Source organism: Brevundimonas sp. TWP3-1-2b1, from assembly GCF_049896165.1.
In the GTDB taxonomy this organism is placed as follows: Bacteria; Pseudomonadota; Alphaproteobacteria; order Caulobacterales; family Caulobacteraceae; genus Brevundimonas; species Brevundimonas subvibrioides_B.
In genome coordinates this window covers 1-55,270 of record NZ_JAFCTT010000007.1, presented here as the reverse complement: position 1 = coordinate 55,270, position 55,270 = coordinate 1, and the positions used below count along the sequence as shown (strand labels likewise).

Genomic DNA, 55,270 nt, shown 5'->3' with positions numbered 1-55,270 from the left:
CGTCCTGACGCGAACGTCCGGGAGCGGTCAGGGGTTCAACCCCTTCGATGGAGACCTCGACCGTGAAGGTCGGGGCGTGGTCGGAGCCGGTCTGGCCCACGACGCGATAGGTCGGCAGGGGGCGACCCTGGCCTTGCGACCATTCCTGCAGGGCGGACTTGGGATTGTTCAGGGCGCGCGGCGCCGGCGTGGCCAGTTCCTCGGCCCAGACGCGGTCGAACATGGCGCGGGCGGCGTCCAGACCTCCGTCGAGGAAGACGGCAGCCAGCAGGGCCTCGACGGCGTCGGCGACGACCCCCTCCTTGCGACGACCGCCGGATTTGGTCTCGCCAGGCGAGAGACGCAGGGCCTCGCCGATGCCGAGACGATCGCCCACGCGGCCGCAGGCGTGCTTGTCGACCAGGGCGTGCAGACGCGAGGACAGTTCACCCTCGTCGGCGGCGGGATAATCGTTGTGCAGCCGCTGGGCGACCAGCAGGCCGAGGACGCGGTCGCCGAGGAACTCGAGCCGTTCGTTGTGGCGCGCGGGCTTTCCGGCGGCCTTGTCGGCCCCCTCCCCCACGCTGGAATGGGTCAGCGCCCGCTCCAGAAGGGCGGGGTCGCGGAACACATGGCCGATGCGGTCGACCAGCGCGGTCACCGCCTCGGCGCGGACATTGGCCATCAGTCGAGGACGCGGAAGAAGCGGCTGGGCCGGACATTGGCGAACCAGCTGACCGGATTGAACAGCGAAGCCCCCGGCTCCCACGAGAACATGATGATCTCGGCCTTGCCGACGAGGTTCTCGTCCGGGACCAGGCCGACGCCGGCCGATTCCTGAACGCGGCTGTCGATCGAGTTGTCGCGGTTGTCGCCCATCATGAAATAGTGGCCGGCCGGGACTTCATAGACCGGGGTGTCGTCCAGATCGCCGCCGGGGCCGAAGTCCTGGATGGTGATGGTCTTGCCGCCCGGCAGGGTCTCGCGCACCTGGGTGACCGGACGCGGGCCGAAGATGTCATTGACCTCGCCCTGGCTGACCACCACGTCCTGAACCGGCTGGCCGTTGATATGCAGCCGGTTGGCGATCATCTGGATCTGGTCGCCCGGCAGGCCGATGACCCGCTTGATGTAGTCGGTCTTGTCGTCGCGCGGCAGTTTGAACACGACGATGTCGCCGCGCGCCGGCGCGCGACCGAACACCCGACCGTCGCCCAGCGGCAGGTTGATCGGCAGGCCCGACGAGAATTTCGAATAGCCATAGGCCCATTTGGACACGATGATGTAGTCGCCCTCGTAGAGGTTGGGCTCCATCGAGGCCGACGGGATGGTGAAAGGCTGGAACAGCAGGACGCGCAGGACGAAGGCGATGGCCAGGGCCACGACGACCGTCTTGACGATCTCCAGCGCCTCCGAGCCGGCCGAACCGCCGTCGTCGTCGTTCTCGTCGTCCTTGACGCGGACCTGGGCGGGGCCGGGGACCTTTTCCTTCTTGTCGTCGAAGGGGGCGTCGCCGGCGTCGCTCCAGATCGGACGATGCGTGTCCGGGGTGACGACGGGGTCAGGGGTGACCGTCTGATCGCTCTCGGAGGCGGCGAACTCCGCCTCGGGCGTCACGGCATCCGGCTCGGTCGGGGTCAGGTCCAGATCGTCGGGCGAGACGTCCTGGCGGACCACGGAGGACGATTCAGCTTCCGTCGTATCGAGCACGGGCTTTTCGCCGTCTTCGGGCTTGTTGTCGCTCATCGTGTGAAAGCTCGATCCCTGACCGCCGAACGCGGCTCGTAACCGCGCACGGGTATAGCCCGATTACGCCGTGGGCAAGGCTTCGATCACCACGAAGGCGAGTGCATAGGGGTGTTCGTCGGAAAGCGTCAGGTGAATGTGCGGGGTGTGGCCCGCAGGCGTCAGCCGCTTCAGGTGCTCCGCCGCCGGGCCGGTCAGGGCCAATGTCGGCTGGCCCGAGCCCAGGTTCACCACACCCACGTCCTTCCAGTAGACGTCGCGGCGCATGCCGGTGCCGAGGGCCTTGGCGCAGGCCTCCTTGGCCGCGAACCGTTTGGCGTAGCTCCAGGCGACGTCAGGCTTTCGCTCGGAGCGGGCGCGTTCGACCGCAGTGAAGCAGCGGGTCTTGAAGCGGTCGCCGTAGCGGTCGATCGATCCCTGGATGCGCCGGATGTCCGTCAGATCGGCGCCGACGCCGATGATCACGTCCCTGCTCCGGTCAGGGCGGCCTCCATAGCCCCGCGCATCCGTCGGATGGCGGCGGCGAGACCAACGAACACCGCCTCCCCGATCAGGAAATGCCCGATGTTGAGTTCGCGGATCTCGGGGATGGCCAGGACCTCGGCGGCGGTCTCGTAGTCCAGTCCGTGACCGGCGTGGACCTCCAGCCCGAGGGCATCGGCCTGGGCGCAGGCGGCGGCGAGGCGGTCGAACTCCACGGCCCGTTGACCGGCCGGCAGGTGACAGTAGCGGCCGGTGTGGAACTCCACGACCTGGGCTCCGACGGCGGCGGCGGCCTCGACCTGGTCGGCCGAGGGATCGATGAACAGGCTGACGCGGATGCCGGCGTCGCTCAGAGCCCGGACCACGGGCGCCATGGTCGCCTCATGACCGGCCACGGCCAGACCGCCTTCGGTGGTCACCTCCTCGCGCCGTTCGGGCACCAGACAGGCGGCGTGGGGCCGGTGACGCAGGGCGATAGCCAGCATCTCGTCGGTCACGGCCATCTCGAAATTCAGCGGCTTGCCGGCCGCCGAGCACAGGGCGGTCAGGCGTTCGATGTCGGCGTCGCCGATGTGGCGGCGATCCTCACGCAGGTGGGCGGTAATGCCGTCCGCGCCGGCGCCGATGGCCTCTTCGGCTGCGCGCACGGGATCGGGATGGACGCCGCCGCGCGCATTCCGGACCGTCGCGACATGGTCGATATTGACGCCGAGGCGGACGGGCGGGCGCTTCACCTGGACAGCCGCCGGCTGCCCGGATCCTCGACCGGGATCGCCGCCAGTTCAGGCGGCAGGGCGTCAGCGGGCCAGGCCGGCACGTCAAGCGTCGCCAGGGCCACCAGCGGCACGCCGACATCGGCCCGCCCGCCGGAGCGGTCGACGATGCAGGCCGCTGCCACGACCGTGCCGCCGGCGGCCTGGATGGCGGCGATGCATTCGCGGCTCGACAGGCCCGTGGTGACGATGTCCTCGACCATGACGACCCTCTCGCCCGGCTCGACATGAAAGCCGCGCCGCAGCTTGAAGGCCCCGCCCTCGCGCTCGACGTACATCGACCGCACGTTCAGGTGTTTCGCCGTCTCATAGCCCGGGATGATGCCGCCGACGGCCGGAGAGATAGCCACATCGACCGGACCGACCGTGGCGACGATCTTGTCCGCCAGAGCCTTGCACAGCCGCTCGCAACGGGCCCCGTCCATGAAGACCAGATTCTTCTGCAGGAAGACCGGGCTGTGCAGCCCCGACGAGAGGACGAAATGTCCCTCGCGCAGGGCGCCCGCGGCGCGGAACTCGTTCAGGACGTCTTCGGTGTTCATGGCGCCGTTCTAGGACGTGAACCCCGTCAGGTGAAGCGTGGCCTTGCGCCTGCGTCAGTATTCCCGGCTCTCGGCCTGGCGCTCTTCCAGATGGCCATCCTTCAGGGCGAAGACGCGGTCCATATGGCCGGCCAGCTCCATGTTGTGGGTGGCGATCAGGGCGGCGACGCCGGTCTCCTTGACCAGTTTCTGCAGCGATTCGAAGACCGTCTGGCTGGTCGCCGGATCGAGGTTTCCGGTCGGCTCGTCAGCCAGCAACAGGCGCGGCCTGTTGGCCAGGGCGCGAGCCAGGGCGACGCGCTGTTGCTCTCCGCCCGACATCTGGGCCGGCTGGTGCAGGATACGTTCGGACAGGCCGAGCGCGCCCAGGGCCTCCTCGGCGCGGGCGCGGGCCTGATCCAGAGAATAGCCGGCGATCCGCATCGGCAGGGCGACGTTGTCGCGCGCGTCGAACTCCGGCAGCAGATGGTGGAACTGGTAGACGAAACCGACGCGGCTGAGGCGCAGGCGGGTGCGGGCGCGCTCGTCGAGCTGGCCCACATCCTCGCCGTCGATGCGCACCTCGCCAGAGGTGGGGCGCTCCAGCAGGCCGGCGGCGTGCAGCAGGGACGACTTGCCGGACCCCGACGGGCCGATCAGCCCGACCAGTTCGCCGGGAAAGATGTCGAGGTCGACGCCCTTGAGCACCGTCAGGTCGCCCTGGCCGGTCGCATAGGTGCGGGTCACCCCGCGCAGGGAGAGGACAGGGCTACTCATAGCGCAGGGCCTCCACCGGATCGATCCGCGACGCGTTCCAAGAGGGCGGCAGGCTGGCGATGCAACTCATCAGCAGGGACCAGAAGGCGACCCACATGACGTCGACCGGATCGACCTCGGCCGGGATGGCGTCGAGCATATAGACGTCGGCGTTGAACAGCTGGACCCCGGTAATCGCCTCAAGGAAATGCTGGATCGCGCCGATGTTCAGGCAGAACAGCAGGCCCAGGATCAGACCGGCCAGCGTCCCCGCCACCCCGATGGTCGCCCCGGCCATGAAGAAGATCCTCAGGATCGATGACGGACTGGCCCCGATAGTCCGCAGGATGGCGATGTCGCGGCCCTTGTTCTTCACCAGCATGACGATGCCGGAGATGATGTTCATGGCGGCGATGGCGACGACGAGGCCGAGGATGATGGACATCGCCACCCGCTCGACCTTCAGCGCGCCCCAGAAGGCCGCCAGCTTGTCACGCCAGTCGACGACGAAACCGCCGGGTCCCGCCGCCTCGCGCACGGGGGCGAGGTACTCGCCGACGCGATCCGGGTCCTTGACCTTCATCTCGATCACGTCCCAGACGCCCTCCTTGCCGAAGAACAGCTGAGACTGCTCCAGCGGCATGAAGATGAAGGCGCGGTCGTAGTCGGCGGCGCCCGAGGTATAGGTCCCGCCGACGGTATAGGTCTTGTTCAGCCCGCCCAGATTGCCGAAGGCGGAATCGGCGCCCGTCGGAGAAAAGATCTCGATCGGATCGCCGACACGCAGGCCGAGGGAGTCAGCCAAGGCCTGACCGATCAGCACGTTGTCGCCGCCGTAGGCGCCGCGGCCGAAGCTGGCCCTGGCCTCGGCCGACATGCTGGACGAGACATAGGACATGGTCCCCAGGTCCTGGGGCTGGATGCCACGAACATAGGCGCCGCTGGTCTGGCCCCCAGCGCGGATGATGGCCTGGGACTCCGTCAGGGGCGTGACGCTCACGACGCCCTCGACGCCGCGCAGGCGGTCGACGATGGCGTCGCGGTTCGGCGCGTTCAGGACCTCGCCCTGAACGTACAAATGGCCGTTGAAGCTCAGCATCCGGCCCAGAAGTTCATTCCGGAACCCGGCCATGATGCTCATCACGCTGATCAGCACGGCGACGGCCAGCATGATGCCGATGAAGGAGATGATGGCGATGGTCGCGACCCCGCCCTCCTTGCGCCTGGCGCGCAGATAGCGGAGCGCCAGACCGATCTCCCAGGCGGAGAAGGCGCCGGCGGGTTTCACGGGGGCGTCGGTCACAGGTCTCCTCCCCGTGCGCAGCATGAGGAGGTGGCACGGAGCGAAGCGTAGTGACGGAGGGGTTCTTGCGGCACGCAGAACCCCTCCGTCTGCTCGCAAGAGCTCGCATCCACCTCCCCATCCGCCAAGCGGCGAACGGGGAGGAGACGGGTCAGGCCACTCAACCGATGGCCTCCAGTGCAGCAGCGAGCGGCACGGTCGACTTCTCGCCGGTCGCCCGGCGCTTGAGCTCGACCACGCCCTCGGCGACGCCCTTGGGGCCGATGACCAGTTGCCACGGGATACCGATCAGGTCGGCGGTGGCGAACTTGCCGCCCGGACGCTCGTCGGTGTCGTCATAGAGGACCGACTTGCCGGCCTTCTCCAGAGCGTCGACCGCCGCCTCGCAGGCCTCGCAGACCGATGGATCATTGGCGCGCAGGTTGATCACGACCACGTCGAACGGGGCCACGGCGTCCGGCCAGATGATGCCCGCATCGTCATGGCTGGCCTCGATGATCGCGCCCAGAAGACGCGACACCCCGACGCCGTAGGAGCCCATGTGGACATCGGTATCGACGCCGTCTGGCCCCGCGACCCTGGCCTTCATCGGGGCCGAGTATTTGGTGCCGAAATAGAAGATGTGGCCGACCTCGATGCCGCGCGCGGTCAGGCGGTCGCCCTCCGCCGTCTGGCTCTCGAACTGGGCGGCGTCGTGCATTTCCTCGGTCGCGGCGTAGAGCGAGGTGCGGCCGTCGACGATGGACTGCAGGTCGTTCCAGTCGACGTCGGGACCCGGCGCCGGCATCTCGACCAAGGCCTTGTCACAGAAGACCTGGCTCTCGCCCGTGTCGGCGAGAACGATGAACTCGTGGCTCAGGTCGCCGCCGATCGGACCGGTGTCGGCGCGCATCGGCACCGCCTTCAGACCCAGGCGGGCGAAGGTGTTCAGATAGGCCACGAACATGCGGTTGTAGGCCCGGCGCGCCGAGGCCTCGTCGATGTCGAAAGAGTAGGCGTCCTTCATCAGGAACTCGCGGCCCCGCATGACGCCGAAGCGCGGCCGACGCTCGTCGCGGAATTTCCACTGGATGTGGAAAAGATTCAACGGCAGCGATTTGTACGACTTCACGAAGCTGCGGAAGATGTCGGTGATCATCTCCTCGTTGGTGGGACCGTAAAGCAGCTCGCGCTCGTGCCGGTCCGTGATGCGCAGCATCTCCGGCCCGTAGGCGTCGTAGCGGCCCGACTCGCGCCACAGGTCCGCCAGTTGCAGCGTCGGCATCAGCAGCTCGACGGCCCCTGCCCGCTCCTGCTCCTCGCGCACGATCTGCTCAATGCGGTTCAGGACGCGCAGACCCAGCGGCAGCCAGGCGTAGATGCCGGCGGCCTCCTGTTTGATCATCCCGGCGCGCAGCATCAGCTGGTGCGAGACGATCTGGGCGTCGGAGGGCGCCTCTTTCAGCGTGGGCAGGAAATAGCGCGACAGGCGCATGGGCGTCTCGAATTCGGAAGGCGTCAGGGGTGGTCAGCTTTAAACGCGAGGACAGGGCGAAAGCTAGGCCAATCCTCCCCCGTCGGGGGAGGTGGCGCGGCGCATCTTCGCGCCGTGACGGAGGGGGCTTAAGGCGAGTGCGGTGTCTGGGGTCGGCCCCCTCCGCCGCTTCGCGGTCCCCCTCCCCCGTCGGCAGAGGATTTACGGAACCGGCGGAGCCAGGTCCGGAAGCGGCATCCAGCCGATGAAGACCAGCCACATCACGAACAGCCACAGCAGGAAGGCCACCCAGGTCGTGGTGATGAATTTCCGCTTCAGGTTCGGCGTCTTCGGCGCGCCCCACTGGCTGCCGTCGGTCGGCGGCTCGTGCGTCTCGCTGGACGTGCCCAGCGGCAGGACGGTGAACAGAACCACCCACCAGACGACAATGTAGATGGCGAACATGGTGATCGGGCCGATGGGCATGTCAGTGGGCTTCCTTAGGAGTTTCCATCAGCTCGACCAGAACCCCGCCCATGTCCTTCGGGTGCAGGAACAGGATGGGGGTGCCGTGGGCGCCGATGCGGGGTTCGCCAGTGCCGAGCAGGGTCGCGCCCCTGGCCCGCAGCGCATCGCGGGCGATCAGGATGTCCTCGACCTCGAAACAGACGTGATGCTGCCCGCCCCTTGGGTTCCTGGCGAGGAAGCCGTGGATCGGGCTGTCGTCGCCCAGCGGTTCGATCAGCTCAATCTGGCTGTTGGGCAGGTCGATGAAACAGACGCGCACGCCCTGGGCCGGCAGGTCGAACGGCTCTCCGGCCGACGCTGCGCCGAGCATGTCGCGATACAGGGCGATGCTGGTCTCGATAGAGGGCGTGGCGACGCCGATGTGATTCAATCTGCCGATCATCCGCCCGCTATGGCCCCTCGCCCGGCGGCGGGCAAGCGCGCGGCGGGGGTCAGCGTCGAACCGCCGCCCTCGCCGACCGCGTCGCCTGAACGGTCGCCAGGGCGTCCGCCAGCCGCTCGATCGAGGCCGCCGTGCCGGGGTTTCGCGCCTCGCCCTCGGCCAGCGCGACCAGTTCATTCAGATTCCGGGAGCTGGAGTCGTCCATGTCCTGGGACGACAGGCCGTCGATGGCGAACTGGAACCGCAAATAGGTCTGGTCGGGGTCGAGGACGACGGCCATCTGGGAATCGACCAGATCGCTCTGCCCCCGCATCAGGACATCGATCAGGGGCACGCCGTCGGTCGGGTTCATCCACTCGATCGCGCCCCAGGTGTCGTGCTGGTCGTATTGCGCACGGTTGTGGCCGCAGCCGACGGACAGCATCACCACCCGCGCTCCGCGCCGACGTCGCTGGACCGCCGTCCAGGCCACCATAGCCGGGTTGTTGGCGAAGACCCCGCCATCCACGCCCTGCTGACCGCCGGACATCTCCATCGGATTGAAATAGGTCGGGGCGCTGCACGAGGCCTGGACCACCTCGCGGACCCGCACATTGTCCCAGGGCGGATCGCCGACGCCCGGCGGACCGCCATGAGCGATGGTCGCGCTGCGGCCGAGGTCGGCGCGCATATTGTAGTAGGGAATGATCAGCTCCCCGGGGACCTGCGACAGGGTCATGTCGCCGAAGACATCGTTCAGCGCCCCTTCCAGCCCGCTGCTCAGCCAGCGCTGCGTGGAGGGGTCGCGGATGCGCCGCTCCTCCCGGATGCCGAAGATGCGCGAGGCCTGCTGGCGATAGACGTCGACGATCCGGGCCGGGTCGCCGAAGCCGAGCCCCCCACCCTTGGACCCCGCCAGCCCGGCGGCGATGATCGACCCCGTCGAGGTCCCGGCGAAGACGTCGAAGCAGTCCACCAGCCGCGTGCCGGACCGCCGACGCAGCACCTCATCGATCGATTGCAACAGCCGCGCCGCCGCGATCCCGCGCAGGCCTCCGCCGTCGACGCTGAGGACGCAGACGGTGTCCGCAGCCTCGTCGCCGTACTGGACGGGGGCCGGAAACAGGGCCGCCGACGCGGGCGCGGCCGCCGCGACGGGCAACAGTGCGGCCGGCGCCAACCCCAAGCTTCTACGCGTGATCATGGCCCGCCCTCCCCCGAGCGGGCCAGAATAACAGGGTTACGCCTGCCGACAACGCGCGGCGCGCGGCGCGGGAAAGCCCTACAGCCTCAGGATCACCGTCTCGACGATCGGGCGGCGGTCCCAGATCTGTTGCGAGGCCTTCTTCAGCACCCGCGCCACGGCCTGTTCGACCACCGTGTCGTCGTCGCGAGCCTCGTTCTTCAATGAGCCCACAACCTGCTCGACGCGCTCGGCCAGGTCGTCCAGGGCATCGCCCAGCGGCGTGACCTCGTCGCCCGGCAGGCCGATGGCGCGGACGTCGATGTCCGAGACGATCTTGCCGCGCTTGTCCATGGCGAAGCTGACGACCAGAACCCCGTTGGTCGAGGCATGACGGCGTTCGCGCAGGGCCTCGCCCTTCTCGGTGACGACCATGCCGCCGTCGACATAGAGGCGGCCATTCGGCACCTCGTCGATGATCACGGCCTTGCCGGGCGCCAGACGAACGAGGTCGCCGTTTCGCGGCGTCACCGTCTCCTCGACGCCCAGATCGCGGGCGAAGGCGGCGTGCTCCATCAGGTGGCGGCGCATGCCGTGGGTCGGCACCGAGATGCGCGGACGGGCCCAGGCGTACATCTGTTTGATCTCGTCGCGGCACGGGTGGCCGGAGACGTGGATGCCGGGGTGGTCCTTCTCGGTGTAGAGACGCACACCGCGATCGGCCATCCGGTCCTGCAGGTTGGCGATCGGCAGCTCGTTGCCGGGAATGACCCGCGACGAGAAGATGCAGTGGTCGCCCAGCCCCAGTTTGATGAAGGGGTGCGAGCCGTCGGCGACGCGCGACAGGGCCGCCCGGTCCTCGCCCTGGCTGCCGGTACACAGATACAGGATCTCGTCCGCCGGCCAGTGACGGGCCTCATCCTCGGTCAGGATGCGCTGCGAGTCATTGAACAGGCCGACGTGGCGGGCGGCGGCGGTGATGCGGTGCATCGACCGGCCGGCCAGGGCGACGCGGCGCCCGGCCTTGTCCGCCGCCTTGATGACGCTGACCATGCGGGCGACGTTGGAGGCGAAACAGCCGACGGCGATGCGGCCCTTCTTCAGGCTGCCGATCAGTTCGATCAGGCCGTCCTGGGCCTCCGTCTCCGACCCGGCCTCGCCCTCGACGAAGACGTTGGTGGAATCGCAGACCATGGCCAGCAGGCCGTCGTCGCCCATCTTCGTGATCGTGGCGATGTCGGTCGGTTGGCCGATAACCGGGGCCGGATCCAGCTTCCAGTCGCCGGTGTGGAAGACCGTGCCCAGGGGCGTCGTGATCTTCAGACCGTTCGGCTCGGCGATCGAGTGGGTCATGGTGACGAAATCGACCTGGAACGGGCCGAGGTCGACGTGGCCGCCGATCGGGATTTCGATGATCTTGACGTCCCTGACGCCGTTGTCGCGCAGCTTCTCGCGGATCAGGAAGGCAGTGAAGGGCGTGGCGTACAAAGGCGCCTTCATCCGGCTCCACAGCCAGGGCAGGGCCCCGATATGGTCCTCGTGCGCGTGGGTCAGGACGATGCCGCGGATGTTCTCGCCCTCGAGGAAGGACGGATCCGGGACGATGATGTCCACGCCGGGCGTCGACAGGTCGCCGAAGGTCACGCCGACATCGACGATCATCCACTGGCGATTGTCTTCCGGCCCGTAGCCGTAGCAGTTCAGGTTCATACCGACCTCGCCCGAGCCGCCTAGAGGCAGGAAGACGAGTTCGTCGTTGGCCGAAGCCTTGGTTTGTTTTGTCATGTGTCCGTCAGATGGGTATTGCGGCGCCAGATTTCGAGCATGCCGCGGATGGTCAGGTCCGGATCGAACCGGTCGATGGATGGGGTCGCCCCCTCGAACAGGGAGGCGACGCCTCCGGTTCCGATGACGGTCATGGGTTTGCCCCACTCCGCCTTGATGCGTGAGACCATGCCCTCGATGAGGCCGACATAGCCCCAGAAGACGCCGGACTGCATATTGGACACGGTGTCCTTGCCTATGACCGTGTCGGGCTTCTGGATGGCGATGCGCGGCAGCATGGCGGCCGCCTCGTGCAGGGCCTGCAGGGAAAGATTGATGCCGGGCGCGATGGCTCCGCCCTCGAACGCCCCGTCGGCGGCGATGACGTCGAAGGTGGTCGCCGTGCCGCTGTCGATGACGATCAGGTCGCCCGGATAGACCAGGTGCGCGCCGATGGCGTTGACCAGCCGGTCGGCGCCGGCCTCCGACGGCTTCCTGATCCGCACCGGGATGCCCAGTTCGACATTGTCGCCGATGACCAGGGGCTCGACCGCCAGATAGCGGCGCGCGAGGTTGCGCAGGTTGAAGATCGACTGCGGCACGACGCTGGAGATGATGCAGCCGTTAAGCGACGCCAGGTCGATCTTGCGCATGGCCAGAAGCTGCGTCAGCCAGACGGCGTATTCGTCAGCCGTGCGGCTGGCCTCGGTGGCCGTGCGCCACTGGGCGATCCAGCTTTCGCCGTCATGGACCGCGAACAGCGTGTTGGTGTTGCCCTGTTCGATGGCGAGAAGCATCAGGCGGCCCTTCCGTGCGCGTCCGAACCGAAGAAGACGTCGCCCGCCGAAATGAGGCGCAGGGCCCCGTCCCCGGTGCGCAGGCGAAGGGCGCCGTCCGCGGCCACGCCCTCGGCATGGCCCTCGACCGTCTCATGCCCCAGCCGGGCGACGCAGGGGCCGTCCAGGCCTTCGGTGCGCGCAGTCCAGGCGTCGAGGATCGGCTGGAAGCCCAGGCTGTCCCAGCGCGCCTGCCAGACGGCAAAGGCCTCGGCGAGGACGGTGGCGGCGGCTTCGATCGGGGGCGGATAGGCGATGTCGGCGCGCAGATGGGCGGCGAGGCTGGTCGCGGGACGCTCGGTCCCCTCCGGCGCATGGGCCAGGTTCACCCCGATCCCGACGGCCAGCCACAGGGCGCCCGACGCATGGACGCCGGACTCAATCAGGATGCCCGAGGCCTTCTCGCCCGCGATCAGCACATCGTTGGGCCATTTGATCGAGACCACGCCCGGAACGGCGAAGGCGTCCAGCAGGTCGGCGACCGCGAGCGCGGCCACGAAGGTGACCTGCGCGGCCTCGGCGGGCGGCTTACGCGTCAGGGTCAGCAGGGTGGCGAACAGGTTGCCCGTGTCGCTGTTCCACGCGCGGCCCCGCCGGCCGCGTCCGGCAGACTGGCGGCGCGCAACGATCCACTGGCTCGCGATTTCCCCAGCCTCCGCGCGGCGGCGGGCCTCGGCGTTGGTGGAATCGATCTCGTCGAGGATCAAGACGGGCGGCGTCATCATGAATCCTCCCCCATTGGGGGAGGTGGCTCGAAGCGAAGCGTAGAGACGGAGGGGGCCGCCGCGAGAGCAGTGTCCGGGGTTGGTCCCCTCCACCCCTTCGGGGTCCCCCTCCCCCGATGGGGGAGGATCACAGGGCGGGCGTTCACGCCCCTACCCCGCTCCGAAACCGGTGGCTGCGATAAGGGTCAGGGGCTCCAGCCAGGTCAGGCCGACGATTACCAGCGGGAAGCTGAAGGCCGCGCAGGCCCAGCCGATCCACTGGGCTTCCACCGGCCCCTTGTCGGTCGGCGCCGTGCCCTCGGGTGCCGCGTCGAACCACATCAGCTTGATGATGCGCAGGTAGTAGAAGGCGGCCACGACCGAGGCCACAAGACCCGCAGCGGCGACCATCCAGTAGCCGGCCGAGGCGGCCGCGCCGAAGACGTAGTACTTGCCCCAGAAGCCGGCGAACGGCGGCATGCCCAGCACAGACAGCGACAGAATGGTAATGGCCAGGGCCGTCAACGGACGATCGTTCTTGAGGCCTGCGAGGTCGGCGATCTTGCGGATCGGACGGCCGTTCCGGCTGAGCGACAGCAGGATGGCGAAGAAGCCCAGGGTGTCGATCATGTACAGGGTCATGAACATGACCATGGCCTGCAGCCCCTGTTCGGTGCCGGCGGCGATGCCGAGGACGGCGTAGCCGATGTTGGCGATCGAGGAGTAGGCCAGCAGGCGCTGGACGTCCTTCTGGGCCAGGCCGCCCCAGGCGCCGACCACGAAGCTGGCCAGGGCGATCAGGATCAGGACCTGGGCCCACTGGTCGTGGGCGCCGAGGAAGCCTTCCGACAGGGCGCGGGCGAACAGGACCATGGCGGCCATCTTGGGCGCCGTGGCGAACAGGGCCACGACCGGCGTCGGCGCGCCTTCGTAGACGTCGGGCGTCCACATATGGAACGGCGCGGCCGAGACCTTGAACGCCAGACCGCAGATCAGGAAGACCAGGCCGAAGATCAGGCCCGGGCCCGGATTAGCGGCGGCATAGGCGGCGATGTCCTCGAACCGCATCGAGCCGGCGAAGCCGTAGATCAGGCTCGCGCCGTACAGCAGCAGGCCCGACGACAGGGCGCCGAGGACGAAATACTTCAGGCCGGCTTCCGACGCCTTGAGGTCGTCGCGGTGGTAGGCGGCGAGAATGTACAGGGCGAGCGAGTGCAGCTCGACCCCGACGTAGAGCGAGATGAGGTCGCCGGACGACACCATCATGCCCATGCCGACGGCGGCGAGGACGATCAGGATCGGGAACTCGAAGCGGGCGATGTTCATCCGCTGCATCCAGCCGCCGCCCAGAACTACGGCGAAGGCCGAGGCGATGTAGATCGCGACCTTGGCGTAGATGGCCAGCGGGTCGGCGACATAGGCGCCGTTGAAGGCCTGACCCAGCGGGCCGGTGGCGGCGACGGCGGCCGCTGCGACCAGCAGGGCCACAGACAGGATGGAGATCAGCCGCGCCGACTTCTCGCCGATGAAGGCGCCGAGCAGGAGCAGGACGAGAGCGCCGATCGCGAGCGTCAGCTCAGAGGCGGCGAGGTTCAGGGCGTAGGACAGGTCAGGCATTATTCTCTCACCCGCCGGTCGCGAGCTGCCAACCGTTGACGACGGCGTCGACGGAGGCGGCGGTGTAGTTCAGGACCAGGTCCGGCTGCACGCCCAGCCAGATGGTGCCGACGATCAGGGGGACGAAGATGACCAGCTCGCGCAGGTCGATGTCCTTGATCGTGGCCAGGGCCGGGTTGGTGATCTCGCCGAACATGACGTTGCGGTACAGGGTCAGGGCATAGACCGCCGACAGGATGACGCCCGTCGCGGCCACGAAGGCGGCCCAGGTCGAGGCCTGGTAGACCCCGGTCAGGGTCAGGATCTCGCCGATGAAGCCCGAGGTTCCCGGCAGGCCGACGTTGGCCATGGTGAACATCAGGAAGATGGCGGCGTACCAGGGCATCCGGTTGGTCAGGCCGCCGTAGAAGGCGATCTCACGCGTATGCATCCGGTCATAGACGACGCCGACGCAGAGGAAGAGCGCGCTCGAAATCAGGCCGTGGCTCAGCATCTGGAAGACGGCGCCCTGCATGCCCTGGGTGTTGCCGGCGAAGATGCCCAGGGTCACGAAGCCCATGTGGGCGATCGAGGAATAGGCGATCAGCTTCTTGATGTCGGTCTGACGGAAGGCGACCAGCGAGGTGTAGGCGATGGCGATCACCGACAGGGTGAAGACCAGCGGCCGGTACAGCACCGAGGCGTCCGGGAACATCGGCACGTTGAACAGGATGAAGCCGTAGCCGCCGAGCTTCAGCAGGATGCCGGCCAGGATGACCGAGCCCGCCGTCGGCGCCTGGACGTGGGCGTCGGGCAGCCAGGTGTGCACCGGCCACATGGGCATCTTCACCGCGAAGGAGGCGAAGAAGGCCAGCCACAGGATCGACTGGGCCTGCGGCCCGAAGGCGTATTCCTTCAGCGCCGGGATCGAGGTCGTGCCGGCCTCGTTGGCCATCCACAGCATGGCCAGCAGCATCAGGACGGACCCGAGCAGGGTGTAGAGGAAGAACTTGTAGGCGGCGTAGATCCGGTTCGCCCCGCCCCACACGCCGATGATGATGAACATCGGAACGAGGGTGCCCTCGAAGAAGATGTAGAACAGGAACAGATCCAGCGACGTGAACACGCCGATGACCAGGGTTTCCAGCACCAGGAAGGCGATCATGTAGTCGCCGACGCGCGTCTCGACCGACTTCCAGCTGGCCAGGATGCAGATCGGCATCAGGAAGGCGGTCAGCAGGACGAACAGGATCGAGACCCCGTCGACGCCCAGATGATAGCCCGCGCCCGCGAACCAGACGTAGTTCTCAACGAACTGGTAGGCGGCGTTCGCGCTGTCGAACTGCAGCACCAGCACGGTCGAGACAGCCAGCACCACCAGGGTGGTGATCATGGCGACCCAGCGGGCGATGCTATCCTCACTGGACCTGGCCATCAGCTTGGCCAGCAGGATCAGTCCCGCGCCGACCAGCGGCAGGAACGTCACCACGCTCAGGATGTTGGGGATCGTACCCATAACTCAGGCGCCCCAGGTGTAGATGGCGAAGGCGAGCAGACCGGCCACGCCGAGCAGCATCACGAACGCATAGTGATAGACATAGCCGGACTGGATCTTCGCCAGTCGCGCGGCGGACTTCAGCGAGGCCCAGGCGGCGCCGTTCGGCCCCAGACCGTCGATGATCTTGACGTCGCCGACCTTCCAGAAGAAGTCGCCCAGCGCCTTGGCGCCCTTGACGAAGATGACGTCGTAGATCTCGTCGAAATACCACTTGTTGTAGAGGAAGCTCCACAGCGGTCCCTCGTTGGCGGCCATGCGTTTCGGCAGACCTTCCTTCAGCACGTAGAACCAGAAGGCGATGAAGGCGCCGGTCAGGGTGACGATCAGCGGCGACCACTTCACCCACAGCGGAACGTCATGGCTCTCGTGCAGGACGTGATTGGTCGGGCCGTTGAAGATGGCGCCGCGCCAGAACTCGGTCTCGTGGTGACCGATGAAGTTCGGGGCGAAGACGAAGCCGGCCGCGATGGCGCCGATCGACAGGGCGATCAGCGGAACCAGCATGATCCACGGGCTCTCGTGCGGCTTCAGCGGACCGTGGTGGCCGTGGTCGTCGTGGGCGTGCTCGTCGTGCGCGTGATCATCGGGCAGCGGCTCGGAATGGGTCTCGATCTGGGCGTGCGAAGCATGGTCGTCGTGACCATCGGCATGCCCGTGCGCCAGCGCCTCTTCCGTCCACTGCGGCTTGTTGTGGAACGTCATGAAGATCAGCCGCCACGAATAGTAGCTGGTCAGGCCCGCCGCGAAGATGCCGACGACGAAGGCGAAATAGCCGGCCGGCGAATGGCCGCTGGTCGCCGCCGCGAAGGCGCTCTCGATGATCGAGTCCTTGGAATAGAAGCCGGCGAAGCCGCCGATCCCGGGGATGCCCAGGCCGGTGATGGCGATCGTGCCGATCATCATGACTGCATAGGTCACGGGCAGCAGCTTCCACAGCCCGCCCATCTTCCGCATGTCCTGCTCGTGATGCATGCCGTGGATCACCGAGCCGGCGCCCAGGAACAGCAGGGCCTTGAAGAAGGCGTGGGTGAACAGGTGGAACATCGACGCCTCATAGGCTCCGACCCCGGCCGCGAAGAACATGTAACCCAGCTGCGAACAGGTCGAATAGGCGATCACCCGCTTGATATCGTTCTGCATCAGACCGACCGTCGCGGCGAACAGGGCGGTGACCGCGCCGGTGACGGCGATGATCAGCGACGCCGTCGGGGCGTATTCGTAGATCGGGCTGAGCAGGCAGACCATATAGACGCCGGCGGTGACCATGGTCGCTGCGTGGATCAGGGCCGACACGGGTGTCGGGCCTTCCATGGCGTCGGGCAGCCAGGTGTGCAGGAAGAACTGCGCCGACTTGCCCATCGCGCCGATGAACAGCAGCACGCCCGCGAGATCCAGCGCCGACCAGGTGTAGCCGAGGAACTCCCAGCCCGTGCCGGCCTTCGAGGCGATCATCGGGAACAGTTCGGCGAACTGGATCGTGCCGAACATCCAGAAGACCGTGATGATGCCGAGCGCGAAGCCGAAGTCGCCGACGCGGTTGACGACGAAGGCCTTGATGGCGGCAGCCGAGGCGGTCGATTTCTTGAACCAGAAGCCGATCAGCAGATAGGAGGCGAGGCCCACCCCTTCCCAGCCGAAGAACAGCTGCATGAAATCGGCGGCGGTAACCAGGGCCAGCATGGCGAAGGTGAACAGCGACAGATAGGCGAAGAAGCGCGGCTTCGAGTCGTCCTCGGCCATATAGCCCCAGGAATACAGGTGCACGAGCGAGGACACCGTCGTGACCACGACCAGCATGGTCGCCGAGAGGGCGTCGATGCGGATCGACCAGTTCGACTGGAAATCGCCGACGTTGATGAAGGGCGAGATGACGACCGTGAACGGCTCGAGATGACCCCAGGTCCACTGGCTGAACACGGTCCAGGCCACGGCGCACGAGAAGAACAGCAGGCCGGTCGTGACGGCTTGAGACGGGATATCGCCGATGCGGCGGCCGAAGAAGCCGGCGATCGCCGCGCCGAGCAGGGGGGCTAAGACGCCCAGGGTGACCAATAGTTCGAGGCTCACGCGGTCAGCCCTTGAGGTTCATTTCCGAGCATCCCCGCGCAGGCGGGGACCCAGTGCTCTTGGGAGTCACTGGCGGTCGGGATTACGGTCGAAGCGAATGCGGACATGTCCGCTCGCCCAAAGATCTGGGTCCCCGCCTTCGCGGGGATGCACGGAAGGGCTTGCATCATCACCCCTTCATCACCGACGCATCATCAACCGCGATATCGCCGCGGTTGCGGAAGAAGGTCACCAGGATGGCGAGGCCGACGGCGGCCTCGGCGGCGGCCACGGTCAGGACGAACATGGCCATGATCTGCCCCGACACGTCGTTCAGATAGGCCGAGAAGGCGACGAAATTGATGTTCACGGCCAGCAGGATCAGCTCGACCGACATCAGGATGATGATGACGTTCTTGCGGTTCACGAAAATGCCGAAGACCCCGATGGTGAACAGCATCGCCGCCACCGCCAGATAGTGCTGCAGGGTGACTTCCATCAGCGCAGTTCCTCGCCGGTGACGCCGACGCCGGTGACGACGCCCTTGATCTCGACCGAGGTCTTGCGGTCGCGGTTGGTCTGGGCGCCCGGATCCTGGCGGCGGACCGAGGTCCGCTTGCGCAGGGTCAGGACGATGGCGCCGATCATGGCGATCAGCAGCACGATCCCGGCCGCCTGGAAGAAGTAGATATAGTCAGTATAGAGCACCCGCCCGATGACCTCGACGTTCGAGGCGTCTGCGGTCGCCACGGCCGGGCCCACGGCGTCGGCGGCCGCCCCGCCCTGCACCACCACGATCGAGATCATGATCATCTCGGCCAGCAGGATGCCCGCCACGATCGCGGCCAGGAGCAGATAGGTCGCATATCCCTCGCGCAGGCGGACGAAGTCGACGTCCAGCATCATGACCACGAACAGGAACAGCACCGCGACGGCGCCGACGTAGACGACCACCAGCAGCATCGCCAGGAACTCCGCGCCCAGGAGGACGAACAGTCCCGCGGACGAGAAGAAGGCCAGGATCAGCCACAGGACCGAGTGCACGGGATTGCGCGCCGTCACGACCAGGAGGCCGGACAGAACGGCGGTCGCCGCCAGCAGATAGAAGGCTATGCCTTGCAGCATGGGAGGGACGATGCCCCTTTCAGTCAGTTGGGCGGCGACCCGTAAGGGAATCGCGCGCTTCGTTTAGCGATAGGGGGCGTCGAGTTCCAGATTCTTCGCGATCTGCCGTTCCCAGCGGTCGCCGTTATCCAGCAGTCGGGCCTTGTCGTAGTAGAGTTCTTCTCGCGTCTCGGTCGCGAACGTCGAGTTCGGTCCCTGGACGATGGCGTCCACCGGGCAGGCCTCCTCGCACAGCCCGCAGTAGATGCATTTGACCATGTCGATGTCGTAGCGGGTCGTGCGGCGACTACCGTCAGACCGCGGCTCGGACTCGATCGTGATGGCCTGGGCCGGGCAGATGGCCTCGCACAGCTTGCAGGCGATGCAGCGTTCCTCGCCGTTGGCGTAGCGACGCAGCGCGTGCTCGCCCCGGAAACGCGGCGATTGCGGGCCGCGCTCGAACGGGAAGTTCACCGTCTTCTTGGGACGGAAGAACTCGCGCATGGTCAGGCCGAACGCGCCGACCAGATCGAGCAGCAGCGCGCCCTTCGCGGCCTGGGCGATACGGGTGATCATCGGACGGGGTCTCCCGGACGCGTGCAATCGCGCTCGTAGCGATCCGTATCCTTGTTCATGATGGCGCACAGGCGGACGCGTTCGGTCTCGCGGCGCTGGATGTCATCCTGGCGACGCTGCCACTGATAGACCGAGGCGGGTTCGGCCTCATAGGCGGGCGGCAGACAGCCGGCCAGAGTGAATGCGGTCAGGGCGAGAAGGCCCATGCGGATCATGCCCCCACCGCGAAGACGCGCCAGGCCGAGACGGCGACCACAGCGACCAGCGAGGTCGGCAGGAAGATCTTCCAGCCCAGACGCATCAGCTGGTCGTAGCGGTAGCGGGGCACGAAGGTCTTCACCATCGCGAACATGAAGAACCAGAACAGGATCTTCATGAACAGCACACCGAACAGCAGCAGGTTGACCAGGAAGGGGTTCCAGTCGGCGGTGAAGTCGATCGGGAAACCCGGGTTCCAGCCGCCGAAGAACAGGATCGAGATCATCGCGCACATGAAGATGATGTTCACATACTCGCCCATCATGAACAGCAGATAGGGCGTCGACGAATACTCGACCTGATAGCCGGCCACGAGTTCGGACTCAGCCTCGGGCAGGTCGAACGGCGGGCGGTTGGTTTCGGCGAGGGCGGAGATGAAGAACATGATCATCATCGGGAACAGGACGACGACCAGCGGCCAGGTGTCGGCCCCGCCGCCGAAGGCGTACCAGTTCCAGATCCAGCCTTCCTGCGACGTCACGATGGACGACAGGTTCATCGTCCCGGCCAGCAGGATGACGTTGATGATGATCAGGCCGATGGAGACCTCATACGAGACCATCTGCGCGGCGGAGCGCAGCGAGCCCAGGAAGGGGTATTTCGAGTTCGAAGCCCAGCCGCCCATGATGATGCCGTAGACGCCCATCGAACTGATCGCGAAGACGTAGAGGATGCCGACGTTCAGGTCCGAAATGACCCAGCCCGGCGCGAACGGAATCACCGCCCAGACGGTGAAGGCCATGATCACGGTGATGACCGGCGCCATCAGGAAGACGACCTTGTCCGCGCCGGCCGGGACGACGATCTCCTTCAGGACGAACTTGATCATGTCGGCGAAGGACTGAAGCAGGCCGAACGGACCCACGACGTTGGGGCCCTTTCGCATCATGACGGCTGCCCAGATCTTGCGATCCGCCAGCAGCAGGAAGGCGACCGCGATCAGTACGCCGACGGTGACGAGCAGAACGGCGCCGGTCGTGGCGAGGGTCCAGCCGACAGGCGTGGTCCAGAAACTATCGGTCATTTCCCACCTCCGCTCATCCCCGCGAAGGCGTGGACCCAGTGCTGTGGGCGATGACTATCGACGGCGGATTGCCGGCCGACATCCGACGCACCGTGCGTCAGCGAAAGAACTGGGTCCCCGCCTTTGCGGGGATGAGCGGAAGATATCATGCGTCTACTCCGCCGCCAGCAGGGCCGGAGCCATGCGCTGGGCGCTGAGCTCGGCCATGGTCGCGCTGGCGCGCGCGATTGGGTTGTTCAGATAGGGATCGACAACGATCGAGGCGAAGGCGACGTCGCCCAGCTCGCCCTTGATGCCCAGGTTCGCCACGTCGAACGATGCGGCCGGGGCCAGATAGTCGATGCGTCCGAAGGTCGGATGATCGCCCATCAGCGTCACACGCAACTGGTCCAGCGTGTCGTACGGCAGGGTGTGGCCCACGCGTTCGGACAGGGCACGCAGGATGGCCCAGTCTTCCTTGGCCTCGCCCTTCGGGAAGACGGCGCGTTCGGCCATCTGCACCCGGCCCTCGGTGTTCACATAAAGCCCTGACTTCTCGGTCCAGGCGGCGCCCGGCAGGATGACGTCGGCGGTGTGCGCGCCTCGGTCGCCGTGGCTGCCCAGGTAGACCTTGAAGGCCCTGGACGGGCCGGTCTCGATCTCGTCGGCCCCCAGCAGGAACAGGACATCGAGAGCGCCCGGTTGAACCATTTCGTGCGCCGACAGGCCGCCCGTCGCGGGCACGAAGCCCATATCCAGACCGCCGACGCGGGCGGCGGCGTGGTGCAGGACGTTGAAGCCGTTCCAGCCGTCCTTGACGACGCCGACCTTGGCCGCGAGCCGACCGAGAGCGTTCAGCACGGCCGCACCCTGGCGGCCGACAAGGGCCCCGGACCCGACGACGATGGCGGGGCGTTCGGCGTTGGCCAGGGCGTCGGTCGCCGCCTTGGGCAGCTTGACCAGGGTCCGGGTGCCGCGCCCGACGACGTCGTAGTCATAGGTCAGGTCGGCAGCCGGGCCGATGATGCTGACGCGGGTCTTGCCGGCCAGCCAGCTCTTGCGGATCCGCTGGTTCAGCAGCGGCGCCTCGGTGCGCGGATTGACGCCGACCAGAAGGATCGAGTCAGCCTCTTCCAGCCCTTGCAGGCCGGTGTTGAACAGCCAGCCCTCGCGGGGGCCGTAGCCCATGGCTGCGCCGTCCTGACGGCAGTCGGTGTTCGACGATCCCAGCGCGCGGAACAGGTCCAGCGCCGCCTTCATCGATTCCGCGTCCTGCAGGTCGCCGGCGATGACGCCGATCCTGTCCGCCGGGGCGGCCTTCAGCGTCGACGCCACGGCGTTCAGCGCCTCGTCCCAAGAGGCGGCGCGCAGCTTGCCGTTCTCACGGACATAGGGCCGGTCCAGACGACGCGCCTGCAGGCCGTCGACGACGTAGCGGCTCTTGTCCGACAGCCACTCCTCGTTGATGCCTTCGTGCACGCGCGGCAGGATCCGCATCACCTCGGCGCCCTTGGACTGGGCCGAGATGTTGGAGCCCAGGGCGTCCATGACGTCGATGGTCTCGGTCTTCTTCAGCTCCCACGGGCGATAGTGGAACTGCCACGGACGGTGAGTCAGGGCGCCGACGGGGCACAGGTCGTTGACGTTGCCCGACAGCTCGGAGTTCACCGCCTGTTCGAGATAGGTGGTGATCTCGGCATCCTCGCCGCGCGAGATCATGCCGATGTCCGGCACGCCCGCCACTTCACTGATGAAGCGCACGCAACGGGTGCACTGGATGCACCGCGTCATGTAGGTCTTGATGGTCGGACCCATATGCTTTTCTTCGACTGCGCGCTTGTTCTCCGCATAGCGGGAACCGTCGCGGCCGTAGCCCATGGCCTGGTCCTGCAGGTCGCACTCGCCGCCCTGGTCGCAGATCGGGCAGTCCAGCGGGTGGTTGATGAGCAGGAACTCCATCACCCCTTCGCGGGCCTTCTTCACCATCGGCGTGTCGGTGAAGATCATCTGGCCCTCGGCGGCCGGCAGGGCGCACGACGCTTGCGGCTTCGGCGGTCCGGGCTTCACCTCGACCAGGCACATGCGGCAGTTGCCGGCGATCGACAGTCGCTCGTGGTAGCAGAAGCGCGGGATCTCGTGCCCGGCGCGCTCGGCGACCTGAAGCACGGTCATGCCGGGCTCGAACTCGACATCGACGCCGTTGACCTTGGCGACGGGCATCAGCGGACCTCTTCTTCAGCGCGAACGACCTCGGCGGCCGTCTGCGTCGTGCCGTCAGGCAGCGTTTGGGTGATCTCGATCTCGTCGCCGCGCATGGCGTAGCGCACGACCGGATCGCCGGATTCATTCATCCACCGCACGGAGGCGGGGTCGGGCAGATCGAGCGGCTTCCACACGACCAGACCGTCGGCGGCCCGGCACCGGGCTTTCATCAGGCCGCCGTCGACCGGCGCGCGCCACTGGGCGTTGACCGCATCGCCCTCGATGCCGGTCAGTTCGATAGCCGCTACGTCCTGGCCGTGGATGGCGGCGAGACCGGCCTTGCACACGCGGCGCAGGTCGACGGCCGTCAGGACGGCGGGCGTCTGCGCCACGGCGTCGGACACCGGCGCCTCGGCGGCGACGATCTCGGTCGGCGTCGGCTCGGCCTTCTCCGACGCCTGGTTGCAGGCGGCGAGAGCGGCGATGGCCACGGTCAGGATGAGCACAGCCCGCATCCCCTACTCCGCCGCGATGGCGTGGCCGGCGAAGTTCGCGCGGCGGCTGCGGTAGGCCGAGATCCGGTCCTCGATCTCGTGACGGAAGTGACGGATCAGGCCCTGGACCGGCCAGGCGGCGGCGTCGCCGAGGGCGCAGATCGTGTGACCCTCGACCTGACCGGCGACGTCGAGCAGCAGGTCGATCTCCGACGGATCGGCCTCGCCCACGGCCATGCGTTCCAGTACGCGCCACATCCAGCCGGTGCCTTCGCGGCAGGGCGTGCACTGGCCGCAGCTCTCATGCTTGTAGAAATAGCTGATCCGAGCGATCGCCTTCACCAGGTCGGTGTCGTTGTCCATGACGATCACGGCCGCGGTGCCCAGGCCCGACTTCATGTCGCGCAGGCTGTCGAAGTCCATGAGCGCCGTCTCGGACATCTCGCGCGTGATCAGCGGCACGGAGACTCCACCCGGGATCACGGCCTTCAGGTTGCCCCAGCCGCCGCGCACGCCGCCGCAATGCTCTTCCAGCAGCTGGCGCAGCGGAATCGACATGGCTTCTTCGACATTGCACGGCCTGTTCACGTGGCCGCTGATCGACATCAGCTTGGTGCCGGTGTTGTTCGGGCGACCGAAGCCGGCGAACCACTCGGCCCCCCGACGCAGGATCGTGCCGACGACGGCGATCGACTCGACATTGTTCACCGTGGTCGGGCAGCCGTAGAGGCCGGCGCCGGCCGGGAACGGCGGCTTGAGGCGCGGCTGGCCCTTCTTGCCCTCCAGCGATTCCAGCAGGGCCGTCTCTTCGCCGCAGATATAGGCCCCGGCGCCGTGGTGGATGTAGACGTCGAAGTCCCAGCCGTGGACGTTGTTCTTGCCGATCAGCTTGGCTTCATAGGCCTGCTTGACCGCCGCCTCCATGCGCTCGCGCTCGAGCACATATTCCCCGCGCAGATAGATGTAGCAGGCATGGGCCTGCATCGCGAAGGAGGCGATCAGGCAGCCCTCGATGAGCAGGTGGGGATCATGACGCATGATCTCCCGGTCCTTGCAGGTGCCGGGCTCGGACTCGTCGGCGTTGACGACGAGATAATGCGGACGATCCTTGAGTTCCTTGGGCATGAAGGACCACTTCAGCCCCGTCGAGAAGCCGGCGCCGCCGCGTCCACGCAGACCCGAGTTCTTCACATTGGTGATGAGCCAGTCGCGGCCCATGTCCAGCATGTCCTTGGTCGCGTTCCAGCAGCCGCGGGTCTTCGCACCCTCCAGGCCCCAATCCTGGAGCCCGTACAGGTTGGTGAAGATGCGATCCTTGTCCTGCAGCAGGCCGGCCATCAGCGGGGTCCCTCCACGACCGGAGCCGCCGACGCCCTTGCCGCGCGGGCGCGAGAGTTCGCTGCGCCGGTCGCCGGTCTGGCGCTCGGTTGGCGGAGGCGGACGCTGGCCGCCCGAATCCGTGGGTGTCTGATCAGGCGCATTCGGGGAACCGGCGGGAGAAGACGGAGGGGACGGCGCAGCGGGCGCCGGCGGAACGGGCTGTGCCGAGGCTCCGCCGAGGGGCAGAGCGCCGGCGCCCATCAGATTGGCCATGAACAGGCCGGCGACGCCGCGCTTCGGATGTTTCGATGTGATGACGGTCCCCCGAACGTCTTGAGATCACGCAGTGTGCACGCGCGGTCAGACAATCACGCGACGGTTCCCCGTGGGCGAGAAGCAGCGCGCTCATTGTGCGCCTCCGTCGAGTTCGGCCAGACGGCGGCGGTGATAGCGGGTGCGAAGAAAGATGGCGGCCAACATCAGGGCCCAGCCGCCGCCGAGGGCGACATAGCCGGCCATCTGGACGGTCGCGCCGAAGTCGCCCGCACGCCCGGCCAACCAGACGAGGATGGCGCCCAGCAGCACCAGGCCGAAACCGGCCAGGCGCGGCGTGCGACCCACGGTGCGCAGTTCGGCGCGATAGGCTGCGACCTGGGCCTCGGTTTGGGGATCGGACTGGCTCATTGCGAGTCCTTCTTACGGGCGGTCAGCCAGGCGGAAACCCCCAACAGAATGAACATCGCCCCGATGCCGACGAACGCGATCTGCTCCCCCAGCCATGCGGCCAGCAGAAACATCGCCCCGGCGACGCCCCAAAGCATGGGGGCCAGACGCTGAATGTCTTTCGGTTCGACCATCAGGCGGGCACCGGATCGGAGTTCGGCAGCCTGGCGATCGGCTGGGCGGCCGAGCCGTCGTAGAGCTTGAGGTCGGTCAGGGTCAGGGCCCCGCCCTCCGGCGCCGAGTTGACCCGATCGACGCGCGTCCCCGGCTTCGGCGTCTTGCCGGCCGCGAAGTCGTCGATGATCTGGTTCATGTCCGAGGCCGTGAGGTCCTCGAAATAGTAGTCGTTGATCATGGCCATCGGCGCGTTGACGCAGGCTCCCAGGCACTCGACCTCTTCCCAGTAGAATTTGCCGTCGGCCGACAGGGTCTGTTTCGGGCCGATCCGGTCCTTGCACACCTTCATCAGGTCGCCCGAGCCGCGCAGCATGCAGGGGGTCGTGCCGCAGACCTGGATCAGGGCCGCCGAACCGACCGGCTCCAGCATGAACATGGTGTAGAAGGTCGCGACCTCCAGCACCCGGATGTAGGCCATGCCCAGCAGGTCGGCGATGGCGCGCAGGCTCGGTTCCGAGACCCAGCCCTCCTGTTTCTGCACCAGCCACAGGATCGGGATCACCGCCGACTGACGACGGTCGGCGGGGTATTTGGCGATCCACCACTCGGCCTTCTTGGTCGTGTCCTTCGAGAAGGCGAACGAGGCGGGCTGTTCCTTGGCGAGGCGGCGAACCGACATCAGACGTCCATTTCCGAGGCGACGACGCCGTCGCCGATCATCTTCTTGCGCAGGGTGAGAATGCGATGCTGGCCCTGGCGGGTCAGCAGCACGTTGTGCTGCCAGGTCTCGCCGGCGCTGTCGGTCACCGAATAGGACACGACGGACCAGCCTTGACGGACGAGATCGCTGAGAGGGGCGTCGCTCATGAGAAGGCCTTCTTGCGAAGCGCTTCGACCCGCTTGCGGGCGCGACGAACAGGCGGGAGCAGGAAGCTGGCGGCGAAGCCGATGATCGACAGTCCGAGGAGGATCGGGAACCACCAGGCCGCATCACGAAGATCAGGGAGGAACCCGCCCACGGTGATCATGACCAGCAACGGTGCGAGCGGGCCGACGACGAGCACCTCGTCAAGCATCCGGCCCTTGCGGCCGCCCGGATGCATCGCGTTCCGGGGATCGTTCATATTGGCGACGAAGATCACGCCGCCGATCATCAAAAGACCGGCGATTACGACCGCGCTCAGGGTGATGTTGGCGAACAGTTCGGTCACTAGCGGTCGACCTCGCCGAAGACGATATCCAGCGACCCCAGGATGGCGGACACGTCCGCCAGCATGTGGCCGCGGTTCATCCAGTCCATCGCCTGCAGGTGACGGAAGCCGGGGGCCGAGATCTTGACGCGGTACGGCTTGTTGGTGCCGTCCGAGACCAGATAGATGCCGAACTCGCCCTTGGGCGCCTCGACGGCGGCGTAGACCTCGCCCGCCGGGGTGTGGAAGCCTTCGGTGTAGAGTTTGAAGTGATGGATCAGGGCTTCCATCGAGCGCTTCATCTCGCCGCGCGACGGCGGCACGATCTTGTTGTTCTCGACCATGACCGGCTCGCCCGGACAGTTCCGAAGCTTGTGGATGCACTGCTCCATGATGTGCACCGACTGCTTCATCTCCTCGATTCGCACGAGGTAGCGGTCCCAGCAGTCGCCGTTCTTGCCGACGACGATGTCGAACTCCAGCTCGGCATAGCATTCGTAGGGCTGCGACTTGCGCAGGTCCCAGGCGATGTCGGAGCCGCGCAGCATGACGCCGGTGAAGCCCCACTGCAGGGCCTGTTCCTTCGACACGATGCCGATGTCGACGTTGCGCTGCTTGTAGATACGGTTCTCGGTGACGAGGCTCTCGATGTCATTCAGCGCCGTCGGGAACTCGGCGCACCAGCGGCCGATGTCGTCGATCAGGGCCATCGGCAGGTCCTTGTGGACGCCGCCGGGCCGGAAGTAGTTGGCGTGAAGCCGCGCGCCGCAGGCCCGCTCATAGAAGACCATGAGCTTTTCGCGCTCCTCGAAGCCCCACAGAGGGGGCGTCAGGGCGCCGACATCCAGGGCCTGGGTCGTCACATTCAGCAGGTGCGAAAGGATGCGGCCGATTTCCGAATACAGGACCCGGATCAGCTGGGCGCGGTACGGGACCTCGATCTCGAGCAGACGCTCGATGGCCAGGCAGAAGGCGTGCTCCTGGTTCATCGGCGCGACGTAGTCGAGCCGGTCCAGATAGGGCACGTTCTGGAGGTAGGTGCGGGCCTCCATCAGCTTCTCGGTGCCGCGGTGCAGCAGGCCGATGTGCGGATCGACGCGCTCGACGACCTCGCCGTCCAGCTCAAGCACCAGACGCAGCACGCCGTGCGCGGCCGGGTGTTGCGGGCCGAAGTTGATGGTGAACTTGCGGTCGTCCATCTCGCGCGCATGCGCGGTCCGGCCGTCGTCGAAAGCGATGTGACCCAGGTCGTCGGCGACCTGGTCGAGCGTGGCGCGGTCGGGGGTCGCGTTGGCGATGGGGTGTCCGTCAGCCATCAGGCCTTGCCTCCCGAAGGCGCGGCGCCCGCGACAGCAGCGGCCTGGGCCGCCTTTTCGTCGCCCGGCAGGACCGGGGCCGGATACTCCGCGCCCTCCCAGGGGGAGAGGAAGTCGAAGTTGCGATATTCCTGCGTCAGCTTGACGGGTTCATAGACCACCCGCTTCTGCTCCTCGTCGTAGCGGACCTCGACATAGCCCGTCATCGGGAAGTCCTTGCGCAGCGGATGCCCCTGGAAACCGTAGTCGGTCAGGAGCCGGCGCAGGTCCGGGTGGTTCGAGAACAGGACGCCGTACATGTCGAACGCCTCGCGCTCGAACCAGCCGGCCGAAGGATAGACCTCGATCACGCTGGGGACCGGCTGGACCTCGTCGGTCGTGCACTTGACCCGGATGCGGGCGTTCCGCGTCAGAGACAGCAGATGATAGACGACGTCGAACCGCTCGGCCCGGTCCGGATAGTCCACGCCGCAGACGTCCAGCAGCTGCTGGAAGCCGAACCGGTCGCGCAGCGAGGTCAGGACCTCGACGATGCGGTCGCGGTGGCAGGCGATGGTCAGCTCGCCCCAGGCCAGGCTGGCATCGACCTTCAGCTCGGCGACCATCTCCTGACCCAGCGGGGTCAGGCTCTCGGTATTGCGCGCGACGGTCGCGAGGTGGCCGTTCATCGAAGGAACGCTCATCGCTCGATCGTCCCGGTGCGACGGATCTTCTTCTGCAGTTGCAGCAGGCCGTAGATCAGGGCTTCCGCCGTCGGCGGACAGCCCGGAACATAGGCATCGACAGGTACAATGCGGTCGCAACCGCGCACCACGCTATAGCTGTAGTGGTAGTAGCCGCCGCCGTTTGCGCACGAGCCCATCGACAGGACATAGCGCGGGTCCGGCATCTGGTCGTAGACCTTGCGCAGGGCCGGAGCCATCTTGTTGGTCAGGGTGCCGGCGACGATCATCAGGTCCGACTGACGCGGGCTGGCGCGCGGGGCCATGCCGAACCGCTCGAGATCATAGCGCGGCATCGACGCCTGGATCATCTCCACGGCGCAGCAGGCCAGACCGAAGGTCATCCACATCAGCGACCCGGTGCGGGCCCAGTTGATGACGTCGTCGAGCGACGCCGTCAGGAAGCCCTGCTCGGCGACCTCGGTGTTGACCGCCTCGAAGAACTTGTCGTGCAGCTTGGGGTCATAGCCCTGGACCGTCGAACGCGCGCCCTGGCCGAAGGCGGTCGGCAGGGGCGAGGACGGGGCGATCAGGCCGGTGGGGGAAATCACTGCCATTCCAGCGCGCCCTTCTTCCATTCGTAGATGAAGCCGACGGTCAGGACGCCCAGGAAGGACATCATCGACCAGAAGGCGAAGATCATGCCGCCCTTGCTCAGGTCGAAGATCGACACGGCCCAGGGGAACAGGAAGGCCACTTCCAGGTCGAAGATGATGAACAGGATCGACACCAGATAGAACCGCACGTCGAACTTCATCCGCGCGTCATCGAAGGCATTGAAGCCGCACTCGTAGGCCGAGAGCTTCTCCGAATCGGGGTTCGACGGCGCCATCGCCCAGGAGGCGGCCATGAAGCCGACGCCGATGATCGTGGCGATGCCCACGAAGATCACGATCGGCAGATACTGAAGAAGAAATGCGTTCATTGGATACGTCCACGCCGCGAGGGAGGGCGGCGGATTCGGCGCTTTCTAGACCCAACCCGGCGACGGTTCAAACCCAAGCGGCGAAAGGATTTTTCTTGCGAACGGTTCGCACAAGAGCGGCTCCGGGAAGCCCGCGTTCTGCGACCGGACGTGTGCACGGAAAACTGTCGCAAAGCCCCGAAACGTCGCTTGACACCGGGGCGACCCCCCGCCTAAACGACGCCCCTCGCCGCGACGGAAACGACGCGGCGGGAAACGCGGGTGTAGCTCAGTTGGTTAGAGTGCCGGCCTGTCACGCCGGAGGTCGCGGGTTCGAGTCCCGTCACTCGCGCCACTTTCTGTGAATGCAGAAAGTGGCGCGCGCCCCCTCTCCTCCTTGAACTGAAACGCGGTCATTGTAGTGTCGATGAGCGAATGCGTTCGTCGTTGTGGGACCGCAAAATTTTCGCGGGTCGAACCGCCGATACCGCCAATCCCTCCGACAGGTCGGCCGAAATCGCAATCAGTCGCGGGGCGTGGCCTGCTGGACGCGCACGGAGTGGGCCATGGCGGCAGCGACCGCGCCCAGCCTCCCCTCATCAGAGATCTGGCTCTGTTCCGAACCATAGACGCCGCTCAGGAAGGCCAGATCCCAGGAAGTGAGGCTGGCGGGCGCTCGTTCCGGCTGATCGAACAGGTTGAGGATCGTGTCATAGCCGCGAGGCTGCGCTTCGGGATCGATCTGAACCAGGGCGACCATCGTCAGATAGGCGGCCAGTTGGTCGGTCGTGACCGCCCCGATCTTGTCCACGTCGACGACGATGATCACCTGTGCGAGGTCGTCCCGGAGATCGTTACGCAGAAGCGAGCCCGTCACGATGCGCCGGTTGTCGCCGAAGTCGTTTGGGCTCGTTAGGTCCCCCGACGCCTCAAACGGCGCGTCTCCGGGCCCCCGGTTGGCGGCTATGCCGGTGTCGATATCGACCGGAATGCTGACATGCCACCAGCGCACCGCCGCGTCCGTGTTCTGGAACCGCGCCAGGGCCCGCCCACCCCGGTTGGCGCCAGACATGTTCAACCTGAACTCGCGGCGGCGTGAGGCGACCATCGCCCTGGTCGTTTCGTTGGCATCGACCGTGAAGGTGATGAAGACACGCGCTTCGCAACCCGGTCGCCCAAGACGGACGCCGAGACCTTCGGCGGTCGCCGAAATGCGCTCGATGATCTGTTCGGCCGCTTCGCGCTGGAGATTGCCGACACCAATGCAGAGAGTTTGTCGCCAGGCTGCCGCGCCGCTGCCCTCGACGGGCGCCGCCACCTCATCGATGAAGGCCACCGTCGCCTCCCGCAGCGGGCGGCCCAAAACGACGATGTCGTCGAGCCGGGATTCGTCCTGGCTGCCGGCGAGCGGCTCGCTGGCCTGAGCAGTGACGGTCGAGCCGCTCAATGCAGCGGCGAAGGCGAGCGCTGCGATTCCGAAACCCATGAAAGCCCCCAACTGTTCAGCCCACAGGACGCGGGCAGTTGGAGACCAAGTCAAGCCCCGGTTGTGCGGCGCCCCATCAGTGAACCGCCAGTTCCTCGCCCGGCTGCACGAACTCCGGCCGTCCGCTGACCTCGGCATAGGTCATGCACAGACCTTCGAAGACGCGGTTCCAGGCGAAGGTCTCGACCGTGTGCACCCGGGCCGCCGCGCCGATGGCCTCGACGTCGCGGGCGAACAGGGCCTCGATGGCCTGGGCGTAGTCGTCGGGGTCGGCGCTGCGGGCCAGCTGGCCCACGTCATTGGTGACCGTCTCGGCCACGCCGCCGGCGTTGACGCCCACGACCGGACGGCCGCAGGCCATGGCCTCCAGCACGATCAGGCCGAACGGCTCCTTGTCGTTGGCGTGGACGAAGGCGTCGCAGCTGGCGATGATCCGGGCCACGGCCTTCGGGTCGCGCTCGTAAGGCAGGGCGATAACGCGGTCTTCGGCGGGCATCCCCTGCCCGGCCCCGACCAGAACCAGGTGATAGGGGGCGCCCAGCTTCTGCACCGCCTCGATCAGGACATCGATGTTCTTCTCACGCGCGGGACGACCGGCGAAGCACAGCAGACGGGCGCTGGCGGGCAGGCCCAGCCTCTTCAGCAGCCAGTCGCGATCCCGCCGATCGGGCCGGAAGGTGTCGATCTCCACGCCCAGGGGGCGGATGACGATGTCGCGGATGCCGGCCTCTTCAAGGCGGCGGGCGATGAAGCGGCTGGGCGAGATGACGCGGTCGAACTGGCCGAACAGCCGGGCCCAGCGTTTCTCGACCGGCTTCTTGGCCCATTCGCCGAAGTGAAGCGCGGCGAGGCCCGCAGGATCGGAGTGGCAGAAGCCGACGACCGGACAGCCGGCGCGCTGACCGGCCTCCAGGGCGCCCTGCCCCGGCGTATAGGGATCGCCGGCCTCGATCAGAGACGGCTTCATCGAGGCGACCCAGGCGCCCCAGCGCTTGACCGAACTGGGCCAGCGATAGCCGTCGCCGAACGGCAGCTTGGTCGCGTGCAGCTGGATAATGCCGTCCCGCCCGGCCTTGTGCTGGGCGCCCGGCACGACCAGCGAGTGGGCGACGCCCGGACGGTTCGCCTCCAGCCAGGCCTTCTTGGACAGCAGGTAGCGTTTCACCCCGCCGGAGCGCGGCGCATAGAGCATGGTGGTGTCGACCATGCGCGGACGCGGATCCTGGGTGGACGCCTTCAGAACCCTGAGCGTTTCGGCGACCTCTTCGTCCCAGCCGGGAATGAGCCGCAGCTCACCTTCGTGAACGTCGAGATCCGTAAGGCTCATGGGGTCTTGCTCCAGGGACTGCTGGCGCTGAACGCGCGTCCGGGACTTTGGGATGCGTGCGGACGATTTGGGCCGGGCCATGAAGCGCCCGTAGCCCTGCGGACGGCGAAGCTCAAGCCTGATCGTCGGAATCGCCCGGCGGCGGGGTGGAGATCCCCCTGCGGGCCAGGGCCTCGCGCAGGAGAATCTCCACCTGGGCGTTGACGGAGCGCAACTCCGCCGCCGCCAGCCGTTCGACCGCCGTCATCACGCCCGCGGAGGCGCGCATCAGGAAGGGCTTGCGGACCCTGGCCACGTCCTAGCCGTAGAGGGTGCCGGTGTTGACCACCGGCTGGGCCTCGCGGTCCGCGCACAGCACGACCAGCAGGTTGGAGACCATGGCGGCCTTGCGGTCCTCGTCCAGATGCACGACCTCGCGCTCGCCCAGATCCTTGAGCGCGCTTTCGACCATGCCGACGGCGCCGCGCACGATCAGGCGGCGGGCCGACAGGATGGCCTCGGCCTGCTGACGACGCAGCATGGCTCCGGCGATCTCGGGCGCATAGGCCAGGTGGGCCAGACGGGCCTCGTCGATGGCAACGCCCGCAACCTTGACCCGGTTGGCTAATTCGTCCCGCAGCCGCCCGGCCACGTCCTCGGCGTCGGCGCGCAGGGTCAGCTCCTGTTCGACGCCGTCCTGCTCCTCGCCGTGGTCGTAGGCGTAGTGAGAGGCGATATCGCGCAGGCCCGTGTCGATCTGGATGTTCACGAAGGCCTGGTAGTCGTCGACATCGAACAGGGCCTGGGCCGAATCCTCGACGCGCCACACGACATTGGCCGCGATTTCAACCGGGCTGCCGCGCTTGTCGTTCACCTTGAGCTTGTCCGAGGTGACGTTCCGGGCGCGGAGCGAAATCTTCTTGCGTGTGTACCAGGGCAGGATCCACCGCAGACCGGTCGTCCGATCCGTGCCGCGATAGGATCCGAACAGCATGATGGCCGCGCCCTCGTTCGGCTGCAGCGCATAAAGGCCGCACAGCAGGAACAGGCCGATGACCGCCAGCACGATGCCGCCGACGACGTAGACGGGGGTCTCAGGCCCTTGCGCCACGGCGACCGGCCCCAGAATGATCAGGCCCAGCCCGACCAGCAGCATCAGTATGCCGTTGGCGGTCTGTGCGGGCCGCTCCTGCGAGATTGTACGTTGATCGGTCATTTCGCCCTCCTTTTGATATAGAAGTGATATCACTTTTCAGGCCGCAACGCAACGCTTTCAGTGACCTCCGGTCACCCGACACATCGCTTTCGGCCTTGCATTCGCCTCAAATTCGCGAAACTTGAGACAGGTCGCGACGCCCCTGTTAGAAGGCGCGCGGCGCCCGTGCGTGTGTCCACTTGGGGTGATTTCTCGAATGCGTAGACTGCTTGCGACCGCGGTGGCGCTTGCCCCTCTGATGACGGCCGCAGGAGCGCACGCCGAGGTCGTGATTTCGACCGCCCGCACGACGCCCATCGTCACCTCTCTGGCCACCGGTACGGCGCGCGACGACATCCGCCTCGGCACCGGCGGCTCGATCGCCGTGAACACCGGCGCGGCGATCACGGTCGATTCGAACAACAGCATCGATCTGGACAGCGGCACCAATATCACGATGGCCAACTCGGCTGACGGATCGACCGCGATCCTGGTCGGGCCCGGCGCGACCGCAGCGAACATCACCATCGGCGGGACCATCACGGTCACCGACAACATTGACACCTATACCGACACGGACAGCGACGGCGATCTGGACGGCCCGATCGCGGCCGGTTCCAACCGCTATGGCCTGCGTCTGGTCGGCGCCACGGCCCTGACCGGCAACATCCTGGTCGAGAGCAGCGGCGCGATTCTGGCCGAAGGCGCCAATTCGCGCGCCATCTCGATCGAACGCGCCCTGACTGGCACGGTCACCACCTATGGCTCGCTGCGCGCCGTGGGCGACAACGCCATCGCCTATTCCCAGACGGGCAACGTCTCCGGGGCGGTCAATCTTGGCGGTCCGGTCACGGCTCAGGGCCGGGGCGTCAACGCGGTCAACATCCAGGGCGACATCGGCGGGCGTCTGACACTCCAGGGCGATATGGCCGCGACCGGCTATCGCTACACCACCCGCCCCGGCGACACCGCTCTGGCCCTGCTCGACGCCGACGACCTGCTTCAGGGCGGTTCGGCCGTCGTCATCGGCGGCAATGTGGCCCGCGGCGTCGTGTTGGATGTGCGCCCCGCCGACCTCATCCCCGACGTGGCGGGCACCACGACTACGACCGACGAGGACGGCGACGGCGTCGCCGACCTGTCAGAGAACAGCTCGGTCATCAACAGCTACGGCGGCGGCGCGGCCCTGACCGTCGGATCCTCCACGCGGGGCATTACCCTGGGCGCCGCCGGAACGACCGCGACCACCAACTACGGCCTGATCAATCGAGGCGTGATCACCGGCGACGGCGTCTATAACAACGTCACCGGTCTGGCCATGCAGCTGGGCGTCCCGGGCGGGCAAACGGTAGCCATCGCCGGCGGTGTTCGCAACGAAGGCTCCATCACGGCCCTGGGCCGCGGCGGCGGCGCGACTGCGGTGTCGATCGGCGCCGGCGTCACCACCCCGCGCTTCGACAATATCGGAACGATCACGGCGGGCGTGTCCAGCGAACTGGCCAACTCACCGACGACGGGCGTCAACATCGCGGCCGGCGCCAACCTGCCCGTCCTGTTCAACAATGGCGCGATCCTGGCCACGGCGGGCGGCGGCATTTCCAACGTCAACGCGATCCGCGACCAGTCGGGCACCCTGACCTCGATTCAGAACGCCGGCTCCATCACGGCGGCGCTGGCTCCCAATACGGCCGGAGCCGCGCTCACCGGCACGGTGACGGCGATCGACGTCACCGCCAACACCACGGGCGTCACCTATCGCCAGTACGGCGAGACCAGCACGCCCTCAACAACCGATCCCGACACTGACGGCGACGGAGTGACGGATTCGAACGAGCCCGTGTTGATCGGCGCCGTTCGCTTCGGCTCGGGCGCCGACACCCTGAACCTCGAAAACGGCTTCATGACCGGCGACGTCTCGTTCGGCGCCGGGGCGGACCGGCTGAACATCACGGGCGGCGGCATCCTGACCGGCGCGATCACCGACACCGACGGCCGTCTGGACATCAATGTGACCAACGGCACGCTGGATGCGCGCCAGTTGACCCGCACCAGTGTCACCAGCCTGAACGTCGGCGCGGCGGGCGATCTGATCGTCACGGTCGATCCCGCGACCTCGACCAACGCCGGCTTCCGCGTCAACGGCACGGCCAATCTGGCGACCGGCGCCGGCCTGGGCGTGCGGTTCAACTCGCTGCTCACAGGGCCCCAGCGGTTCACCGTCATCGACGCCAACACCCTGATCCTGGGCACGATCGACCAGACGGCCGTGCAGGCGAACTCGCCTTATCTTTACCTGGTCAGCGCCGGCGCCGATGTGGCCGCCGGCGACGTTTACATCGATGCCCGTCGCCGCACGGCCGCAGAGGCGGGCCTGATCCCGGTCGAGGCCCAGATCTTCGACTCCTTCTACGGGGCGTTGAGCTCCAGCACCGCGCTGCGCAACGCCTTCATCTCCCAGACCGGCCGCGAAGGCTTCATCAACCTGTACGAGCAGCTGCTGCCTGACCATTCTGGCGGCCCGCTGCTTTCGCTGGCGTCCGGCGTGGACGCCGTAACCCGCGCCCTGAGCGGCCGCAACGCCACGGTCGAGCCCGGCGACACCAGCGCCTGGCTGCAGGAAATCAATTTCTACGCCGACAAGGACAAGACCGACACCTACGGCTTCCGCTCCGAGGGCTTCGGCGTCGCCGGCGGTATCGAGCGCGGTACGGGCCTGGGCGCCCTCGGCGTGTCGTTGGCCTTCACCTCGTCGGACATCGAGGATCCCGAGGCCGAGGCCGAGGAAATCCTGTCCGCCAACCTCGTCGAGCTCGGTCTCTACTGGCGGGCCCAGGGCCAGGCCTGGAGCACCTGGGCGCGGGCGGCGGGCGGCTACGCCACCTTCGATTCCACGCGCCAGCTGGTCACCGAGAACATCAACCTCATCAATACCTCCAGCTGGAACGGCTTCACGCTGTCGCTGGGCGGCGGCGCTTCCTACGAGAAGAATTTCGGCCGTCTCAGCATCCGGCCTGAAGCCTATGCCGAGTATTTCTCGCTCAACGAAGACGCCCATACCGAAGCGGGCGCCGAACCCGGCTTCAACCTGAACATCGAAGACCGCAACGGGCACATGTTCACCGGCGTCGCTGCCGTGAACATCGGCTACGGCTTCGGCGAGGACGGCTGGATCCGCCCCGAGGTTCGCCTGGGCTGGCGCCAGAACTTCTCGGTCGATCCGGGCGAGACCATAGCCCGCTTCGCTTCGGGCGGCTCGCCGTTTACCCTGACGCCGCAGTCGATCGAAGGCGGCGGCCCGATCGCCGGCTTCCACCTCAGCGTCGGCAACGACCTCGGCAAGATTTCCATCAGCGCCGATGCCGAAATGATCGAGAACTACGTCCGCTACACCCTGCTGCTGCGGGCCAGCTTCCGGTTCTGATCGGGCAGGGCGACAAACGACAAAAGGCCGCCGGATCGCTCCGGCGGCCTTCTTCGTGAGCGGGGATAGCCAAGGCTCTTCGTTCAGTGATCGTTGCAATGTGGACAAAGACCATCATCCGCGCCTACAATCTTAACGATTGTCATCGACGGAGGGGTTGTGGCCAGACATTGCGCGGTCGGCGTTTTCGCTGCCTTGATGCTGTCGTCCGGGCTGTCGGCGTGCGCCTCGCTCTCCGGCTCGGCTGAACCCATTTTGGATCTCCAATCGCAGATCGCTCTCGTGAGAAGAGACTATCCAGAGCATGTCATCTACCGCGCATTCGAGAGTGACTCGTCAGACTGCCCGGCCGACGTGCAATGGCCCGCCTGCCGCGCGGGGATGTCGCGAGCTGCCTACCGCAACACCGTTATAAACTTGTACGTCAGCAGTGCGGACGCCGCCTATCATCAGTTCCGCCTGAGTCTGTCCCAAGAGCTGAAGGGAACCGCCTTCGGGTCTAATCTGGCCGTTCTTATCATAAACAGCGTTTCCATCGTCTCCGGCGACAGCGCCAGACGCGCGTTAGCGGCCGGCTCCGCCTTCCTGACCGGCGCACAGGCTTCCGTCTCCCGGGACCTCTTCATCGACCGCACGCTGCCGACGGTGCTGACGGCCATGGAAGCGGCGCGCACCCGGGTGAAGACGGACCTCGTCCGGGGGATGTCAGTCGGCGCCGACGAATACCCGCTCTTCATGGCCATGAACGATATCCGTCGCCTTCAGGATCAGGCTCGGCTCGAAACGGCGATGGAGCAGCTGTCGCAGATCACCGGCGCCCGGGCCGATCTTGAGAACCGGACCCTTCAGGCCGCCTATACGCCCGATCTCCAGGGCGATCTTGCTGTGCGCAAGGCGGAGCTGATGGATCGGATCGAGGCCGCCGACGAGATCACGCTGGAGCAGATCGCGGTCGCGCTCCAGGTAACTTCGGGCCCGACCAGGACTGCTCGCATCGCCGGCCTCCGCGTCGCTGTTGATCGAGGCGTTTCGACCGACGCGGACCTGACGCGGGTCGCGGACCTGGTCAGGCTTGCGACAGCGAGGGGAGTGATGCTCATTGCCGTGCCTCAGATCCCCGAAGACAAACTGGCGGGTGTCATCACGAGCCTCGGCGCGACCACGGCGGCCGATGCGACGGTGGGTGTCCGTCGCACGGTGATCAGCGACTGGATCAAGGCGAATGTGCAGACCGAGGCCGTCCGCCAATCGGCGGAGGCAATTTTGAAGACCGCCCTTGGAAGGGACCTCTAGAATGGCGAACACCCAGATCGTCGGAGCCGCTAAATCCTACGGGCTCGAAAAGCTCAATCAGTGGATCAAGGAACGGGAGATGCTGCTCGGCCCCGTCATCGATATCGACGATGGGGGCGCTTCGACTGCGGCGGAGTTCGATCTGGAAGCCCCGCGCGTGAGGGCCAAGTGGGCGAAGGTTTCGTTGAAGGTCGGCACCCAGTGTGTCCTGCAACCCGGCGCTGTCCTGATCGCGGAAGGTCGGGCGTATATCGCGGGCGTGCTGCAGCCGGTCTGTCTGAGCCGCTGAACGCGAACCCGGCGGAGTCGACAGTCGCCGTTCTGAAGTGGTAGGCGGCGACGGGTTCGAACCGCCGACCCTCTCGGTGTAAATCGCCTCAGATGCCATTTCGCCGTTGTTCAGAACATTGCAAACCGCGCATAAGTCTATGAAATCGTGAAGGACGACCTTTTCAACGCTGTTCGCCGTATTGCGTCGAAGTTTGCACAAACTGCCCCCCTAATGCCCCCCTTCTTTGCTAGGCTCTGTCGGTCTGACCATCAGGACGCCGTGCAATGCCGACGCCAACCATAACGACGGATCGTCAAATCGCGGGTCTGAAGCCGCTCGATCGCCGCTTCGGCGCAAAGTCTCAGGCGCGCGCGGTCGGGCCCTGCGCGTCTGGCCGTCGGGTCTGAGGCAGTTCGAAGTTCGCTATGCCGTCAAGGGTGGACCGCGACGTCGCGTCATTCTGGGCGATTATCCTGAGATCTCGTTGGCCGCCGCGCGGCAGAAGGCGACGGAACTTCGGTTGGAGCTTCTCCAAGGCGTCGATCCCGTCGCCGAGCGCGCTGCGGCCAATCTGCCGGCTCCGCTTCAGGCGACATTGGATGAGATCGCCGAGATCTACTGGGCTGCGGCGGAGCTCGGGTTGCACGGTGGTCGGCGTCGGCCCAAACGCCCCCGGACGATCGCCAATGAGCGCCATCTTTGGAAACGCCATATCGCCGCGTCTCTGGGCGCGATAGCGCCGCGCGATCTGAAGCGGGCTGAGGTCAAGACCTTCATGCGCTCACTCGTCACCGAACGGCGCCTCTCCGCCGCCAGCGCCGCGTCGATCGGCGGGCTTCTTCACAGCGTCATGGCCTTTGCCGTGCAGGAAGAGATGATCGACGCCAATCCAGTGGTTGGGTTAGCGCGGCCGTTGGCCCTGGTGTCCCGTGACCGGCTGCTCGACGAGCCCGGTCTGCGGTTGGTGTGGGGCATCGCGCTGGAAGGTGCAGAGCCTCGGCCGCCCGGCTACCTCAACATTGGCCTGGCCGCGCGGCCGGAGCCGGTCATGGCCCTGGCGATCCAGCTGTTGATGCTGACCCTGACCCGCCGCAACGAGATCGCCGGCGCGCGCAAGGAGGAGTTCGACCTGGACGCCGCGCTGTGGGTCATTCCGGCCGAACGCGCCAAGGCGAACCACCAACATGTCGTCCCACTCAGCTCACAAGCCCTGGAGGTGCTCTCCGCAGCCTTCGCTCTCGATGCCGACAGCCCGTTCGTCTTCCCCTCTCCCCGGGTCGCCGATCAATGCATCGACGAGCAGGCGATCACGCGGACGTTCTCGCGCATCTTCGAGCGTCGCAAGCTGCCGCTTCGGTCCCCTCACGACGTGCGCCGAACCGGTGCGACGACCCTGACCGGGCGCTACGGCGTCACGCGATTCATCGTGGGTCTGGTTTTGGGCCACACGCCGAAAGACGGCGCCGCCGTCACGGCGATCTACGACCGCTACACCTATGTCCCAGAGAAGCGGGCCGCTCTGTCCAAATGGGCCGATCACCTGACCGGCGCGTCGGTGGGCGCCCCGGCGTCCGGAACGCCCGACGCGCCCGCATCCGCCGTGAAGGCCGCCCAGAACCTGGACGCGGCGAAGGCGCGGGCGCTCGCGCTGTGCGCGGATGGCCGAGCCCAGCAGGCCGTCATGACCATGTGCATGGCGGCCAGCCGGGAAGGCTCGGTCTCTCAGGCCCACCTGGATCTTCTCGCCTTCGTGGGCCTCGACCTCGCCACTCGCAACGATTGGTCGGAGCTTGAGGGCTGGATCAACGGCTTTGGATAAGGGGCTGGGAGCCTTCGACCCGGTTCGGGTCATCTGCGGTCACCCCTGCGTCGGCGAGCGCCTCCACAAATAGAGCCCGCAGCTCTTAAACCCCAACAATCCGCACTATTCTCGCTCTAAGTCCCATAAATCCGGTATTTCGGCTCTTGGAGAGACACCTCATGCCCGCCAATCCGCTCGCCAGCCTTCCGGAAGTTTTCTTTTCGACCACGGCCTTATCGGACGTGGTCGCGCGCGCCCGCGCGAAAGGCGCCGTCCGTCAGATCGGCCCGCGTCTGTACACCAAGAACCTGGTCGATCCACCGGAGCATGTCATTCGCCGCAATCTCTGGCCCGTCGTCGCGGCCTACGCCCCAGGCGCGCTGATCGCCGATCGAACCGCCCTTGAGAACGCGCCGGCGTCCGATGGATCCGTGTTCGTCATCTCGAACCGCAAGCGCGATGTCGAATTGCCGGGCCTCACCCTTCGCTCGCGGCGAGGCCCCGAGGCGCTCGATACCGACAAGCCCTTCATCGGCGGCCTGCGTTTGTCGTCGCAGGCCCGGGCCTTCCTGGATAATATGGTTCCGTCCCGCCGCCGCAGCGGGGACGTCAGCCGGACCTTGAGCCGTCCCGAGCTCGAAACCCGTCTGGACGATCTGGTCCGCCGGAACGGGCCAGAGGCCCTCAACCGCCTTCGCGATGAGGCGCGCCGAATCGCCCCTACCCTCGGCCGCGAGAGCGAACTCATCGATCTCGACCGGCTGATCGGCGCCTTGCTTGGAACGCACAACGCGCCCTTGGAAACCGATCGCGGGCGGGCACGGGGTCAAGGCGTTCCCTATGACCCGGATCGGATGGCGTTGTTCGAGACGCTGCACGCGGAGCTTCGCTCGACCGCCCCGGCGACCCGGGTCACGCCGGAGCGCAGCCCGGACGGCCGGGCGACCCTTGCCTTCTTCGAAGCCTATTTCTCGAACTTCATCGAAGGCACCGAGTTTGACGTGGCCGAAGCGGCCGCCATCGTCTTCGACAATGTCATTCCCAATGCGCGTCCGGCCGACGCTCATGACGTCCTCGGCACTTGGCGCATCGTCTCCGACCCGGTCGAGATGAGCCGGCGTCCCCGCACCGTCGACGACCTGTCCGACCGTCTTCGCAGCCGTCATGCCGTCTTGATGGCGGCCCGGCCGGAAAAGGGACCCGGGCGGTTCAAGCAGGAGACCAACCGCGCCGGCCAGACCGTGTTCGTCGCGCCGGATCAGGTCAAAGGCACTTTGGACGCCGGTTTCGAGCTTTATCGCAGCCTGGATACGCCCTTTGCTCGCGCGGTCTATATGATGTTCCTGGTCTCTGAGGTTCATCCCTTCGCCGACGGCAATGGTCGGATCGCCCGGATCATGATGAACGCCGAATTAGTTGCCGAGGGCGAAGAACGCATCATTATTCCGACGATTTTTCGCAGCAACTATCTAAGCGCGCTGAAGGCTCTGTCGAACACGGGAAACCCTCGCCCGCTCGTCAGGACACTGGATTTCGCCCAGCGCTGGGTGCTTGCCCTGCCGTGGCGTTCTATCGACGACGCCCAGACGAAACTGACCAGCGTCAATGCCTTCATGGACCCGTCCGAGGCCGACGATGTCGGCATCCGCCTTCAGATCTACGACGGCATGAGTTGATCAGGACGTCTGCCGTCACGGGCGACGCCGCCTGTCCTGTCAGGTTCAAAACCCAAAGTCACTCTGATCGAGATTGGTTGGCTGAGCCCGACGCCGGGGCCGGAGTGGCGATTGAGGGGCGAGCGGGGGTGCGGCCGGGAGCTCCAACTGGACCGGTACCGGGTGAGGCGATGGCGAGTCCGACCGAAGGGGCGCGCGTCGGGCCATGCCGGGCAGACGCGGCTTCACCGGTGGCGACAATGCTTTGGGGGGCGACTTCGGCTTCCGAGGCGAAGCCAAGGGCTTGGCGACGCTGCGGACGCTTTTCCAAGCTGTGAGCTCGCTTTCCCACCATCCGACGCGGCCGGGCGAGACCGTCACGCGGGAGGGAAAGGTTCCTGCATTCTCCATGCGCCAAGCTGTCGTGCGGCTGATGCCGATGATGTCCTGAACTCGCTCCCATGGCAGCAGCCGGTCCTCAGGTCCGCCGCTCTCGATCGTCACGCCGTCAATCATGAAGCTCATTGCGCCCGCCGTTCTGGCGCGGGGCGTTCCCAGGCCGCACGGCGCAAACCGGTGTCCTGCGCCTCGGCCCAGCCACGCAGAACGCCGCGCGGGTAAAGGGGCTTGCCGCGAATGTGTCGGCAGGGCGGACCATTGCCTACTGACCAGGCGCGGGCGAGGGTCGTCGGCTTCATGCGTATGCCGAACCGCTGCAGATACTCCGAGGCCTGGTTCCGGGTCAGGAGGTCTTCGTCACCTTCGGCCTGTGTCTCAGCTGCAGCGTCCAGATCGGAGGTCATCGGCCGCCTCCCGGTCGGCATTCGCGGGAACTGCGAACGCCCCGGCCCGCCGTCAGAGCAAGGTAGCAGTCCACGACGCTGACCACATAGTCCTGGGTCTCGCGGATATCAGGGATCCGGCCGAGGCGGGCCACGCGGCCAGGTCCGGCGTTATAGGCTGCCAGCGCTAGCCGCAGATCGCCGAAGCGCAGCATCTGTGTCGCCAGATAGGCCGCGCCGCCGGCGAGGTTTTCGGCTGGATCGAAGCGGTCGCGGACACCCAGTTCGGCGGCGGTGCCCGGCATCAGTTGAGCCAGGCCGCAGGCCCCGACTGGAGAGCAGGCCTCGTTACGGTATGCGCTCTCCACCACCACGAGGGCGTGCAGCAGTTTAGGATCAAGGCCGTGCCGGTCGGCGGCCGTGGCGATGGCCGACATGAAAGGCTGGCTGAGAGGACCGAGCCGGGGAAGGTCCATGGCGTCAGTCGGATCGTCTTCTAGCGTCGGCGACGCCGCCTCTGCTTCGACGCCGGCGAACAGATCGCCGCCGGCCTGACGCCAGTCAGCGCTCTGGGCCGAGGCGGAGCCTGCCGCCGCGAATGCCGCGAGGGTGACGAGCAACGATCTCACCATGTCAGTGTCTCCCGATAGACGCCGTCCACCTGCGCCCGACGGATCGGACCGAAATAGCGGCTGTCGAAACTTCCCGGCGTATCGCCGAGCACGAACAGTTCGTCCGCGCGCAACACTCGACACTCCTGCCACGCCGGCAGGGTGGCGCCGCGGCGGTCTCGGGCGACAACCGCAACGTCGCGGCGCCGTGTCGTAACCTTACCGGCTGCCGCACAGACGCGATCCCCGCCGACGGCCGCCACGCGCTTGAGCAGTTTCACATCCGACGGCATGCCGAGGCGGCCGAGATAAGGTCGCGTCGATGGCGGTTGGGCCAAGGCGACCACGTCGCCGCGTGCCGGCTCCGACGTCACGGTTCGCGTATAGAGGCCGAGGGGCAGGCTCGGGCTTTCGTTGATCAGCGCCAGGGCCGGCGCATGATCGGCCACCAGCGAAACGCCGGCTAACGCCACGAGGGGCGAAGCCACCCACAAGGCCAGTCGTCGAATACGAGATCTGGTCATGGCCGGTAGGGCTCCAGGATCAGGTCGCGGGTGATCAGCACCCGCACCGGCGCTCCCGCCCGCAAGCGGATGGACGGCCGGACCTGCAGCTCGCGGTCGATCAGGCTCCCGCCGACCCGCGCGCCCTCGATGGCGGTGGCGTCCCCGACATCGCCCAGCAGTCCACCGCCGCCGTCACCGTCGTCACGGGCGATCTGACCCAAGGTGGTGATGGCGCCGGCGAACAGGGTCGCGACCGCGAGCGGGAACAGACGGCGATCGACCCGGCCCTGGACGCCGACCGCGCCTTGGGCGTCAACGCCCGGTTCCTCGGTCAGGGTCAGGCTCTTGCCGTTGGGCAGGATCAGCCGTTCCCAGGTCAGGAAGGCGCGGCGGTCGCCGTAGCTGCTTTCGCCGTCGTGACGGCCGATCAACCGCGTGCCCTGGGGTACGAGCAGATGTCGTCCGCTGACGGTGTCGAACACGTTCTGGGTCACGGTCGCCACGACCGGACCGCTGCGCGAGGTGTCGATGCCGGTCAGGAGCGCCGCCGAGACGATCGCTCCAGCCTTGAGCTCGAACGGCGACAACGGGGCCATCAGCGCGTGGCCGTTGTAGACCGCACCGTAGTCACGACCCGGACCGGCGGAAGCTTCGACCTGGGCGCCGCCCTGCCCGGCCGGACTGCCGCCAGACCCGCCACCGAAGAACAGCCCCGACCCAGCGGCGTCCTGGGCCGCGGACCGACGTGGGGCGCTCGGGGCCGCCGCGACCGGGCCGTAATAGTCGGGGCTGGACACGCGTGGAGGTGACGCGGACGCGGAAGCGGTTGCCGGCTCGCGGTCGCCGCCCAGCCGTCTTGGCTCGGGCAGCTGGTCGCCCAGCCGATCGTAGCTGGCGGGCTGATCGGTCACGACATCCGAGGCGCGGACGGTCCCGCGCGCCTCGTCGAGCCGCCCCTCGTCGGCTTTCTCTCGCGCATTGGCGCGAAGCTCGGGCTGAACAACGAAGGCCCAGGCCAGGGAGCCCGACAGCAGGGCGGCGGCGGCGATCACCACGCCCTGGACCACGGATTTGCGGAGGCGGACCGCCGTGGGACGCGGGGCCCGGGTTGAAAGCCCGGGCGGTGGCGCCTTGGGCAGGGGCGCGTCGGGGGAGATCGGATCGGTCATGACCGGCCTCCTGTGAGGTCCAGCAGGCGTTCGATGCGCACGATCTGCGGGCGGCTATCGCCAAGGCGGAGCTCCGCCCGGTCGAATACGCGATCGACCACGAACAAGCCGCCCTGCTGGCGATAGTTGACCATCTGCATCTGGCCGTCCGGCGCGATGACGAACAGGGCGGGCGCCTCGTCCACCTGCAGATCGGCCGCAAAGGTAATGAAGGTCCGCGTCCCGTCATTGAACACGGACGTCGGGGTCCAGCGCGGGGCCCGACCGCGCGGCGCGATGCGGTAGTGCGCGTCCAGCGGACCGGAGGGGGTGACCAAAGGATCAGCCGGGTTCGCGGCGACGCCTTCGCTGACCGCCGCGTCAGGCGGGATGACCGCACCCAGGTCCCAGGCCACGGCGGCATTGAAGCCTTCCGGCGCGCCGCTTTTCAGCTGCAGGAAATAGACCCGCTGCGAGGTGGTGACGACGAGGTTGGTCTCGAGGCCGCGCTCCAGGGGTTTGAGGAGGACGTGAGTGCGTTGATTGGGGCCGGCGCCTGACGACGCCTCGCCGATCTGCCAGCGCACGGTGTCGCCGGCCGCCTTGGAAGTGACCGTCTCGCCCGGCGCGAGGGTCAGGGTGGTGACCCGTAGCGGCGCGGTCCAGATCTCATAGACCCGCCCAGGGTCGTAGGCGAAGATCTGCATCCCACCGACGAAGCGGTCAGCGCTGGACGCCGCCCGCGCCTCGACATTGGCCACGGCGATGGCCGATCTCCCTGTCGCGGGGGGCGCACGAGGCGGCGCAGGCGGCGGCGGCTCCGGGGACGAAGACGCAGCGTCCTGCGCCACCACGAACTCGTCCTCGCCGGCATCGCCTTCGCCAAAGACCGGTTCAGCACCGTCGCTCACGATGGGTGTGTCGTTTTCAACTCCGGCGGCGCCACCGAGATAAGGCCTCTCCGTCGCATTTCGGGCCGGCAGGATCGGCCGAACATTCGACACGGAAGCCAAAGCAGAGCGCGGCACATCCGGCAGCGGCGCCGCGCCGCCGCCGAAGGGGCGGAGGATGGCGCAGCTGGATAGGAGCATGGCGCAGGCGGCCAGGCTCAAGAGGCGTCGGGTGTCCATGACACGTCCTCAATCTTCAGTCCCAGGGGGTTCTTCATCAGCTCAGCCTCTGTGCGGGGCGGCTGCAGAGTGGTGGTGATCAGGGCGCGCCAGCGTTCGGTCCCGGCGGACTGGCCGTTGACGAAACGGGTCTCGCGCCATTGCAGATCGTAGGTGCGCTCGGTGCGCCGCACGACGTTCAGCACCTCGACATTGACGGCCTCGCGCCCAGCCTCGGCGAAAGGATCGTGGGCCTGAGCCCAATTGTTGAGGAAGGACGCGGCCTTTGGGGTGACGAGGTCGTAGGCCCGCAGCCAATTCTGGCGGATGACGATCGGGTCGATGGATTTGGAGCGGACGTCGCGGATCCAGTCCGCCAGCGCCCTGCCCGTCTGGGCCTCGGTCGGCTCGTAGCGTCCACCGATGGCGGTGATGCGCTGGGTCTGTCCCAGGTCCGAGACCTCGACCACGAACGGCTTGACCACAGCCCGGTCGGCCTGGACCCACCAGCCCGCGCCGAGGAAGCCGGCCAGCACCAGATTGGCCAGGGCGATGCGCCGCCAGTTCCGGGCATGAGCGATGGACAGGCCCATCCGGTCATCCCAGACTTGGCCCGCCCGTTGGTAGGGTGTGCTTTCGGGGGCCGAGGCCAGGGCGCGTTTGGGTCGAAAGAAGGGGTGCATGGATCAGGTCTCCTCAGTTCGAAGGCTGGGCGAGATCGCGCCCGAGGTTTCGCCGGCGGGCAGCAGGCCTCGTGCGGTGTTGGCGGTAAAAAACGCCTGCAAGGCCGCCGCCCGGGCCGCAGGGCGGCCTGCCGATTGACCTGAGGTTGCTGATCGGCCGGCGGCCCGGTGGAAGCTTTGGCGTGCGGCTTCGGCTGCGCGGTTGATCTGGGCTTCTGGGCGACCCGATTTCGCTTGTCCGAAGGGCGAAGACGATGCCGACGAACCAGGGCCGGCGTCGGCAGGACGACCGGACGGGGCGGACTTGGTCGTGACTGAGTCCGCATCGCTCGGGGCCGCCCAGGCTCCGCTGATATTGGCCGATCGCGTCCCGGTGGCAGGGGCCGGCGCAGCCGCCGGGGCTCGTGAGCTCTGCCCACTCGTTCCGGCATGGGGGGATGCCGACCCTGGACCACGCGGGGATGGGTTGTCATTGGACGGGCGCGACGGCGTGGAGCCGCCGGACGGCGGGCCTGCACGGCCCGAGCTCGCACCGGCGGCGGCCTTGGACGCTCCGGCGAGCTTCGAGGCCGAACCGGCGACGGCGGCCCCGGCCCCCATGATCGCGCCGCCGGCCAAGGCGCCCGCGCCGCCGACCGCCAGAGCGCCGGTCACCGCCGACCCGGCACCGAGCGCTGGACCGCCGGTGACGAGGGCAGAGGCCAGGTTCGGAATAAAGATGGCCAGCATGGCCAGCAGCATGGAGGCCACGAGAATGGTCAGGGCCTCGTAGAGGTCGGGGTTGGCCGAGGGCTGGAGCTGGTCGAACACCGTCCGCGCACCCGAGACCACGATGGCCAAGGCCAAGACCTTCAGGCCGGAGGAGACGACATAGCCGAGCGGCCGTTCCGCGAGGAAGGCGGACTTCGACCAGATGCCGAACGGCAAGAGCACGAACCCGCCCAGGGTGACGATCTTGAACTCGAGCAGGGTGACGATGATCTGAAGCGCGAGGACCGCGAAGGCCAGCATGATGCCGATCATGGCCAGGCCCAGGATGAGGGCGTCGGTCAGGTTGCCGGCGACGTCGAGCGGATTGTTGACCGGCGCCGGGGTCTCTCCCAGCGCCTTCACGATCTCCCAGCCCTGCTGGAGGATTGCCCCGGGGTTCAAGAACTCGCCGCGAGACAGCGTGCCGCCGCCGGCCGTCAGGCCCAGATCGACGAAGCCGACTTGAAGGGTCTCGGCCAGGCTTTGCCAGTCGTTGATGATGTAGGCGAACAGGCCGATCAGCAGGACCTTACCGAAGCCGGACGCAAGGATGTCGCGTTGGGGCGAGAGCATCCACTGAATGCCCGTCAGCGTGACGACCAAGACGATCATCAGACCGAAAACGCCGTTGATCGGACCTTGGAGGGCATCGAAGCCTGCCGAGATGGTGTTTGAGAACACCACCATCAGCTCGTTCGGTGTTTCCATGCTGGGCGCAGCCATCGTCGGACCCCTCAGTTCCGCGCGCGCGAGTAGGGATCGAAACTGGGCGCAGCGGGCGTCGCGCCGTCCCGCCCATAGAACTGCCGCCGCGACTCCGCTCCTGCGGCGCGTTCGGCGGCCGTGCGGGCTGTCTGCTCGGCCATCAGCCGGGACTGGGCCAGCATGATGGTGCGCATCGAGCTCAGGTCTTCGGCCAGGACCGCGAGGATCTGGGTCGAGGACTGGATGGCAGCCGTCTGACCCTGGGCCTGCTCGCTGGCGGACAGGGCGCCTTGCAGACGGCGATCTCGGCCTTGGCTCAGCCGCTCGAGTTCGGCGGCGGTGCGAGCCAGGTCCTGAGCGGTCTCGCGGGCGGCCGTCGTGCGGCGCTCGCTCTGCTGCAGGGCGTTGGCGGGATCCAGACCCTCCACAGCGGTGGGATAGAGATCGGCGAACTGATCCTCCAGCTGTGTCACGGTCGAGGCGACGCCCCGAACGTTCTTGGCCAGTTCACCGATGTCGCGCAGGGCGGAGGTGGTCTCGCCGAGGTGGCTATAGGGCGAGGCGGCGAGCTCGCGGGCCTGATTGGCCAGCATCCGCGCCTCGTTGGCCAAGCTATCGAGCTGGCGTGAGGCCTGGAGCGCGTTCTCGATGTGATTGCGCGGATCAAAGACCACGGCCTGGGGCGGGCTGATCGGAGAACTTGCCGGCGGATTAGCCTTTGCCGGCTCTGGATCGGAACAGGCGGCCAGACCCGCCGCAAGCGCGAGGGCGAGCGCCCCTGCCCTATTCTGCGGCGATCGGCAGATCGGTGAAGGCGTCGAAGACTGAATCGACATGATGCACTCCCTTGGCTTTGAGGAATTCTCGCGCGAACGCGGATGGCTGCGATGGATCGACTGGAGCCCCATCGGTCTGGCCGAGCCGCTCCAGCACTTCGTCGATGAGCTTGTGATCTTCGGGCGCGGAAGCGGCACAGAGCGCCAGGCCGACCCCGGAGAGCTTGAGATCGAACAGCCGCCAACCCCGGGGCTGTCGCCAGTAGTAGGATCGCTTGGGCGCAGCGAACGCGATCAGTTCCAACTGGCGACGGTTGAGCCCGAAGCCGCGATAGAGGGCGGCCGAGGCCGGCTCCAAGGCGCGGGGGTTGGGCAAGAAGACCTGGGTCGGGCAGCTCTCGATCAGGCTGGCCGAGATGCTGGAAGCGGCTACGTCGTCCAGCGACTGGGTCGCGAAAACCACGGCCACCCGCTTCTTGCGCAGCGTCTTCAGCCAGTCGCGGATCTTGGCGGCGAAGGCGGTCTCGCCGAGGAAGAGCCAGGCCTCGTCCAGAATCAGCATCGTCGGCCGACCGTCGAAGTCACGCTCCAGATGGTGGAACAGGGCTGAGAGAACTGGGGCCACGGCCGAGGGCGTGGCCATCAATCGCTCCAGTTCGAAGGTATCGAACCGGCTGGGAGCGTCGCTAACGGCTGCACCGTCGAGCAACGCGCCGTGCGGACCCTTGAGAGTCAGCGGATCCAGCGCGGCGGAAACAGCCCGATCCTGCACGAGGGCGCAGAAGACCGTCAGGGTTCGCTGAGAGACGGGCGCATCGGCCAGGGCCGCAAGCGCGACCCAGATCTCTTCACGCACCCGGGGCGTCGGCTCGACACCGGCCAGCCGGACGGTCTCAGCCAGCCATTCCGCCGCCCAGGCGCGCTCGGCTTCGTCGTCGACCCGACCGAGCGGCTGGAGCGCAAACGCGCTCCCGGGTTCCAAGGCCCGCCAGCGGCCGCCGGCCGCCAGCGTCGCCGCACGGGCCGACCGGCCCTTGTCGAAGAACACGACCCGGGCGTCAGGATAGCGGAACCACTGCAGGGCCAGGAAAGACAGCAGCGCGGATTTACCCGAGCCCGTCGGGCCCACCACCATGGCGTGGCCGACATCGCCGACGTGCAGCACCAGACGAAACGGCGTGGATCCCGTGGTCCGCGCCACCGCCAGGGGCGGTCCGTCGAGACAGGCGTCGCAGGCGGGACCGGCCCAGACCGCCGAGACCGGCAAGAGGTCGGCGAGATTGAGCGTGGACACCAGCGGCCGGCGCACATCGGCATAGGGCTCGCCAGGGAGAGAGCCCAACCAGGCCTCGACGGCATTCAAATCCTCGACCCGCGCCACGAACCCCTGAGCGTTGAGCGCCGCCTCGATCGCCCGGGCCTTCTCCGCCGCCACGCCGGCATCGATGTCCAGGACCGTGACTGTCAGGGTCAGATAGCCGAAGGCGGCGGCCTCGGCGCCGAGGGCTTCCAGCGCGCCGTCGCATTGTTCGACCTTGCCGGCCGCGTCGGTGTCCAGGAGCGGCACCTCCTCCTTGGTGATGGCCTCGCGCATCAGGGTGCCGACGCCTTTGCGCTTGGCGAACCAGCGCTTCCTCAGCCGCACGATCTCGGTTTCGGCCTCGGCCTTGTCGAGCCCAATCCACCGGGCGCTCCAGCGGTAGTCGAACGGCAGGGCACCCAGCGCATCCAAAAGACCCGGCCGGGTCGCAGACGGCAAACCACGCACCGAGACCACCTTCAGCCACCGGTCACCCAGCTTGGGCGAGACGCCGCCGGTGAGGCCGACCTCGGCCAGGGCGGCGTCCAGGAACATCGGCGTCTGATCGGGGCGGATCGACACCGAGCGCGGAGAAACGCAGTCATGCAGCCAGGTCAGCAGCGCGCCATCGTCCAGCGGCTCGATCTCCGGCAAGGCGTCGGTGAGCAGGTCGAGCACGCCGTCGGTCTCGCGGCGGAAGGTCTCGAGCGCCGTGCGCCAATCACGTCCGGCCTTGCCCAGACCGTCGAACAGCCAGCGTTCCATCCGCCGCGTGTCGTCGGCCGGAGGGAGCCAGGTCACGGCCAGGCGAAAGTCAGTCTCGAACGCGGGTTCGGACCCGGAAAAGAGCGCGGCGCGTTCAGCGTCCACCAACCAGGCGGCCTGAACCTCGAATTCGGTTTCCGGATATGGGTCAGCCGGTCGGCGGCGCGCCTCGACATGCAGGCACCAGCCGGTGCCGAGCCGCTTCAGGGCGTTGTTAAGCCGAGCCCGGACGGCCATCAGCTCGTCTTCGGTCGAGGACTCCAGATCCGGTCCCCGGAAACGGAAGCCCGTCGTAAATGAGCCGTCCTTGTTCAGCACCACGCCGGGCGCGACCAGGGCGGCCCAGGGCAGGTGATCCGCCAGAGCGGCGGGACGGCGGCGATGTTCGTCGAGGAACCGCATGATCGCCCTACCCGTCCATATGTCCGGGCAGGGCCAGATGGCGCCGCAACACATCGAAGAACCGCTTGTCGGTGCGAGCGGCGTAGAGGCCGACGGCATGGGCGATGGCCCACCACAACAGGCCCAGCCACCAGATGCGCAGCGCCAGGCCCAGCATCAGGGCGATCGTGCCCATAAGGATGGCGTAGTCACGCGGCATCCCGGCCATCAGCACCGGCTCGGCCAGGGCCTGTGCCACCGGCAGCTCGTAACCGTCCGGGCGGCGATCTTGTGGGTCGGACAGCATCACCCGATCTCCACGCCGCCGGCGAAGCCGAAGAAGTCGAGGAAGAAGGTGGATGCGGCAAAGGCGATCGACAGGCCGAACAGAATACCCAGGCCCCGCCGCATCGACGAGCCGTTCTCGCTCATCGCCACCCCGGCCCCGAACAGCACCACGGCGACCACGGCAGCAGCCTGTACGACCGGGCCAGTGATGGATTCCACGATCTGCTGCAGCGGCCCTTCCCAAGGCATGCCCGACCCGCCTGCAAGGGCTTCACCGGCAAGCAGCAGGCCGCACATCACCGTCGCGGCCGAAAGGCCGCGTGGAACTGTCCTACGCATGGTTGCTCACCTGTTGTTTGGCGCTTCAGGGCGCGCCACGACTCAAGGCAAGCAAACTCTTCCACATGTTGTCAACAGTCATCGTGATTATTTGTCTATGACTTCATAGCAAGTTATATCTGACTTACTGTAACTCCAAATCCGACTTGATGTGACGCCGAGCATTCGACTTGGGTTGGCTTTGATCACGACTTGCAGTGACTTGCGTTCAATCCCTTAGCTGGCGGGACCCAGGCCGAAGCGGCCTCGGTTCGAACAGGCTTTGTTCCAGGCCTCACGCCAATGTCCGGAAAGCGTAGCCGTCGCCAACATCGCCATCGACGGCCAGGACGGTTTCGACGCGTCGGCCCTCAGTTGTCCGCCGAATATGGACGATCCTGTCCACAGCCTGGCCGATGGCGCGCCTCGGGACCGTGCTGGAGACCTCGGCGATCAGGTCCTCGAGCCGCCGCAATGCGTCCTCGGCTGAGTTGGCATGGATGGTCGACAGGCCACCGGGATGACCCGTATTCCAGCTCTTAAGGGTTTCCAGGGCGGCCGAACCCTCCCGCATCTCGCCGACGACGATGCGATCGGGGCGCATCCGAAGGGCGTCGCGCACCAGATCGACCACGCCAATCACCTTGGGCGATCGACGCGTCAGCACGGCGACGACATCCCAGGCGGAGCATTGCAGCTCCGGCGTATCCTCGACCAGGAAGACGCGGTCGTCGGCGAAGGCCGGCTCCGCCAGGACGGCATTGGCCAAGGTCGTCTTGCCCGAGCCCGTGCCTCCAGAAATCAAAATGTTGCGACGCTCGATCGCGGCCGTGCGCAGCGCCCCGGCCTGCGCTTGGCTCATAATACCGTCCCGCACATAGTCATTCAGCCCCCAGATCACCGCCGGACGTTTCCTGATGGAGAAGGCGGGCGCGCGGGCGACCGGCGGCAGCACACCTTGAAAGCGCTCGCCGGTTTCGGGCAACACGCCGGATAGCCTGGGATCTTCGCGGGTCACCGGCTCCCCAACATAGTCGGCGATCAACTTGATCACCCGGTCCCGGGCTTCAGCCGACAGACGCTCACCGGTGTCGCGTCGGCCTGCGCCGAGGATGTCGAGCACGATCCGGCCGTCGGGGTTGGCCATGATCTCCACGACCGTCGGTTCGACGAGCGCGGCCAGCACCGTGTCGCCAAGCGCGTGGCGCAGGGCCTCAAGCTTGCGCTCGGCGACGATGGGATGGGGTTGCATCTAGTTCGCGGCCCGGAAAGTTTGGGGCTCACCTTCTATTCGGTCTGCGGCCGAGGGGCGTTCCGAGCGGCCGTGGACGATCCGCGCCGCCGTGGCGTCCAGCAGCCGTTCGATACGGTGCTCGACGGCCTTCTGCACCGTGGGATCCTCGTCCGCGAAGGCGTCGGGCATGCGCAGAAACAGCGCCTTGGCCACCTCGATCTGCAGTTCCTGGATGATCTGCATGTCCCGGGCTGTCGCCCGCATATGATCGCGAAGCGATCGTTCCAGCTGCAGCAGCCGGTCTTCGGGGTCGGCCTGGGGGGCCTTCTGCAAACCTCGAGCGATGGCCCGGCCCGCCGCCTGGCTGAGCGTGGCCTTGGAGACCTTGGCCTCGCGGTTGAGACCGGCGATGACCTTGGCGTCGGTGAGATAGACTTGAACGCGGGTGCGGGCAGCTTCGGACTTGCGCATACGCTTATTCCTTACTGTTGGCTTTGGCCTTGCAGTTGATCCAGCGCGGCCTGTTGAGCGGCCATCTCTCCAGCCACCCGTTCGTAGATCTCCGCCGTCTTGGCGGCCGCCTTCTTGTCGTCGATGGCCCCAGCCACTTCCTTGAACAGCGGCAGCGAAGCCGCCGGGTCTTCGCCCAGGGCGCGACGGCCGGCCCAGGGATTGGCTGCGCGACCAGGGGTGTCGACCCGCGCCGCCTGATCCGGGGGTGGGATCTTCGCGCGCGACCGAAACGGCTGGCGCTGGTCGTATTTGAGCTTTTTGGTGCGGAGGGGTTTCTGGCCTGCGATGAAGACCAGCTGATCGTCGTCCGGGAGGGCGCGGATCTCGCCAGGCTCCAGCAGGGGCCGCTCGACTTCGGAGCGAGAGACCGAACTTCGTCCAGCGCCGAACCCGGCCGGGCCACTTCGGCTGGTACGCGTCTCGGTGATCGTGCCTGTGAGTCTGGAGACCTTGTCCTGGGTCAGGGGATCGAGCGCGGCGAAGGCGGTGTAGATGTAGCAGTTGTCCAGGATCGTATTATGCGTGCCGTAGGTCTCGACGATGTCGTTCAGCGACTGCGCCACGAACATGGTCTTGATGCCGTAGCCGCTCATCAGCCTCAGCGACTTTTCGAAGAAGGCGAGACGGCCCAGCAGCGGGAACTCGTCCATCAACATGAGCAGCTTGTGGCGCTTGGGCCGGCCGGTGGCGTCTGTGGTTTCATGCGCGGCCAGGGACTGGGCTGCAGCATAAAAGAGGAGCCGGACCAGCGGCCGCAGGGCGGCGGCATCGGCCGGAGCGACCTGGATATAGAGCGAGACCGGGGCCTCGGCGCACATCAGGTCCCCCATGCGGAAGTCGGAGCCCGAAAGGCAGCGCTCGACGTCTTCACCGGCCAGCCACTTGAGGTAGGAGCGCGCCGTCCCCTGGACCGAGGTTCGGAAACGGTCGTGCATGGCCGCATAGCCCTTCACCGCGGTCTTGATAAACGGGTGGGTCTGCGGTTCACCGTTTGGACCCAGACGGTGCAGAGTCTTCACCATCGCGTCGGCGGCGGCGTCGAGGTCGGCGAGGAGCTCACGGACCTTGAGCAGCGTCTTGTCAGCGTCGTCGGCCGTGTAGAGCACGTGGAGGATGACGGCTTCGAGGATTTCCGAAGCGGCCTTGTCCCAGATCGCTTCGTCGTCGCGTGATCCGCCGGGGTCGGAGAGAATGGCAACAAGACGCTGGACCTGCGCAAGTTGACCAGGTCCAGGCTGAATTTCGACGAGGGGGTTCCAGCGCGCCGAGGCAGAACTGCGCGGGTTTATGAATAGAGAGTGAGAAAAGCTCGTGCGCCATCCCGAGGATAGCTGGTGACGTGACCCCCGTTTCTCATCCAGCCATAACGAGAGTCCTTTGGTGATCTGAGCCGTGATTGGCTGGGGTGGCAAGAGGCCGGTCTGCGCAGCCATCAACCAGCGCAGCAGGCCGGC

Annotated in this window: 58 protein-coding genes and 1 tRNA gene (1 of these 59 cut by a window edge); 6 read left to right on the top strand and 53 right to left on the bottom strand. The window is 66.9% G+C overall.

Features of this window, described 5'->3' with window-relative positions; translation table 11 throughout:
- The 34 genes from rnc to ACP7AB_RS08160 form a co-directional block, all read right to left on the bottom strand.
- Positions 1–664, bottom strand: partial view of a ribonuclease III gene (gene rnc, locus ACP7AB_RS08325; protein ID WP_425989872.1) — the 5' portion only. 50 nt of this gene lie to the left of the window's left edge; only the first 664 of its 714 coding nucleotides appear in the window; it begins with the start codon at positions 662–664; the stop codon falls past the left edge of the window.
- Positions 664–1,386, bottom strand: coding sequence for a signal peptidase I (gene lepB, locus ACP7AB_RS08320; RefSeq protein WP_425990136.1), 723 nt, complete (start codon positions 1,384–1,386; stop codon positions 664–666). The genes rnc and lepB overlap by 1 nt, the downstream gene beginning before the upstream one ends.
- Before the next feature lie 402 nt (positions 1,387–1,788).
- On the bottom strand, positions 1,789–2,190 hold the full coding sequence (acpS, locus tag ACP7AB_RS08315) for a holo-ACP synthase (protein WP_425989870.1): 402 nt from the start codon (positions 2,188–2,190) through the stop codon (positions 1,789–1,791).
- Positions 2,187–2,942: a pyridoxine 5'-phosphate synthase gene (locus tag ACP7AB_RS08310; RefSeq protein WP_425989868.1), complete on the bottom strand. Its 756-nt coding sequence runs from the start codon at positions 2,940–2,942 to the stop codon at positions 2,187–2,189. Before ACP7AB_RS08310 ends, acpS begins: the two co-directional genes overlap by 4 nt.
- The gene (gene pyrE / locus ACP7AB_RS08305; protein ID WP_303694295.1) at positions 2,939–3,523 is read right to left on the bottom strand and encodes an orotate phosphoribosyltransferase; all 585 of its coding nucleotides are present in this window, start codon (positions 3,521–3,523) and stop codon (positions 2,939–2,941) included. Before pyrE ends, ACP7AB_RS08310 begins: the two co-directional genes overlap by 4 nt.
- Positions 3,524–3,577: 54 nt before the next feature.
- Positions 3,578–4,279 carry an ABC transporter ATP-binding protein gene (locus ACP7AB_RS08300; protein ID WP_425989864.1) on the bottom strand — a complete coding sequence of 234 codons (702 nt, stop codon included), beginning with the start codon at positions 4,277–4,279 and terminating at the stop codon, positions 3,578–3,580.
- A complete protein-coding gene (locus ACP7AB_RS08295) occupies positions 4,272–5,561 on the bottom strand; it encodes a lipoprotein-releasing ABC transporter permease subunit (protein ID WP_425989863.1) in 1,290 nt (429 codons plus the stop codon). The genes ACP7AB_RS08300 and ACP7AB_RS08295 overlap by 8 nt, the downstream gene beginning before the upstream one ends.
- 160 nt (positions 5,562–5,721) lie before the next feature.
- A complete protein-coding gene (proS, locus tag ACP7AB_RS08290) occupies positions 5,722–7,035 on the bottom strand; it encodes a proline--tRNA ligase (RefSeq protein ID WP_425989861.1) in 1,314 nt (437 codons plus the stop codon).
- 201 nt (positions 7,036–7,236) lie between these two features.
- A complete protein-coding gene (locus ACP7AB_RS08285) occupies positions 7,237–7,500 on the bottom strand; it encodes a DUF1467 family protein (protein ID WP_425989860.1) in 264 nt (87 codons plus the stop codon).
- Between the two features lies 1 nt (position 7,501).
- The gene (gene mce / locus ACP7AB_RS08280) at positions 7,502–7,924 is read right to left on the bottom strand and encodes a methylmalonyl-CoA epimerase (RefSeq protein ID WP_425989858.1); all 423 of its coding nucleotides are present in this window, start codon (positions 7,922–7,924) and stop codon (positions 7,502–7,504) included.
- Between the two features lie 49 nt (positions 7,925–7,973).
- Positions 7,974–9,107 carry a patatin-like phospholipase family protein gene (locus tag ACP7AB_RS08275; RefSeq protein ID WP_425989856.1) on the bottom strand — a complete coding sequence of 378 codons (1,134 nt, stop codon included), beginning with the start codon at positions 9,105–9,107 and terminating at the stop codon, positions 7,974–7,976.
- A 78-nt stretch (positions 9,108–9,185) separates the two neighbouring features.
- Positions 9,186–10,871: a ribonuclease J gene (locus ACP7AB_RS08270; RefSeq protein ID WP_425989854.1), complete on the bottom strand. Its 1,686-nt coding sequence runs from the start codon at positions 10,869–10,871 to the stop codon at positions 9,186–9,188.
- Entirely contained in the window at positions 10,868–11,650 is a 783-nt protein-coding gene (locus ACP7AB_RS08265; protein ID WP_303694486.1) for a type III pantothenate kinase, read from the bottom strand. The genes ACP7AB_RS08270 and ACP7AB_RS08265 overlap by 4 nt, the downstream gene beginning before the upstream one ends.
- Positions 11,647–12,408, bottom strand: a complete 762-nt coding sequence (locus ACP7AB_RS08260; protein WP_425990133.1) for a biotin--[acetyl-CoA-carboxylase] ligase — start codon at positions 12,406–12,408, stop codon at positions 11,647–11,649. Before ACP7AB_RS08260 ends, ACP7AB_RS08265 begins: the two co-directional genes overlap by 4 nt.
- A 153-nt stretch (positions 12,409–12,561) precedes the next feature.
- A complete protein-coding gene (gene nuoN, locus ACP7AB_RS08255; RefSeq protein WP_425989852.1) occupies positions 12,562–14,007 on the bottom strand; it encodes an NADH-quinone oxidoreductase subunit NuoN in 1,446 nt (481 codons plus the stop codon).
- A gap of 7 nt (positions 14,008–14,014) precedes the next feature.
- Positions 14,015–15,502: an NADH-quinone oxidoreductase subunit M gene (locus ACP7AB_RS08250; RefSeq protein WP_425989850.1), complete on the bottom strand. Its 1,488-nt coding sequence runs from the start codon at positions 15,500–15,502 to the stop codon at positions 14,015–14,017.
- 3 nt (positions 15,503–15,505) lie between these two features.
- Positions 15,506–17,611: an NADH-quinone oxidoreductase subunit L gene (nuoL, locus tag ACP7AB_RS08245; protein ID WP_425989848.1), complete on the bottom strand. Its 2,106-nt coding sequence runs from the start codon at positions 17,609–17,611 to the stop codon at positions 15,506–15,508.
- Between the two features lie 169 nt (positions 17,612–17,780).
- On the bottom strand, positions 17,781–18,089 hold the full coding sequence (nuoK, locus tag ACP7AB_RS08240; protein WP_303694284.1) for an NADH-quinone oxidoreductase subunit NuoK: 309 nt from the start codon (positions 18,087–18,089) through the stop codon (positions 17,781–17,783).
- Complete coding sequence (locus ACP7AB_RS08235) at positions 18,089–18,715, bottom strand: NADH-quinone oxidoreductase subunit J (RefSeq protein ID WP_425989845.1); 627 nt, start codon at positions 18,713–18,715, stop codon at positions 18,089–18,091. The genes nuoK and ACP7AB_RS08235 overlap by 1 nt, the downstream gene beginning before the upstream one ends.
- Before the next feature lie 63 nt (positions 18,716–18,778).
- Entirely contained in the window at positions 18,779–19,270 is a 492-nt protein-coding gene (gene nuoI, locus ACP7AB_RS08230; protein ID WP_425989844.1) for an NADH-quinone oxidoreductase subunit NuoI, read from the bottom strand.
- Positions 19,267–19,485 carry a hypothetical protein gene (locus ACP7AB_RS08225; RefSeq protein ID WP_425989842.1) on the bottom strand — a complete coding sequence of 73 codons (219 nt, stop codon included), beginning with the start codon at positions 19,483–19,485 and terminating at the stop codon, positions 19,267–19,269. Before ACP7AB_RS08225 ends, nuoI begins: the two co-directional genes overlap by 4 nt.
- Complete coding sequence (gene nuoH / locus ACP7AB_RS08220) at positions 19,482–20,552, bottom strand: NADH-quinone oxidoreductase subunit NuoH (protein ID WP_425989840.1); 1,071 nt, start codon at positions 20,550–20,552, stop codon at positions 19,482–19,484. The genes ACP7AB_RS08225 and nuoH overlap by 4 nt, the downstream gene beginning before the upstream one ends.
- A gap of 153 nt (positions 20,553–20,705) precedes the next feature.
- Complete coding sequence (gene nuoG / locus ACP7AB_RS08215; RefSeq protein WP_425989838.1) at positions 20,706–22,751, bottom strand: NADH-quinone oxidoreductase subunit NuoG; 2,046 nt, start codon at positions 22,749–22,751, stop codon at positions 20,706–20,708.
- Complete coding sequence (locus ACP7AB_RS08210; protein WP_425989836.1) at positions 22,751–23,248, bottom strand: hypothetical protein; 498 nt, start codon at positions 23,246–23,248, stop codon at positions 22,751–22,753. The genes nuoG and ACP7AB_RS08210 overlap by 1 nt, the downstream gene beginning before the upstream one ends.
- A 3-nt stretch (positions 23,249–23,251) precedes the next feature.
- Complete coding sequence (gene nuoF / locus ACP7AB_RS08205; RefSeq protein ID WP_303694276.1) at positions 23,252–24,565, bottom strand: NADH-quinone oxidoreductase subunit NuoF; 1,314 nt, start codon at positions 24,563–24,565, stop codon at positions 23,252–23,254.
- Positions 24,566–24,952: 387 nt separating this feature from the next.
- Positions 24,953–25,231 (bottom strand): hypothetical protein, encoded by a 279-nt coding sequence (locus ACP7AB_RS08200; RefSeq protein ID WP_425989834.1) that lies wholly within the window; start codon positions 25,229–25,231, stop codon positions 24,953–24,955.
- The gene (locus ACP7AB_RS08195) at positions 25,228–25,404 is read right to left on the bottom strand and encodes a hypothetical protein (RefSeq protein ID WP_425989832.1); all 177 of its coding nucleotides are present in this window, start codon (positions 25,402–25,404) and stop codon (positions 25,228–25,230) included. Before ACP7AB_RS08195 ends, ACP7AB_RS08200 begins: the two co-directional genes overlap by 4 nt.
- Complete coding sequence (gene nuoE / locus ACP7AB_RS08190; protein ID WP_425989831.1) at positions 25,404–26,066, bottom strand: NADH-quinone oxidoreductase subunit NuoE; 663 nt, start codon at positions 26,064–26,066, stop codon at positions 25,404–25,406. Before nuoE ends, ACP7AB_RS08195 begins: the two co-directional genes overlap by 1 nt.
- Positions 26,066–26,254, bottom strand: coding sequence for a hypothetical protein (locus tag ACP7AB_RS08185; protein WP_425989830.1), 189 nt, complete (start codon positions 26,252–26,254; stop codon positions 26,066–26,068). Before ACP7AB_RS08185 ends, nuoE begins: the two co-directional genes overlap by 1 nt.
- On the bottom strand, positions 26,251–26,598 hold the full coding sequence (locus ACP7AB_RS08180; RefSeq protein WP_425989828.1) for a hypothetical protein: 348 nt from the start codon (positions 26,596–26,598) through the stop codon (positions 26,251–26,253). The genes ACP7AB_RS08185 and ACP7AB_RS08180 overlap by 4 nt, the downstream gene beginning before the upstream one ends.
- A complete protein-coding gene (locus tag ACP7AB_RS08175) occupies positions 26,598–27,776 on the bottom strand; it encodes an NADH-quinone oxidoreductase subunit D (protein ID WP_425990131.1) in 1,179 nt (392 codons plus the stop codon). The genes ACP7AB_RS08180 and ACP7AB_RS08175 overlap by 1 nt, the downstream gene beginning before the upstream one ends.
- 116 nt (positions 27,777–27,892) lie before the next feature.
- Complete coding sequence (locus tag ACP7AB_RS08170) at positions 27,893–28,576, bottom strand: NADH-quinone oxidoreductase subunit C (protein ID WP_425989826.1); 684 nt, start codon at positions 28,574–28,576, stop codon at positions 27,893–27,895.
- Positions 28,573–29,193: a NuoB/complex I 20 kDa subunit family protein gene (locus ACP7AB_RS08165; RefSeq protein WP_303694271.1), complete on the bottom strand. Its 621-nt coding sequence runs from the start codon at positions 29,191–29,193 to the stop codon at positions 28,573–28,575. Before ACP7AB_RS08165 ends, ACP7AB_RS08170 begins: the two co-directional genes overlap by 4 nt.
- Positions 29,163–29,540 (bottom strand): NADH-quinone oxidoreductase subunit A, encoded by a 378-nt coding sequence (locus ACP7AB_RS08160; protein ID WP_303694270.1) that lies wholly within the window; start codon positions 29,538–29,540, stop codon positions 29,163–29,165. Before ACP7AB_RS08160 ends, ACP7AB_RS08165 begins: the two co-directional genes overlap by 31 nt.
- Before the next feature lie 257 nt (positions 29,541–29,797).
- Between ACP7AB_RS08160 and ACP7AB_RS08155 the strand changes: the two genes are divergently transcribed.
- Positions 29,798–29,874: transfer RNA gene (locus tag ACP7AB_RS08155), tRNA-Asp, on the top strand.
- A 168-nt stretch (positions 29,875–30,042) separates the two neighbouring features.
- On the opposite strand, the gene ACP7AB_RS08150 is transcribed toward ACP7AB_RS08155, so the two are convergent.
- The 4 genes from ACP7AB_RS08150 to ACP7AB_RS08135 form a co-directional block, all read right to left on the bottom strand.
- The gene (locus tag ACP7AB_RS08150) at positions 30,043–31,005 is read right to left on the bottom strand and encodes a hypothetical protein (RefSeq protein ID WP_425989823.1); all 963 of its coding nucleotides are present in this window, start codon (positions 31,003–31,005) and stop codon (positions 30,043–30,045) included.
- Positions 31,006–31,081: 76 nt separating this feature from the next.
- Positions 31,082–32,332, bottom strand: a complete 1,251-nt coding sequence (locus tag ACP7AB_RS08145; protein WP_303694268.1) for a glycosyltransferase — start codon at positions 32,330–32,332, stop codon at positions 31,082–31,084.
- Between the two features lie 112 nt (positions 32,333–32,444).
- Positions 32,445–32,627: a hypothetical protein gene (locus tag ACP7AB_RS08140; protein ID WP_425989821.1), complete on the bottom strand. Its 183-nt coding sequence runs from the start codon at positions 32,625–32,627 to the stop codon at positions 32,445–32,447.
- Positions 32,628–32,630: 3 nt separating this feature from the next.
- Positions 32,631–33,527 (bottom strand): SPFH domain-containing protein, encoded by an 897-nt coding sequence (locus ACP7AB_RS08135; protein ID WP_425989820.1) that lies wholly within the window; start codon positions 33,525–33,527, stop codon positions 32,631–32,633.
- A gap of 196 nt (positions 33,528–33,723) precedes the next feature.
- Between ACP7AB_RS08135 and ACP7AB_RS08130 the strand changes: the two genes are divergently transcribed.
- From ACP7AB_RS08130 to ACP7AB_RS08110, 5 genes are all read left to right on the top strand, one after another.
- Entirely contained in the window at positions 33,724–36,927 is a 3,204-nt protein-coding gene (locus ACP7AB_RS08130) for an autotransporter outer membrane beta-barrel domain-containing protein (protein ID WP_425989818.1), read from the top strand.
- A 159-nt stretch (positions 36,928–37,086) separates the two neighbouring features.
- Entirely contained in the window at positions 37,087–38,220 is a 1,134-nt protein-coding gene (locus tag ACP7AB_RS08125) for a hypothetical protein (RefSeq protein WP_425989816.1), read from the top strand.
- A gap of 1 nt (position 38,221) precedes the next feature.
- Entirely contained in the window at positions 38,222–38,509 is a 288-nt protein-coding gene (locus ACP7AB_RS08120) for a hypothetical protein (protein ID WP_425989815.1), read from the top strand.
- Between the two features lie 226 nt (positions 38,510–38,735).
- Positions 38,736–40,310: a tyrosine-type recombinase/integrase gene (locus ACP7AB_RS08115; protein WP_426046128.1), complete on the top strand. Its 1,575-nt coding sequence runs from the start codon at positions 38,736–38,738 to the stop codon at positions 40,308–40,310.
- Between the two features lie 161 nt (positions 40,311–40,471).
- Positions 40,472–41,968, top strand: a complete 1,497-nt coding sequence (locus ACP7AB_RS08110) for a Fic family protein (protein WP_425989812.1) — start codon at positions 40,472–40,474, stop codon at positions 41,966–41,968.
- A gap of 45 nt (positions 41,969–42,013) precedes the next feature.
- Here ACP7AB_RS08110 and ACP7AB_RS08105 read toward each other — a convergent pair whose 3' ends face one another.
- The 15 genes from ACP7AB_RS08105 to ACP7AB_RS08035 form a co-directional block, all read right to left on the bottom strand.
- Positions 42,014–42,463, bottom strand: coding sequence for an AlpA family phage regulatory protein (locus ACP7AB_RS08105; protein ID WP_425990129.1), 450 nt, complete (start codon positions 42,461–42,463; stop codon positions 42,014–42,016).
- A gap of 5 nt (positions 42,464–42,468) precedes the next feature.
- Positions 42,469–42,750, bottom strand: coding sequence for a hypothetical protein (locus tag ACP7AB_RS08100; protein WP_425989810.1), 282 nt, complete (start codon positions 42,748–42,750; stop codon positions 42,469–42,471).
- Complete coding sequence (locus tag ACP7AB_RS08095; protein WP_425989808.1) at positions 42,747–43,361, bottom strand: lytic transglycosylase domain-containing protein; 615 nt, start codon at positions 43,359–43,361, stop codon at positions 42,747–42,749. Before ACP7AB_RS08095 ends, ACP7AB_RS08100 begins: the two co-directional genes overlap by 4 nt.
- Positions 43,355–43,864, bottom strand: coding sequence for a S26 family signal peptidase (locus ACP7AB_RS08090; protein WP_425989806.1), 510 nt, complete (start codon positions 43,862–43,864; stop codon positions 43,355–43,357). The genes ACP7AB_RS08095 and ACP7AB_RS08090 overlap by 7 nt, the downstream gene beginning before the upstream one ends.
- Positions 43,861–45,015: a TrbI/VirB10 family protein gene (locus tag ACP7AB_RS08085; RefSeq protein ID WP_425989804.1), complete on the bottom strand. Its 1,155-nt coding sequence runs from the start codon at positions 45,013–45,015 to the stop codon at positions 43,861–43,863. Before ACP7AB_RS08085 ends, ACP7AB_RS08090 begins: the two co-directional genes overlap by 4 nt.
- The gene (gene trbG, locus ACP7AB_RS08080) at positions 45,012–45,905 is read right to left on the bottom strand and encodes a P-type conjugative transfer protein TrbG (RefSeq protein ID WP_425989802.1); all 894 of its coding nucleotides are present in this window, start codon (positions 45,903–45,905) and stop codon (positions 45,012–45,014) included. Before trbG ends, ACP7AB_RS08085 begins: the two co-directional genes overlap by 4 nt.
- A gap of 197 nt (positions 45,906–46,102) precedes the next feature.
- Positions 46,103–46,786 (bottom strand): conjugal transfer protein TrbF, encoded by a 684-nt coding sequence (trbF, locus tag ACP7AB_RS08075; protein ID WP_425989800.1) that lies wholly within the window; start codon positions 46,784–46,786, stop codon positions 46,103–46,105.
- 3 nt (positions 46,787–46,789) lie between these two features.
- Entirely contained in the window at positions 46,790–48,259 is a 1,470-nt protein-coding gene (gene trbL / locus ACP7AB_RS08070) for a P-type conjugative transfer protein TrbL (RefSeq protein WP_425989799.1), read from the bottom strand.
- Between the two features lie 11 nt (positions 48,260–48,270).
- Positions 48,271–49,077, bottom strand: coding sequence for a conjugal transfer protein TrbJ (locus tag ACP7AB_RS08065; RefSeq protein WP_425989797.1), 807 nt, complete (start codon positions 49,075–49,077; stop codon positions 48,271–48,273).
- Positions 49,025–51,484, bottom strand: coding sequence for a conjugal transfer protein TrbE (gene trbE / locus ACP7AB_RS08060; RefSeq protein WP_425989795.1), 2,460 nt, complete (start codon positions 51,482–51,484; stop codon positions 49,025–49,027). The genes ACP7AB_RS08065 and trbE overlap by 53 nt, the downstream gene beginning before the upstream one ends.
- 7 nt (positions 51,485–51,491) lie before the next feature.
- Positions 51,492–51,770 (bottom strand): VirB3 family type IV secretion system protein, encoded by a 279-nt coding sequence (locus tag ACP7AB_RS08055; protein WP_425989793.1) that lies wholly within the window; start codon positions 51,768–51,770, stop codon positions 51,492–51,494.
- On the bottom strand, positions 51,770–52,090 hold the full coding sequence (locus ACP7AB_RS08050; protein ID WP_425989791.1) for a TrbC/VirB2 family protein: 321 nt from the start codon (positions 52,088–52,090) through the stop codon (positions 51,770–51,772). The genes ACP7AB_RS08055 and ACP7AB_RS08050 overlap by 1 nt, the downstream gene beginning before the upstream one ends.
- Before the next feature lie 274 nt (positions 52,091–52,364).
- Positions 52,365–53,321, bottom strand: a complete 957-nt coding sequence (gene trbB, locus ACP7AB_RS08045) for a P-type conjugative transfer ATPase TrbB (RefSeq protein ID WP_425989789.1) — start codon at positions 53,319–53,321, stop codon at positions 52,365–52,367.
- Positions 53,322–53,774 (bottom strand): hypothetical protein, encoded by a 453-nt coding sequence (locus ACP7AB_RS08040; protein ID WP_425989787.1) that lies wholly within the window; start codon positions 53,772–53,774, stop codon positions 53,322–53,324.
- 11 nt (positions 53,775–53,785) lie between these two features.
- Complete coding sequence (locus ACP7AB_RS08035; protein ID WP_426046133.1) at positions 53,786–55,177, bottom strand: type IV secretory system conjugative DNA transfer family protein; 1,392 nt, start codon at positions 55,175–55,177, stop codon at positions 53,786–53,788.
- Positions 55,178–55,270 lie beyond the last annotated feature (93 nt).

What these genes read in the sequence shown, in the direction of transcription:
- pyrE (WP_303694295.1), bottom strand. Translation starts at nt 3,523, where the DNA reads ATGAACACCGAAGACGTCCTGAACGAGTTCCGCGCCGCGGGCGCCCTG.
- ACP7AB_RS08300 (WP_425989864.1), bottom strand. Translation starts at nt 4,279, where the DNA reads ATGAGTAGCCCTGTCCTCTCCCTGCGCGGGGTGACCCGCACCTATGCG.
- proS (WP_425989861.1), bottom strand. Translation starts at nt 7,035, where the DNA reads ATGCGCCTGTCGCGCTATTTCCTGCCCACGCTGAAAGAGGCGCCCTCC.
- ACP7AB_RS08285 (WP_425989860.1), bottom strand. Translation starts at nt 7,500, where the DNA reads ATGCCCATCGGCCCGATCACCATGTTCGCCATCTACATTGTCGTCTGG.
- mce (WP_425989858.1), bottom strand. Translation starts at nt 7,924, where the DNA reads ATGATCGGCAGATTGAATCACATCGGCGTCGCCACGCCCTCTATCGAG.
- ACP7AB_RS08275 (WP_425989856.1), bottom strand. Translation starts at nt 9,107, where the DNA reads ATGATCACGCGTAGAAGCTTGGGGTTGGCGCCGGCCGCACTGTTGCCC.
- ACP7AB_RS08270 (WP_425989854.1), bottom strand. Translation starts at nt 10,871, where the DNA reads ATGACAAAACAAACCAAGGCTTCGGCCAACGACGAACTCGTCTTCCTG.
- ACP7AB_RS08260 (WP_425990133.1), bottom strand. Translation starts at nt 12,408, where the DNA reads ATGACGCCGCCCGTCTTGATCCTCGACGAGATCGATTCCACCAACGCC.
- nuoN (WP_425989852.1), bottom strand. Translation starts at nt 14,007, where the DNA reads ATGCCTGACCTGTCCTACGCCCTGAACCTCGCCGCCTCTGAGCTGACG.
- ACP7AB_RS08250 (WP_425989850.1), bottom strand. Translation starts at nt 15,502, where the DNA reads ATGGGTACGATCCCCAACATCCTGAGCGTGGTGACGTTCCTGCCGCTG.
- nuoK (WP_303694284.1), bottom strand. Translation starts at nt 18,089, where the DNA reads ATGGAAGTCACCCTGCAGCACTATCTGGCGGTGGCGGCGATGCTGTTC.
- ACP7AB_RS08235 (WP_425989845.1), bottom strand. Translation starts at nt 18,715, where the DNA reads ATGCTGCAAGGCATAGCCTTCTATCTGCTGGCGGCGACCGCCGTTCTG.
- nuoI (WP_425989844.1), bottom strand. Translation starts at nt 19,270, where the DNA reads ATGATCACCCGTATCGCCCAGGCCGCGAAGGGCGCGCTGCTGCTCGAT.
- ACP7AB_RS08225 (WP_425989842.1), bottom strand. Translation starts at nt 19,485, where the DNA reads ATGATCCGCATGGGCCTTCTCGCCCTGACCGCATTCACTCTGGCCGGC.
- nuoH (WP_425989840.1), bottom strand. Translation starts at nt 20,552, where the DNA reads ATGACCGATAGTTTCTGGACCACGCCTGTCGGCTGGACCCTCGCCACG.
- nuoG (WP_425989838.1), bottom strand. Translation starts at nt 22,751, where the DNA reads ATGCCCGTCGCCAAGGTCAACGGCGTCGATGTCGAGTTCGAGCCCGGC.
- ACP7AB_RS08210 (WP_425989836.1), bottom strand. Translation starts at nt 23,248, where the DNA reads ATGCGGGCTGTGCTCATCCTGACCGTGGCCATCGCCGCTCTCGCCGCC.
- nuoF (WP_303694276.1), bottom strand. Translation starts at nt 24,565, where the DNA reads ATGGCCGGCCTGCTGCAGGACAAGGATCGCATCTTCACCAACCTGTAC.
- ACP7AB_RS08200 (WP_425989834.1), bottom strand. Translation starts at nt 25,231, where the DNA reads ATGAGCCAGTCCGATCCCCAAACCGAGGCCCAGGTCGCAGCCTATCGC.
- ACP7AB_RS08195 (WP_425989832.1), bottom strand. Translation starts at nt 25,404, where the DNA reads ATGGTCGAACCGAAAGACATTCAGCGTCTGGCCCCCATGCTTTGGGGC.
- nuoE (WP_425989831.1), bottom strand. Translation starts at nt 26,066, where the DNA reads ATGTCGGTTCGCCGCCTCGCCAAGGAACAGCCCGCCTCGTTCGCCTTC.
- ACP7AB_RS08185 (WP_425989830.1), bottom strand. Translation starts at nt 26,254, where the DNA reads ATGAGCGACGCCCCTCTCAGCGATCTCGTCCGTCAAGGCTGGTCCGTC.
- ACP7AB_RS08175 (WP_425990131.1), bottom strand. Translation starts at nt 27,776, where the DNA reads ATGGACGACCGCAAGTTCACCATCAACTTCGGCCCGCAACACCCGGCC.
- ACP7AB_RS08170 (WP_425989826.1), bottom strand. Translation starts at nt 28,576, where the DNA reads ATGAGCGTTCCTTCGATGAACGGCCACCTCGCGACCGTCGCGCGCAAT.
- ACP7AB_RS08165 (WP_303694271.1), bottom strand. Translation starts at nt 29,193, where the DNA reads ATGGAAGAAGGGCGCGCTGGAATGGCAGTGATTTCCCCCACCGGCCTG.
- ACP7AB_RS08160 (WP_303694270.1), bottom strand. Translation starts at nt 29,540, where the DNA reads ATGAACGCATTTCTTCTTCAGTATCTGCCGATCGTGATCTTCGTGGGC.
- ACP7AB_RS08150 (WP_425989823.1), bottom strand. Translation starts at nt 31,005, where the DNA reads ATGGGTTTCGGAATCGCAGCGCTCGCCTTCGCCGCTGCATTGAGCGGC.
- ACP7AB_RS08145 (WP_303694268.1), bottom strand. Translation starts at nt 32,332, where the DNA reads ATGAGCCTTACGGATCTCGACGTTCACGAAGGTGAGCTGCGGCTCATT.
- ACP7AB_RS08135 (WP_425989820.1), bottom strand. Translation starts at nt 33,527, where the DNA reads ATGACCGATCAACGTACAATCTCGCAGGAGCGGCCCGCACAGACCGCC.
- ACP7AB_RS08130 (WP_425989818.1), top strand. Translation starts at nt 33,724, where the DNA reads ATGCGTAGACTGCTTGCGACCGCGGTGGCGCTTGCCCCTCTGATGACG.
- ACP7AB_RS08120 (WP_425989815.1), top strand. Translation starts at nt 38,222, where the DNA reads ATGGCGAACACCCAGATCGTCGGAGCCGCTAAATCCTACGGGCTCGAA.
- ACP7AB_RS08110 (WP_425989812.1), top strand. Translation starts at nt 40,472, where the DNA reads ATGCCCGCCAATCCGCTCGCCAGCCTTCCGGAAGTTTTCTTTTCGACC.
- ACP7AB_RS08105 (WP_425990129.1), bottom strand. Translation starts at nt 42,463, where the DNA reads ATGATTGACGGCGTGACGATCGAGAGCGGCGGACCTGAGGACCGGCTG.
- ACP7AB_RS08100 (WP_425989810.1), bottom strand. Translation starts at nt 42,750, where the DNA reads ATGACCTCCGATCTGGACGCTGCAGCTGAGACACAGGCCGAAGGTGAC.
- ACP7AB_RS08095 (WP_425989808.1), bottom strand. Translation starts at nt 43,361, where the DNA reads ATGGTGAGATCGTTGCTCGTCACCCTCGCGGCATTCGCGGCGGCAGGC.
- ACP7AB_RS08090 (WP_425989806.1), bottom strand. Translation starts at nt 43,864, where the DNA reads ATGACCAGATCTCGTATTCGACGACTGGCCTTGTGGGTGGCTTCGCCC.
- ACP7AB_RS08085 (WP_425989804.1), bottom strand. Translation starts at nt 45,015, where the DNA reads ATGACCGATCCGATCTCCCCCGACGCGCCCCTGCCCAAGGCGCCACCG.
- trbF (WP_425989800.1), bottom strand. Translation starts at nt 46,786, where the DNA reads ATGCACCCCTTCTTTCGACCCAAACGCGCCCTGGCCTCGGCCCCCGAA.
- trbL (WP_425989799.1), bottom strand. Translation starts at nt 48,259, where the DNA reads ATGGCTGCGCCCAGCATGGAAACACCGAACGAGCTGATGGTGGTGTTC.
- ACP7AB_RS08065 (WP_425989797.1), bottom strand. Translation starts at nt 49,077, where the DNA reads ATGTCGATTCAGTCTTCGACGCCTTCACCGATCTGCCGATCGCCGCAG.
- trbE (WP_425989795.1), bottom strand. Translation starts at nt 51,484, where the DNA reads ATGCGGTTCCTCGACGAACATCGCCGCCGTCCCGCCGCTCTGGCGGAT.
- ACP7AB_RS08055 (WP_425989793.1), bottom strand. Translation starts at nt 51,770, where the DNA reads ATGCTGTCCGACCCACAAGATCGCCGCCCGGACGGTTACGAGCTGCCG.
- ACP7AB_RS08050 (WP_425989791.1), bottom strand. Translation starts at nt 52,090, where the DNA reads ATGCGTAGGACAGTTCCACGCGGCCTTTCGGCCGCGACGGTGATGTGC.
- trbB (WP_425989789.1), bottom strand. Translation starts at nt 53,321, where the DNA reads ATGCAACCCCATCCCATCGTCGCCGAGCGCAAGCTTGAGGCCCTGCGC.
- ACP7AB_RS08040 (WP_425989787.1), bottom strand. Translation starts at nt 53,774, where the DNA reads ATGCGCAAGTCCGAAGCTGCCCGCACCCGCGTTCAAGTCTATCTCACC.